Annotated in this window: 53 protein-coding genes, 1 tRNA gene and 1 pseudogene (2 of these 55 running past the window's edge); 10 read left to right on the top strand and 45 right to left on the bottom strand. The window is 62.6% G+C overall.

Annotated elements, in window-relative coordinates; all coding sequences use genetic code 11:
• From NT26_RS07835 to dusB, 7 genes are all read right to left on the bottom strand, one after another.
• A protein-coding gene (locus tag NT26_RS07835; protein ID WP_052638253.1) for a D-amino-acid transaminase crosses the window boundary here: on the bottom strand, positions 1–822 show its 5' portion. The gene continues 42 nt to the left of window position 1, outside the view; the window shows 822 of its 864 coding nt (coding positions 1–822); the start codon lies at positions 820–822; the stop codon falls past the left edge of the window.
• A gap of 23 nt (positions 823–845) precedes the next feature.
• Positions 846–2,222, bottom strand: a complete 1,377-nt coding sequence (gene trkA, locus NT26_RS07830; protein WP_052638252.1) for a Trk system potassium transporter TrkA — start codon at positions 2,220–2,222, stop codon at positions 846–848.
• A gap of 35 nt (positions 2,223–2,257) precedes the next feature.
• Positions 2,258–3,622, bottom strand: a complete 1,365-nt coding sequence (gene ntrX / locus NT26_RS07825) for a nitrogen assimilation response regulator NtrX (protein WP_052638251.1) — start codon at positions 3,620–3,622, stop codon at positions 2,258–2,260.
• Positions 3,612–5,882 carry a sensor histidine kinase NtrY-like gene (locus NT26_RS07820; RefSeq protein WP_052638250.1) on the bottom strand — a complete coding sequence of 757 codons (2,271 nt, stop codon included), beginning with the start codon at positions 5,880–5,882 and terminating at the stop codon, positions 3,612–3,614. The genes ntrX and NT26_RS07820 overlap by 11 nt, the downstream gene beginning before the upstream one ends.
• Positions 5,883–6,045: 163 nt before the next feature.
• Positions 6,046–7,497, bottom strand: coding sequence for a nitrogen regulation protein NR(I) (gene ntrC / locus NT26_RS07815; RefSeq protein WP_052638249.1), 1,452 nt, complete (start codon positions 7,495–7,497; stop codon positions 6,046–6,048).
• Positions 7,494–8,642, bottom strand: coding sequence for a two-component system sensor histidine kinase NtrB (locus NT26_RS07810; RefSeq protein WP_052638248.1), 1,149 nt, complete (start codon positions 8,640–8,642; stop codon positions 7,494–7,496). Before NT26_RS07810 ends, ntrC begins: the two co-directional genes overlap by 4 nt.
• Positions 8,639–9,637 carry a tRNA dihydrouridine synthase DusB gene (gene dusB, locus NT26_RS07805; RefSeq protein WP_082077656.1) on the bottom strand — a complete coding sequence of 333 codons (999 nt, stop codon included), beginning with the start codon at positions 9,635–9,637 and terminating at the stop codon, positions 8,639–8,641. The genes NT26_RS07810 and dusB overlap by 4 nt, the downstream gene beginning before the upstream one ends.
• A gap of 176 nt (positions 9,638–9,813) precedes the next feature.
• Between dusB and NT26_RS07800 the strand changes: the two genes are divergently transcribed.
• Together NT26_RS07800 and NT26_RS07795 are read left to right on the top strand one after the other, a co-directional pair.
• The gene (locus NT26_RS07800; protein WP_052638246.1) at positions 9,814–10,995 is read left to right on the top strand and encodes a bifunctional 2-C-methyl-D-erythritol 4-phosphate cytidylyltransferase/2-C-methyl-D-erythritol 2,4-cyclodiphosphate synthase; all 1,182 of its coding nucleotides are present in this window, start codon (positions 9,814–9,816) and stop codon (positions 10,993–10,995) included.
• A complete protein-coding gene (locus tag NT26_RS07795) occupies positions 10,992–11,495 on the top strand; it encodes a CinA family protein (RefSeq protein WP_052638245.1) in 504 nt (167 codons plus the stop codon). The genes NT26_RS07800 and NT26_RS07795 overlap by 4 nt, the downstream gene beginning before the upstream one ends.
• A gap of 61 nt (positions 11,496–11,556) precedes the next feature.
• On the opposite strand, the gene NT26_RS07790 is transcribed toward NT26_RS07795, so the two are convergent.
• The 13 genes from NT26_RS07790 to kdsA all read right to left on the bottom strand — a co-directional run bounded on the left by NT26_RS07790 (position 11,557) and on the right by kdsA (position 24,025).
• Positions 11,557–12,879 (bottom strand): cation:proton antiporter, encoded by a 1,323-nt coding sequence (locus NT26_RS07790; RefSeq protein WP_052638244.1) that lies wholly within the window; start codon positions 12,877–12,879, stop codon positions 11,557–11,559.
• An 84-nt stretch (positions 12,880–12,963) separates the two neighbouring features.
• Entirely contained in the window at positions 12,964–13,407 is a 444-nt protein-coding gene (locus tag NT26_RS07785; RefSeq protein WP_052638243.1) for a type II toxin-antitoxin system RatA family toxin, read from the bottom strand.
• Positions 13,408–13,483: 76 nt separating this feature from the next.
• The gene (gene lipA / locus NT26_RS07780; protein WP_052638242.1) at positions 13,484–14,458 is read right to left on the bottom strand and encodes a lipoyl synthase; all 975 of its coding nucleotides are present in this window, start codon (positions 14,456–14,458) and stop codon (positions 13,484–13,486) included.
• 34 nt (positions 14,459–14,492) lie between these two features.
• A complete protein-coding gene (locus NT26_RS07775) occupies positions 14,493–14,741 on the bottom strand; it encodes a GlsB/YeaQ/YmgE family stress response membrane protein (protein WP_052638241.1) in 249 nt (82 codons plus the stop codon).
• A gap of 74 nt (positions 14,742–14,815) precedes the next feature.
• Positions 14,816–16,261, bottom strand: coding sequence for a dihydrolipoyl dehydrogenase (lpdA, locus tag NT26_RS07770; RefSeq protein WP_052638240.1), 1,446 nt, complete (start codon positions 16,259–16,261; stop codon positions 14,816–14,818).
• A 73-nt stretch (positions 16,262–16,334) separates the two neighbouring features.
• The gene (locus NT26_RS07765) at positions 16,335–16,574 is read right to left on the bottom strand and encodes an HP1242/YdcH family protein (protein WP_052638239.1); all 240 of its coding nucleotides are present in this window, start codon (positions 16,572–16,574) and stop codon (positions 16,335–16,337) included.
• A 97-nt stretch (positions 16,575–16,671) separates the two neighbouring features.
• Complete coding sequence (locus tag NT26_RS07760; RefSeq protein ID WP_052638238.1) at positions 16,672–17,313, bottom strand: SGNH/GDSL hydrolase family protein; 642 nt, start codon at positions 17,311–17,313, stop codon at positions 16,672–16,674.
• A gap of 13 nt (positions 17,314–17,326) precedes the next feature.
• A complete protein-coding gene (locus NT26_RS07755; RefSeq protein ID WP_052638237.1) occupies positions 17,327–18,700 on the bottom strand; it encodes a pyruvate dehydrogenase complex dihydrolipoamide acetyltransferase in 1,374 nt (457 codons plus the stop codon).
• Positions 18,701–18,713: 13 nt separating this feature from the next.
• The gene (locus tag NT26_RS07750) at positions 18,714–20,144 is read right to left on the bottom strand and encodes a pyruvate dehydrogenase complex E1 component subunit beta (protein ID WP_052638236.1); all 1,431 of its coding nucleotides are present in this window, start codon (positions 20,142–20,144) and stop codon (positions 18,714–18,716) included.
• A gap of 19 nt (positions 20,145–20,163) precedes the next feature.
• Positions 20,164–21,210 (bottom strand): pyruvate dehydrogenase (acetyl-transferring) E1 component subunit alpha, encoded by a 1,047-nt coding sequence (gene pdhA, locus NT26_RS07745; protein WP_052638235.1) that lies wholly within the window; start codon positions 21,208–21,210, stop codon positions 20,164–20,166.
• A 150-nt stretch (positions 21,211–21,360) separates the two neighbouring features.
• A complete protein-coding gene (locus tag NT26_RS07740; protein ID WP_052638234.1) occupies positions 21,361–21,678 on the bottom strand; it encodes an FtsB family cell division protein in 318 nt (105 codons plus the stop codon).
• 134 nt (positions 21,679–21,812) lie between these two features.
• Positions 21,813–23,087: a phosphopyruvate hydratase gene (gene eno, locus NT26_RS07735; protein ID WP_052638233.1), complete on the bottom strand. Its 1,275-nt coding sequence runs from the start codon at positions 23,085–23,087 to the stop codon at positions 21,813–21,815.
• Positions 23,088–23,182: 95 nt separating this feature from the next.
• Positions 23,183–24,025, bottom strand: a complete 843-nt coding sequence (gene kdsA, locus NT26_RS07730) for a 3-deoxy-8-phosphooctulonate synthase (protein ID WP_052641957.1) — start codon at positions 24,023–24,025, stop codon at positions 23,183–23,185.
• A gap of 206 nt (positions 24,026–24,231) precedes the next feature.
• Between kdsA and lexA the strand changes: the two genes are divergently transcribed.
• Complete coding sequence (gene lexA / locus NT26_RS07725; protein ID WP_052638232.1) at positions 24,232–24,948, top strand: transcriptional repressor LexA; 717 nt, start codon at positions 24,232–24,234, stop codon at positions 24,946–24,948.
• On the opposite strand, the gene NT26_RS07720 is transcribed toward lexA, so the two are convergent.
• Complete coding sequence (locus tag NT26_RS07720; RefSeq protein WP_082077797.1) at positions 24,929–27,421, bottom strand: ComEC/Rec2 family competence protein; 2,493 nt, start codon at positions 27,419–27,421, stop codon at positions 24,929–24,931. The two genes, lexA and NT26_RS07720, sit on opposite strands and share 20 nt — an antisense overlap.
• Positions 27,422–27,696: 275 nt before the next feature.
• Here NT26_RS07720 and gltA point away from each other — a divergent pair, with 275 nt between their 5' ends.
• Complete coding sequence (gltA, locus tag NT26_RS07715; protein ID WP_052638231.1) at positions 27,697–28,986, top strand: citrate synthase; 1,290 nt, start codon at positions 27,697–27,699, stop codon at positions 28,984–28,986.
• Between the two features lie 31 nt (positions 28,987–29,017).
• On the opposite strand, the gene lpxB is transcribed toward gltA, so the two are convergent.
• The 14 genes from lpxB to NT26_RS07645 all read right to left on the bottom strand — a co-directional run bounded on the left by lpxB (position 29,018) and on the right by NT26_RS07645 (position 42,794).
• Positions 29,018–30,196 carry a lipid-A-disaccharide synthase gene (lpxB, locus tag NT26_RS07710; protein ID WP_052638230.1) on the bottom strand — a complete coding sequence of 393 codons (1,179 nt, stop codon included), beginning with the start codon at positions 30,194–30,196 and terminating at the stop codon, positions 29,018–29,020.
• Positions 30,193–31,074: an LpxI family protein gene (locus NT26_RS07705; RefSeq protein ID WP_052638229.1), complete on the bottom strand. Its 882-nt coding sequence runs from the start codon at positions 31,072–31,074 to the stop codon at positions 30,193–30,195. Before NT26_RS07705 ends, lpxB begins: the two co-directional genes overlap by 4 nt.
• 3 nt (positions 31,075–31,077) lie before the next feature.
• Positions 31,078–31,893 (bottom strand): acyl-ACP--UDP-N-acetylglucosamine O-acyltransferase, encoded by an 816-nt coding sequence (gene lpxA, locus NT26_RS07700; RefSeq protein WP_052638228.1) that lies wholly within the window; start codon positions 31,891–31,893, stop codon positions 31,078–31,080.
• Positions 31,890–32,357 carry a 3-hydroxyacyl-ACP dehydratase FabZ gene (gene fabZ / locus NT26_RS07695; RefSeq protein WP_052638227.1) on the bottom strand — a complete coding sequence of 156 codons (468 nt, stop codon included), beginning with the start codon at positions 32,355–32,357 and terminating at the stop codon, positions 31,890–31,892. Before fabZ ends, lpxA begins: the two co-directional genes overlap by 4 nt.
• A complete protein-coding gene (gene lpxD, locus NT26_RS07690; RefSeq protein ID WP_052638226.1) occupies positions 32,350–33,414 on the bottom strand; it encodes a UDP-3-O-(3-hydroxymyristoyl)glucosamine N-acyltransferase in 1,065 nt (354 codons plus the stop codon). The genes fabZ and lpxD overlap by 8 nt, the downstream gene beginning before the upstream one ends.
• Before the next feature lie 50 nt (positions 33,415–33,464).
• Positions 33,465–35,798 carry an outer membrane protein assembly factor BamA gene (gene bamA, locus NT26_RS07685; RefSeq protein WP_052638225.1) on the bottom strand — a complete coding sequence of 778 codons (2,334 nt, stop codon included), beginning with the start codon at positions 35,796–35,798 and terminating at the stop codon, positions 33,465–33,467.
• A gap of 187 nt (positions 35,799–35,985) precedes the next feature.
• Positions 35,986–37,110 carry an RIP metalloprotease RseP gene (gene rseP / locus NT26_RS07680; protein WP_052641953.1) on the bottom strand — a complete coding sequence of 375 codons (1,125 nt, stop codon included), beginning with the start codon at positions 37,108–37,110 and terminating at the stop codon, positions 35,986–35,988.
• 45 nt (positions 37,111–37,155) lie between these two features.
• Positions 37,156–37,989 carry a phosphatidate cytidylyltransferase gene (locus NT26_RS07675; protein ID WP_052638224.1) on the bottom strand — a complete coding sequence of 278 codons (834 nt, stop codon included), beginning with the start codon at positions 37,987–37,989 and terminating at the stop codon, positions 37,156–37,158.
• The gene (locus tag NT26_RS07670; protein ID WP_052638223.1) at positions 37,989–38,732 is read right to left on the bottom strand and encodes an isoprenyl transferase; all 744 of its coding nucleotides are present in this window, start codon (positions 38,730–38,732) and stop codon (positions 37,989–37,991) included. Before NT26_RS07670 ends, NT26_RS07675 begins: the two co-directional genes overlap by 1 nt.
• 44 nt (positions 38,733–38,776) lie before the next feature.
• On the bottom strand, positions 38,777–39,337 hold the full coding sequence (frr, locus tag NT26_RS07665; protein WP_052638222.1) for a ribosome recycling factor: 561 nt from the start codon (positions 39,335–39,337) through the stop codon (positions 38,777–38,779).
• Positions 39,338–39,380: 43 nt separating this feature from the next.
• Positions 39,381–40,103, bottom strand: a complete 723-nt coding sequence (gene pyrH / locus NT26_RS07660) for a UMP kinase (RefSeq protein WP_052638221.1) — start codon at positions 40,101–40,103, stop codon at positions 39,381–39,383.
• A gap of 96 nt (positions 40,104–40,199) precedes the next feature.
• The gene (tsf, locus tag NT26_RS07655; RefSeq protein WP_052638220.1) at positions 40,200–41,126 is read right to left on the bottom strand and encodes a translation elongation factor Ts; all 927 of its coding nucleotides are present in this window, start codon (positions 41,124–41,126) and stop codon (positions 40,200–40,202) included.
• Between the two features lie 165 nt (positions 41,127–41,291).
• Positions 41,292–42,071 carry a 30S ribosomal protein S2 gene (rpsB, locus tag NT26_RS07650; protein ID WP_052638219.1) on the bottom strand — a complete coding sequence of 260 codons (780 nt, stop codon included), beginning with the start codon at positions 42,069–42,071 and terminating at the stop codon, positions 41,292–41,294.
• A gap of 189 nt (positions 42,072–42,260) precedes the next feature.
• Positions 42,261–42,794, bottom strand: a complete 534-nt coding sequence (locus NT26_RS07645; RefSeq protein WP_052641951.1) for a hypothetical protein — start codon at positions 42,792–42,794, stop codon at positions 42,261–42,263.
• 216 nt (positions 42,795–43,010) lie between these two features.
• On the opposite strand from NT26_RS07645, the pseudogene NT26_RS07640 reads away from it, so the two are divergent.
• Together NT26_RS07640 and NT26_RS07635 are read left to right on the top strand one after the other, a co-directional pair.
• Positions 43,011–44,226 (top strand): annotated as a pseudogene (locus tag NT26_RS07640) (NADP-dependent isocitrate dehydrogenase).
• Between the two features lie 125 nt (positions 44,227–44,351).
• The gene (locus tag NT26_RS07635) at positions 44,352–44,978 is read left to right on the top strand and encodes a glutathione S-transferase family protein (protein WP_052638218.1); all 627 of its coding nucleotides are present in this window, start codon (positions 44,352–44,354) and stop codon (positions 44,976–44,978) included.
• A 34-nt stretch (positions 44,979–45,012) separates the two neighbouring features.
• Here the strand turns inward: NT26_RS07635 and NT26_RS07630 are convergent, their stop codons facing one another.
• The 3 genes from NT26_RS07630 to NT26_RS07620 all read right to left on the bottom strand — a co-directional run bounded on the left by NT26_RS07630 (position 45,013) and on the right by NT26_RS07620 (position 48,439).
• On the bottom strand, positions 45,013–46,635 hold the full coding sequence (locus NT26_RS07630) for an ABC-F family ATP-binding cassette domain-containing protein (protein ID WP_052638217.1): 1,623 nt from the start codon (positions 46,633–46,635) through the stop codon (positions 45,013–45,015).
• 78 nt (positions 46,636–46,713) lie between these two features.
• Positions 46,714–48,210 carry a trigger factor gene (tig, locus tag NT26_RS07625; protein ID WP_052638216.1) on the bottom strand — a complete coding sequence of 499 codons (1,497 nt, stop codon included), beginning with the start codon at positions 48,208–48,210 and terminating at the stop codon, positions 46,714–46,716.
• 144 nt (positions 48,211–48,354) lie between these two features.
• Positions 48,355–48,439: transfer RNA gene (locus NT26_RS07620), tRNA-Leu, on the bottom strand.
• Between the two features lie 545 nt (positions 48,440–48,984).
• On the opposite strand from NT26_RS07620, the gene NT26_RS22155 reads away from it, so the two are divergent.
• From NT26_RS22155 to trmFO, 3 genes are all read left to right on the top strand, one after another.
• Positions 48,985–49,131 (top strand): DUF1127 domain-containing protein, encoded by a 147-nt coding sequence (locus NT26_RS22155; RefSeq protein WP_065814521.1) that lies wholly within the window; start codon positions 48,985–48,987, stop codon positions 49,129–49,131.
• 232 nt (positions 49,132–49,363) lie between these two features.
• Positions 49,364–49,507, top strand: coding sequence for a DUF1127 domain-containing protein (locus NT26_RS22150; RefSeq protein WP_065814520.1), 144 nt, complete (start codon positions 49,364–49,366; stop codon positions 49,505–49,507).
• Between the two features lie 110 nt (positions 49,508–49,617).
• Positions 49,618–51,081: a methylenetetrahydrofolate--tRNA-(uracil(54)-C(5))-methyltransferase (FADH(2)-oxidizing) TrmFO gene (gene trmFO / locus NT26_RS07615; protein ID WP_052638215.1), complete on the top strand. Its 1,464-nt coding sequence runs from the start codon at positions 49,618–49,620 to the stop codon at positions 51,079–51,081.
• Here trmFO and NT26_RS07610 read toward each other — a convergent pair.
• The 4 genes from NT26_RS07610 to yajC form a co-directional block, all read right to left on the bottom strand.
• On the bottom strand, positions 51,036–51,491 hold the full coding sequence (locus tag NT26_RS07610; protein ID WP_244467678.1) for a hypothetical protein: 456 nt from the start codon (positions 51,489–51,491) through the stop codon (positions 51,036–51,038). The genes trmFO and NT26_RS07610 overlap by 46 nt on opposite strands.
• Before the next feature lie 71 nt (positions 51,492–51,562).
• Positions 51,563–52,405: a phytoene/squalene synthase family protein gene (locus tag NT26_RS07605; RefSeq protein WP_052638213.1), complete on the bottom strand. Its 843-nt coding sequence runs from the start codon at positions 52,403–52,405 to the stop codon at positions 51,563–51,565.
• A gap of 6 nt (positions 52,406–52,411) precedes the next feature.
• Positions 52,412–52,798, bottom strand: coding sequence for an Mth938-like domain-containing protein (locus NT26_RS07600; RefSeq protein ID WP_052641949.1), 387 nt, complete (start codon positions 52,796–52,798; stop codon positions 52,412–52,414).
• 69 nt (positions 52,799–52,867) lie between these two features.
• A complete protein-coding gene (yajC, locus tag NT26_RS07595; protein ID WP_052638212.1) occupies positions 52,868–53,218 on the bottom strand; it encodes a preprotein translocase subunit YajC in 351 nt (116 codons plus the stop codon).
• A gap of 197 nt (positions 53,219–53,415) precedes the next feature.
• Between yajC and NT26_RS07590 the strand changes: the two genes are divergently transcribed.
• Positions 53,416–54,288, top strand: a complete 873-nt coding sequence (locus tag NT26_RS07590) for an ATP-binding protein (RefSeq protein ID WP_052638211.1) — start codon at positions 53,416–53,418, stop codon at positions 54,286–54,288.
• A 51-nt stretch (positions 54,289–54,339) separates the two neighbouring features.
• Here NT26_RS07590 and NT26_RS07585 read toward each other — a convergent pair whose 3' ends face one another.
• The 3 genes from NT26_RS07585 to surE form a co-directional block, all read right to left on the bottom strand.
• Complete coding sequence (locus NT26_RS07585) at positions 54,340–55,884, bottom strand: peptidoglycan DD-metalloendopeptidase family protein (RefSeq protein ID WP_052638210.1); 1,545 nt, start codon at positions 55,882–55,884, stop codon at positions 54,340–54,342.
• A gap of 135 nt (positions 55,885–56,019) precedes the next feature.
• Positions 56,020–56,661: a protein-L-isoaspartate(D-aspartate) O-methyltransferase gene (locus NT26_RS07580; RefSeq protein WP_395517202.1), complete on the bottom strand. Its 642-nt coding sequence runs from the start codon at positions 56,659–56,661 to the stop codon at positions 56,020–56,022.
• Positions 56,662–56,669: 8 nt separating this feature from the next.
• Positions 56,670–57,072, bottom strand: partial view of a 5'/3'-nucleotidase SurE gene (gene surE, locus NT26_RS07575; RefSeq protein WP_052638208.1) — the 3' portion only. The gene runs 374 nt beyond the window's last position; only the last 403 of its 777 coding nucleotides appear in the window; its start codon lies beyond the right edge, outside the window; its stop codon occupies positions 56,670–56,672.

Genomic DNA, 57,072 nt, shown 5'->3' with positions numbered 1-57,072 from the left:
CAGGGCGGCGGCGACGCTGCCCGGATGACCGTTGGCGATGGTCCGTCCGTCGACGGCAACTACCGGCACACACGAGCCCGTCGCCGAGGTGAGGAAGACTTCGCGCGCCGCGAGCATCTCCTCGACCGTGAACTCACGCTCCTCGACGGGGACCGAGAGGCTGGCGGCCACCTCGAGGACTGTCGTGCGGGTGACGCCGCGCAGGATCCCGTGCTCGGCCGGGCGGGTCACCAGCACGCCGTCGGCGCTGACGATCCAGACATTCGAGGAGGCCGCCTCGGTGACCTTGCCCGCGGCATCGACGAAAATGGCGTCCTGGGCGCCGGCATCCTTAGCCTGCTGCTTGACCAGGACATTGGGAAGAAGGCCGACCGTCTTGATGTCGACGCGGTCCCAGCGGTTCTCCGGCACGGTAATCACCTTGATGCCCGTCTCGTAGCGCGCCCGGGCCGGCTGCGGATCGACGGATTTTGCGGTGATGGTCAGCGTCGGGGAAGTGCCGGCGGCCGGGAAATAATGGTCGCGACGGGCGACCCCGCGCGTGACCTGCAGGTAGAAGAGACCGTTCCTGACCCGGTTGCGGCGGAGGACTTCCCTGATGACGAGCTTCAGCGGCTCACGCGCCATCGGACTTGCCATACGCAGTTCGCGGAGAGACCGGTCGAGCCGGTCGAGATGCCGGGTCAGGTCGATGATCAGTCCGTCGCGAACCTCGCAGACCTCGTAGACACCATCTGCGAACTGGAAACCGCGATCCTCGATGTGGATGGCAGCGTCGGAGTGGGGAAGGTAGCGGCCGTTGACATAGGCAATTCTGGACATGGGCTAGCCGATCCGATCGATGCTCAGAAATATTGAATGGAGACGCGGAACATCTGCTCGACATTCTTGACCGCCGCCGCGGTGGAGAACAGCACGACGCGATCATGCGCCTTGATCTTCGTGTCACCGCTTGGGCGGATGACGGTACCGCCGCGATAGATCGCGCCTATGCGGATGCCATCGGGCAGGTCCAGTTCGCGGAAAGGCTTGCCGACCAGCGGTGACGTCTCGAGTGCCTCGGCCTCGATTACCTCCGCCGAGCCCTGTTGCACGGCGTAGACGGAGCGGATGCGTCCCTTGCGAACATGCTGGAGCACACGGGAAATGGTGACGGCGCGCGGGTTGATCTGCGCGTCGATGCCGAGGGACTGCGTGACCTTGTTCAGCGAGGAGCTGTTGATCAGCACGAGGTTCGACTTGCAACCGAGCGACTTGGCCATCACCGCCCCGAGGATGTTGATCTGATCGCTGTTGGTCAGGCTGACGAAGAGGTCCGCGTCCTGGACATCCGCCTGCTGCAGGATGTTCTGGTCGAGGGCTGAGCCATGCAGGACGACCGCGTTGCGCAATTGCTCGGAAATGGCGGCGGCGCGCTCGCGATCGGTCTCGATGATCTTCAGCCTGGTTCTCGGCTGGAGTTGTTCGATGGTGCGTGCGACATAGTGGCCGATGTTGCCCCCGCCGGCGATGATGATGCGGCGCGCTTCCTGTTCCTCATGCCCGAAGAGACCCAGCGTACGACGCACGTGGTCACGCTGGCAGATGACATAGGCGAGATCTCCCGCTTCCAGTTGGTCCGCCGACCGGCTGACGGCCAGCCTGCCATTGCGGTAGATGCCGACAACGGTCGCCATCAGGTCGGGGAAGAGCTGGCTCAACTGCTGGAGCGGCGTGTTGAGGACGGGGCAATCCTCCATGCACTCGATTGCCAGCATGGCAATCGTGTCCTCTGCAAACCGGACGATGTCCGTCGCGCCTGGGAAGGAAATGCGCCGCAGCACCATCTTGCCGACCTCGATCTCCGGCGAGATGGTCACATCGATCGACATGTTCTGGCGGCTGAAGAGATCCGAATATTCCGGTGCCAGATAGCTCTGGGCGCGGATTCGGGCAATCTTGGTGGGGACGCTGAACAGAGCCTGGGCCACCTCGCAGGCGACGATATTGACCTCGTCGTAAAGCGTCACGGCGATGATCATGTCCGCCTGTTCGGCGCCGGCCTTGGCCAAAATGTCGGGATGCGCCCCGTGCCCGACATAGCCCCGCACATCCAGCGTCTCGGTGATCGCGTTCACCAGCGAGGCGGACGTGTCGATGACGGAGACGTCGTTGTCTTCCTGGGACAGGCGCTCGGCAATGCCGTATCCGACCTGCCCCGCTCCGCAAATAATAACTTTCATGGGGTTTCTTTCATGGCTGCAGGCCCGAGACTGGCCTAGACGCCGAGGGACTTGAGCTTGCGATGCAGGGCCGACCGTTCCATGCCGACGAATTCCGCCGTCCGCGAAATGTTGCCGCCGAAGCGGTTGATCTGCGCGATCAGGTAATCGCGTTCGAACATTTCACGGGCCTCGCGGAGCGGCAAGGTCATGATGTGGTGATCGCCCTGGGAGGAAATCTTCGGGAGCATGTCGCCGAGGTCGGTCGGCAGCATGTCGGCCGAGATCACGCTGTCGGGGCTGTCACCTCGCGCCAAGATCATCAGCCGCTCGATATTGTTGCGGAGCTGACGGATATTGCCGGGCCAGTCATGGGCCTGCAGCACCGCCATAGCGTCTTCGCCGATCCGGCGAGTGCGAATGCCGGCCTGTTCAGAAATCTGGCGCATGAACATGTCGACCAGAAAGGGGATGTCCTCGCGCCGCTCGGCCAGCGCCGGGACCTTCACCGGCACGACGGCGAGCCTGTGGTAAAGATCCTCGCGGAAGATGCTCTCGGCGATCAAGCTCTCCAGATTGTAAGCGGTCGATGAGATGATCCGTACGTCCACCTTGACCCGCTTCGAACCTCCGACCCGCTCAAACTGCTGGTCGACGAGGACACGGAGGATCTTATTCTGCGTCTCGCGCGGCATCTCGCCTACTTCGTCGAGATAAAGGATGCCACGATGTGCCTCCTCCAAGGCGCCGATCTTGCGCTGCTGGCCAGGGCCGCCCTCGGTGCCGAAGAGAGCGATCTCCATCCGGTCTGGCGTAATTGTCGCCGCATTCAGGGCAACGAACGGACCGTTGGCGCGGGACGACTTGCGGTGGATCATCCGGGCGACCAGTTCCTTTCCGGAGCCGGACGGGCCGAGAATCATGATGCGGCTGTTGGTCGGCGCGACCTTGTCGATGGTCTGGCGAAGCTGGGACACCGCAACGGAGGTGCCGACGAGTTCCACGGCGTCACCGGTCCGCCGCTTTAGCTCGCTGACCTCGCGCTTCAGCTTCGAGTTCTCCAGCGCCCGCTCGGCGATCAGGATCAGCCGGTCTGCCTTGAACGGCTTTTCGATGAAATCGAAGGCGCCGCGCTTGATCGCCGACACGGCGGTCTCGATGTTGCCGTGACCGGAAATCATCACGACGGGCAGGTCAGGATGCCGGTTCTTGATCTCGTCGAGCAGGGCGAGGCCGTCGAGCTTGGAGCCCTGCATCCAGATGTCGAGAAAGACGAGCCGTGGCACACGATCGGAGATGGCGGCCAGCGCGCTGTCGCTGTCATGCGCCGTCCGGGTCTCGTGACCCTCGTCGGAAAGGATTCCGGAAACGATCTCGCGGATGTCCACCTCGTCGTCCACGACCAGAATATCAGACGCCATATGCGAGTTCCCTATCAGTTTCAGTTCCGGTCCCGCCCGCTACCATGTGCGGCAGCAGGACCCTGATCATGGCACCGCGGCCATGATCGAACTCAGGGGGCGCATCATGCAGTTCAATCTGCCCCCCATGCTCCTCGATGATCTTCTTGACGATGGCCAGGCCAAGTCCCGTGCCCTTTTCGCGCATCGTCATGTACGGCTCCAGAATCTGGTGCCGGTTCTCCGCCGGAAGCCCGCTGCCGTTGTCGATGATGTCGACAACGAAAGTATCGCGGGCCGGTTCGTAGTTCGCCCTGACCCAGACCTTCCGCCCTTCGCGCTCCTGATCGCCCGGCACGGCCTCAATGGCTTCCACCGCATTCTTGACGAGGTTGCCGAAGGCCTGGCCGAGCATGCGCGCGTCGAACATTCCGACCAGGGGCTCGTCGCCCAGTTCCCGCAGAAACTCCACGTGGGTGGTACCCATTTCCCTCAGGAAGACCGCATCGCGCAGAATGTCGCGCAGATCCGTCTGCTCCTTCGCCGGCTTCGGCATCCGAGCAAAGGAGGAAAATTCGTCCACCATGCGTCCGATATCCCCCACCTGGCGCACGATCGTGTCCGTGCACTGGTCGAAGACCGCCCGGTCATCGTCGGCGATCTGCTTGCCGTAGCGGCGCTTCAAGCGCTCGGCCGAAAGCTGGATCGGCGTCAGCGGATTCTTGATCTCGTGCGCGATCCGACGCGCCACATCTGCCCAGGCGGTCGACCGCTGGGCGATGACGAGGTCGGTGATGTCGTCGAGCGTAATGACATAGGAATCGCGAGAGGTGCTCTGCTCTTCCCGCGTCACCTGGACGCTCAGCGTCCGCTCCTTGCCGCCCCGCATCAGGTTGACCTGCTTGCGGAAGTCGTTACGGGCGCGGGAGGCAGCCTCCGAAAGGACGCTGTCGATCTCCGGCACGACTTCGGAGAGATTGCGCCCGATCAACCGCTCGGCCGACAGACCCAGGAACGCCTCAGCGGACGGATTGACGATGGTGATCCGCCGGTCGTCCTCGACGCCAATGACGGCAGCGGTCACGCCCGAGAGAACCGCCTCGATGAACCGCCGGCGATCGTCCACCTCATCCTTGGCCTCGAGGATCTCGTCGCGCTGGCTGCGAATCTCGGAAATCATCTTGTTGAAGGTGCGCGACAGGCTGCCGACATCGCCATCGGCCGCCCGTACCGGAACGACCACGTTCAAGTCTCCCGTGGCGACGCTGTCGGCTGCGCTGATCAGAAGCCGGATGGGACGAACGATCCGGTCGGCAACGGCGATGGCTGTCCATATGGCCGCCAGGAGGACGATCAATGCGAATCCGAGATAGACGATCGCAAACGCGAACTGCAGCGATGCCCGGCCGGCCTCCATGGCCTGGTATTCGGCCGTATTGTCCTCCATCAGGCGCATCGCGGCCATGACCTTCGGATCAACGGCGCGAATGGTGTAGAGGAATGTCCCCGGAAACGCATCCAGCTTGATGATGGCGCCGACGAGATTGGTGACGCCCGGCGGGATCAGCGTCGGCTGCCCTGCGGCCGCCTTTTCCAAAGCATCCTTGGGTATGGCCGGGAGCGGGCGCTCCGTCGAGATGTCGGCCTGGGCGATCGCCGCCCCGTCCTCCCGAACGAGGAAGGCGCCCAGGAGCCCCCTGCCGCGTGCCTGGCGGGTCATCAGGTCGACGAAGCCGGTGCGGTCCAGATAGAAGGTGGCGCGATTGCGCTCGAGGTCATTGGCCATCGAAACCGTCTGACCCTGCAGGTAGCTCGCATTCTCCATCATGTAGGCCTGCGCCACCTCGGTGGAGGACCGGACAATAGATTGCGTGCGGATGGAGAACCAGCGGTCGAGGCCCGCGCTCAGCGTGATGCTCGCGAACAGTGCCACAAGCACCGCAGGCGTGATCGCCACGATCGAGAAAAGCGCAACGACACGGATGTGAAGACGGGCGGCCGCCCGTCCCCGGTTGCGCGCTCTCAGGAGCCGGCTGAGCTCCCGACCAATGAGATAGAGAAGGCCGACAACGAAGATGCCGTTGAGAACGGCGGAGGCGATGACCACCGGCGTGGTGGGGGCGATCGGCGTAAGGCCGAGCAGGACGAAGAGCGTCAGGATAGCGCAGAGAAGCGCCCCGCCGGCAAGCAGGAGGCCCGGCAATGCGAAGGATGCGCGACGGTCCTGGGCATCAAGATCCGATCCGGCTTCTTCCGCGGGCGAAAAGACGCCCTCGACCATTGCTAAACTCCTTGCGCGTGCGAGATCAGTTCGCTGCCGTCAGCGCCGCACCCGACTTCCTGTCTACCCGCGAGCGCAATGCCCGCATCAGCGAGATTCGTTGCCAATAAGCAACGCAATGTGGCGAAAGTGCAACGGAAACCCGTGGAGAGTCAATCAGGGTTCATGCACTGCGCGCGCTGCGATAGACGGAGACGCCAAGCTCCCTGATCTTCTTGCGCAAGGTGTTCCGGTTGAGCCCGAGCAGATCGGCTGCCTTTATCTGGTTGCCGCGGGTGGCGGTCAAAGCCGCGAGGATCAGCGGGTATTCCATCTCCCGCAGTACGCGCTCGTAGAGGCCAGGCGGCGGCAGGCTGTCACCGAAGCTGGCGAAATAGGAGCGCATGTTCTCCTCCACAGCCTGAGAGATCGACAGCGCCTCGCCGCGCGGTCCGAGCTTTTCCATCGGGCTGTCGGGCGTGTCCGAGCGCAATTCGGCGTCGATGATCTCGCGGGTGATGACGTCCTGCGGGTAGAGCGCCATCAGCCGGCGCATCAGGTTTTCAAGTTCGCGAACGTTGCCGGGCCAGGCATAGGCCTTCATCGCATCGAGCGCCTCGCTATCGAAGCGCTTGACGTCCAGCCCTTCCTTTTCGCCCATCTGCATGAAGTGGCGAACCAGGTCGGGAATGTCCTCCGCCCGGTCACGCAAGGGCGGCAGGCGCAGCGGGACGACGTTCAGGCGGTAATACAGATCTTCGCGGAAGAGGCCCTGATTGATGAGTTGCTTCAGGTCTTTGTTGGTGGCGGCGACGATGCGGACATCGGTGCGGATCGGGGTGCGGCCGCCGACGGTCGTGTACTCGCCCTGCTGCAGGACGCGCAGGAGACGCGTCTGCGCGTCCATCGGCATGTCACCGATTTCGTCGAGGAAGAGCGTGCCGCCCTCGGCCTGCTCGAAGCGACCGGTCGAGCGCGCCTGCGCGCCGGTGAAGGCGCCCTTCTCATGACCGAAGAGTTCGGACTCGATCAGGTCACGCGGGATGGCGGCCATGTTGATCGCCACGAAGGGGCCGTTGCGGCGCTTGCCGTAGTCATGCAGAGCCCGGGCGACGAGTTCCTTGCCGGTGCCTGATTCGCCGGTGATCATCAGCGTCAGATCCGTCTGCATGAGGCGGGCAAGGACCCGGTAGATCTCCTGCATGGCGGCGGAACGTCCGACCAGCGGCATGCCATCCTGCGTGTCATCCTCCAGACGGGCAGGCTTCTTCTTCGGCTCGGCCAATGCGCGGCCGATGATGGCGATCAGTTCGGTGAGGTCGAAGGGCTTGGGCAGATAGTCGTATGCCCCCTTCTCCGACGCCTTGATGGCCGTCATGAAGGTGTTCTGGGCGCTCATGACCAGCACCGGCAGGTCGGGACGCGCCTTCTTGATGCGCGGCAGCAGGTCGAAAGCATTCTCGTCCGGCATGACCACGTCCGTCACCACGAGATCCCCCTCGCCCGCCGAGACCCAGCGCCAGAGGGTCGCGGCATTGGAGGTGATGCGGACGTCGTAGCCCGCACGCGTCAGCGCCTGGTTGAGTACGGTGCGGATGGCCGCGTCGTCATCGGCGACAAGGATGGTGGCAGTCATTGGGCTTTTCCTGTCATTCTATGGGCAGCATCTTGCTCCAGCGCACTCTCCTCCTTGTGCATCGGCATCAGGACACGGAACACGGTCCGGCGAGCCTGGCTGTCGCACTCGACGATGCCGCCATGGGCGCCGATGATCTTGGCCACCAGCGCCAGACCAAGGCCGGAGCCGTTGGTTTTTGTGGTGATGAAAGGGTCGAAGAGGTCCGGCAGCAGGTCGGCCGGGACGCCAGGGCCATTGTCGATCACGCAGAATTCCAGCGGCAGGGAGATCTTCTCCCGAGACCCGGCGACGGAAAGGCGGATGCCGGGACGGTAGGCCGTGGTGAGCATGATCTCGCCGTCGGCCTGGTCGCCGATGGCCTCGGCGGCGTTCTTCACCAGGTTGAGGAAGACCTGCACCAGCTGGTCGCGATTGGCGTGGACCGGCGGCAGCGAGGGATCGTAGTTCTCCGAAAACCTGATGTGACGGCCGAAGCCCGCCCGGGCAATCGCCTTCACGTGGTCGAGAACCGAATGGATGTTGAGGGGCTGCCGGTCCACCGGCCGCTCATCGGAAAAGACCTCCATGCGGTCGACGAGCGACACGATGCGGTCCGTCTCGTCACAGATCAGCCTGGTCAGCGCCCGATCCTCGCTTTCGACCGAGGTTTCGAGCAATTGTGCTGCCCCACGGATGCCCGAGAGCGGATTCTTGATCTCGTGCGCCAACATCGAGGCGAGGCCGGTCACCGAACGGGCCGCGGCGCGATGGGTCAGCTGCCTGTCGATCTTGTCGGCCATGGAGCGTTCCTGGAACACGACGACGACAGAACCGGGCTCGCTGACGACCGGAGCCACATAAAGGTCCACCAGTTTTTCCTGACCGAGCCGCGGCGACGACAGATCGACCCGGTACTCGTTGACAGGCGCCCTGCGCTCCCGAACCTGGTCGATCAACGCCAGGAGCGGGCTGCCGAACGGAATGAGCGTCGCGATGTCATGGCGGGCGAGTTGCGCGGCACTGGCTCCGAAGAAGGATTCGGCCTCCCAGTTCGCGAAGGCGACGTGCCCGGCAGGATCCACGAGGATCACCGGGTTCTGAACGGAATTGAGGACGGCGAGCGCCAGCGCATTGTCCCCCGACGGCGGCTGGGGCTTGTTCATGCGGCCTCCCTCGCGGTCGGCTCTGCCTGGACCTGCAGCGCCTGCATCATCTTCTGCATGACATCCTCTGGATCGGTGGATCGGAAGATCGCGGCCTTGTCCTCGACGGGAAGCGACGGCGCCAACCGATCGATGTACCAGCCAAGGTGCTTGCGGGCGTGCCGCAGCCCGGCTTCCCGTCCGTAGAAGGCAAGCATCGCCTCGTAGTGTTCGGCGACAATCTCCCTCTGCTGCTCGCGAGAGGGAGGCGGGTGGTCGGCGATTGCTCCGACATGCCAAGGCCTTCCCTGGGCGCCACGGCCCATCATGACGGCATCGGCACCGGAGGCGGCGAGGATCTCGCGCGCATCCGCGGGAGATTGAACGTCGCCATTGGCGATGAGCGGCACGGAGATCGCCTCGCGCACCGCGCGAATGGCGTTCCAGTCCGCCCTTCCCTCGTAGAACTGCATGCGGGTTCGACCGTGTATCGTGACAAGCCTGACGCCGGCCTCCTCCGCCTGACGGGCGATCTGCGGCGCGTTGATCGAGTTCCCGTCCCACCCGAGACGCATCTTCAGGGTGACCGGCACATCCACCGCCTTCACCGTCGCCTCGATCAGCGAAAGGGCCAGCACGGGATCACGCATCAGCGCCGAGCCGGAAAGGCCGCCGGTTACCTTCTTGGCGGGACAGCCCATGTTGATGTCGATGATGTCCGCCCCGTTGTCGGCCGCGATACGGGCGGCCTCGGCCATCCAGTGCGGCTCGCGGCCGGCGAGCTGGACCATGTGCGGACCAAGTCCGGCGCGCTTCAGGCGGGCCCAGGATTCACCGCGGGACATGGCAAGCTCGCGGCTGGCGATCATCTCGGTGACGACCAGTCCGGCGCCCCATCGCCAGGCAATCTCGCGAAACGGCAGGTCGGTCACCCCGGACATTGGCGCCAGAACCACCCGGTTCCTGATGGTGACCGGTCCGATGCTGAGGGGAGTGGCAAGATGCGGAACAGGCAAATGACAATCTTTCGGGCACGCAGTATTACTGCATCATTTTTAGCCACTCTCTTCGCCTTCCACAAGAGCAATCGTGTGGAAAGAAGAACGGGGCGGGCGGCTGGCAAAACGCCTTGTGAGTCTATAGTCATCCCCTGTCAATCGAATGTGTCAGTTGAGCGTGAGCCGCCCTCATCATGAATATCGGGATCGTCATTGTCGCAGCCGGACGTGGGGAACGGGCAGGATCTGCAGAGGGACCGAAGCAGTATCGCAGGATCGGCGGCAGCGCCGTGATCGCGCACACGCTGAAGGCCTTCCTCGATTGGTCGAAGGCCGGACCGATCGTCGTCGTCATCCATCCGGATGACAAGCTCCTGTTCGAGGCGGCCGTCAGCGGCCTCGCCATGGAACGCGTGACGACGGTCACGGGAGGCGCGACGCGCCAGCAGTCGGTCCTTGCCGGCCTGCAGGCGGTCGCGGCGCTGGAGGCGACGCATGTGATGATCCATGACGGCGCCCGTCCCTTCGTCGACCGGGCGCTGCTTGATCGCATCGCTGCCCGGCTGGAGGCGGGCGACGACGCCGTGCTGCCTGCCCTTCCGGTCACGGATACGCTCAAGCGGGTCACGGAGGGGCGCGTAGTCGAGACCATTTCGCGGGAGGGGCTTTATGCGGCCCAGACCCCGCAGAGCTTCAGGTTGGCGACAATTCTTGCGGCACATGAGAGGGCAGCTGCCCAGCGTAGCGACTTCACGGACGACTGTTCCATCGCCGAGTGGGCTGGGGTTCCGGTTGCCATCGTGGAAGGCTCTCCGGAAAACGTGAAACTGACAGTAAGGCGGGACATCATTATGGCGGACGAGAGACTTTCGGCGGCGGCACTTCCGGACGTGCGGACCGGCAACGGCTATGACGTGCACCAGTTGGAGCCGGGAGACGGGGTCACGCTGTGTGGCGTGTTCATCCCACACGACCAGAGGCTGAAGGGACATTCGGATGCCGATGTCGGACTCCATGCGCTGACCGATGCGCTGCTGGCGACCTGCGGCGCCGGTGACATCGGCGATCATTTCCCGCCCTCGGACCCCCAGTGGAAGGGTGCGCCGTCGAAAATCTTCCTGGCGCGCGCCGCGGAGATCGTTCGCGAGAATGGCGGCACCATCTTGAATGCGGACGTCTCGCTGATTGCCGAAGCGCCGAAGATCGGCCCCCACCGGCAGGCAATGCGCGAGACGATGGCCGATATCCTCCGGATCGACCTCGAGCGCTGTTCGGTCAAGGCCACCACGAACGAGCAGATCGGCTTTGTCGGTCGACGCGAGGGCATCGCCGCCATCGCGACGGCAACAGTCGTGTATTCCGGACGCGGGTCATGAGTCTCTTCCCCGCGGATATCGGACGGGCGGCGAGCCAAGTCATCGCTCTTTACCGCGAACACCAGCAGATGCTGTCCACGGCCGAATCCTGCACCGGCGGGTTGATTGCCGGCGCCCTAACGGAGATTTCCGGGTCGTCTGCCGTCGTCGACCGCGGCTTCGTAACCTATACGAACGAGGCAAAGGTGGACCTGCTTGGCGTCTCGGAGAGAAGCCTTGCGGCCTACGGCGCGGTTTCGCGCGAAGTCGCGCTGCAAATGGCGCACGGTGCCCTCTACCGGTCCCGCGCCAGCGCGGCGGTTGCCGTCACGGGGATTGCAGGCCCGACCGGTGGGTCAACTGAAAAGCCGGTGGGTCTCGTGCATCTTGCCGCCCAGACGCGAGCCGGCATCCTGATCCACCGGGAAATGCGCTACGGGTCGATCGGCCGCAGCGAGGTCAGGCTCGCGACGGTGCGGACGGCACTGGAGATGTTGCTGGAGGCGGCCGAAACCAAGTGATGGCGAACACATCCAATGTTGGCCACTGCCGCAGTCTTCGCCTCCCTCGGCGATCATCAAGCTAGTTTTCTGAGATTGCCTCCGAAGCAGGCCCCTGCAAACCGGGCGGAGGCACGCCCGTGGCATCGGGATCCCTCCCTCGGCTACGGTCAAGCAGCCGCATGACCGGGGTCACCGTCAAGCCGTGCAGGAGGACGGACAGCAGCACCACCAGGCCCACGATGGCCCAGAGACGCTCACCGCCTTCAACGGGCATATGGTTGAGGCCATAGGCAAGGTAATAGAACGAACCGACGCCACGGATGCCGAAGAAGGAGATGGTCAGTTTTTCTCTCCAGGCGGCGTCCAGCCCGATGAGGCCGATCAACCCGCCCAGTGGCCTTATGACGATCAGGATGAGAACTGCCGCGACGATATCAGCGAAGCGAAGCGGCGCAAGCAGGCCGGTCACCAATGCACCACCAAAAAGCAACAGCAGGATCATCATCGCCAGGCGCTCGACCTGCTCCGTGACGTCGTGCATCTCCCGATGAAAGTCGTGCTCGCGATGTGCATGGCGAAGCGTGAGGGCGGTCACGAAGACGGCGAGGAAGCCATAGCACTCGATGATTTCGGTGAGGCCATAGGAGACGAAGGTCGCGGCGATTGCAATCAGGCCGTCTCCCGTCTGGGCGAGCTTGGTATCAGCGGGGACTCTGAAGGTGAGCCAGCCGAAGATGCGGCCGACCAACCAGCCGCCGACGATGCCGGCACCAACCTCCCAAAGAACGCTGTGAAGTATCCACTTCTCCAGCCATGGTTCACCTTTGGCAGCGTAGACACTGAGCGCGATTGCAAGGTTCACGAACGGGAAGGCCAGGCCGTCGTTCAGCCCCGCCTCTGATGTGAGGCCGAACCGCACCTCATCTTCCTCCCCGGTCTTTGGAGGGCCGACCTGCACGTCGGCGGCCAGAACTGGATCGGTCGGCGCCAGACTCGCACCGAGAAGCAAGGCCATTGCCCATGGCAGGCCGAGCCCCCACACCCCCAGAACCGTGATGGCGGCAATGCTCATGGGCATCGTGATCGCCAGCAGACGCCAGGTCACGCTCCATCGCCGCCAACTGAAAACGCGGTCGAGCTTCAGGCCGGCGCCCATCAGTGCGATGATCACCACGAATTCGGTAAAGCGCTCCGTAAATTCGGGATAGGTCAGAGGCAGTGGCTCATCGGAGACCGCCGGGCTCAGAAACAATGCTGCACCCAAGGCAATGCAGACGATCGGCAATGACAAAGGGAGGCGCTTGAGCGCCAGAGGCAACCAGGCAACGAGCGCTATGAGGAAGCCCAGTCCCGTCAGAACCAGGATATAGGGATCAGGTGACCAGTCGCTGAGATCTAGCATCGCCCCTCAACGGGCGTGAGCCGTTTTTGATCCAGAAGTTCCAGCGCTGCTCCAGATTTGAGTGTGCCGCCGGATGTCTTCGATTCAGCCGTACACCCGGTCCGCCCTCGCCTCGAAGGCTTCAGCGAACATGCGGAAGGCACGGTCGAACATCGAGCCCATCACGGCGCCCAAGATCCGGCTCTTGAATTCATAGTCGATGAAGAAGTGCACCTTGCATCCCTCGCCGGCCGGTTCAAACCGCCAGCGGTTGTCCAGGTAGCGAAACGGGCCCTCAATGTACTTCACGTCGATCGCCAGTTCTTCAGGGTTGAGGAGGACCTGCGTCGTGAAGGTCTCGCGTATCGCCTTGTAGCCGACAGTCATGTCGGCAATCAGCAGCGTCTTGCCATCGCGCTCCTTGCGGGACCGGACCGTCAGCGCCTCGCAAAGCGGAAGGAATTCCGGGTATTTCTCCACATCGGCCACCAGATCATACATCTGCTTGGGCGAATGCTTGACGGGGCGATGAGTCTCGAACTTGGGCATGGTGGAGAGCTAATGCCGGGAGCAGGGGATGGCAAGAGCCGGGACGGGAGCCGTCCCGGCCATGATGACGCGGCAGCTATTCCGCGGCGGCCAGAAGCTTCCGCTCGCGGGCCGCCTTGAGACGGGCAAAGTCGTCGCCGGCGTGATGGGAAGAGCGGGTCAGCGGACTGGACGAGACCATCAAGAAGCCCTTGGTATAGGCGATGGTCTCGTAGGACTTGAATTCTTCCGGGGTGACGAAGCGCTCGACCTTGTGGTGCTTGCGGGTGGGCTGCAGATACTGACCGATGGTGAGGAAGTCGACGTCTGCGGTTCGCAGGTCATCCATCAGTTGCAGTACCTCGTTCCGCTCCTCGCCGAGTCCGACCATGATGCCGGACTTGGTGAACATCGTCGGATCGAGTTCCTTCACCCGCTGCAACAGGCGGACCGAGTGGAAATAGCGGGCGCCGGGGCGAACCGTCAGGTAATTACCCGGCACCGTTTCCAGGTTGTGGTTGAAGACGTCCGGCTTGGCGGCGACGACGCGTTCCAGCGCGCCTGGCTTCTTGAGGAAGTCCGGCGTCAGGATCTCGATCGTGGTCAGCGGCGATGCCGCGCGAATCGCCCAGATCACCTTCTCGAAGTGCTCGGCGCCGCCGTCGTCGAGGTCGTCGCGATCAACGGAGGTGATGACGACGTGGGAGAGACCCATCTGGCGCACGGCCTTGGCGACATTCTCCGGCTCGTCCAGGTCGAGCGCATTGGGGCGGCCCGTCGTCACGTTGCAGAAGGCACAGGCGCGGGTACAGATTTCGCCCATGATCATGAAGGTAGCGTGCTTCTTGTCCCAGCACTCGCCGATGTTCGGGCAGCCGGCCTCCTCGCAGACGGTGACGAGCTTGTTTTCCTTCACGATCGAGCGGGTTTCGGCATAGCCCTTGGAAACAGGCGCCTTGACCCGGATCCATTCCGGCTTGCGCAAGACTTCAGTGTCCGGACGATGCGCCTTTTCCGGATGGCGGACGCGCTTGAGATCTTCCGCAGCGGTCCTGTCGAGAATGGTTACCATCACTTACCTGCCTTTGCCGCGTCAGCGGCTCCCGTCACCGACGGGCGATTTTTGCGAGGAATAACAGAACGCAGGAGCCGATGAAACCTGTCACCAGGAAACCCAGCCATCCGTCTGCGACATGGATGTCGGCGCCTTCGAAGACGGCGTTGGCGCCGATGGCACCAACGATGCCGATGAAGATGTTCATAAACAGGCCATAGCGCAGGTCCATGAACTTGCCGGCAAGCCAGCCTGCCAGCCCGCCGATGATAATGGCCCCAAACCAGCCCACGCCTTCCATTGCAGTTCCTCCGATCGAGACTTCACATGTGGGAGATACCGGCCCCTGGAACAAGCCGGCACCGATTTAGCGGGTCAGGCGTTCAGGGCCCGGCCATAGGCATCCAGCACGCTTTCCTTCATCGTTTCCGAAATGGTCGGATGCGGGAAGATCGTGTGCATCAGGTCTTCTTCCGTCGTTTCGAGATTCATGGCGACGACGAAACCTTGAATGAGTTCGGTCACCTCCGCGCCGACCATATGGGCGCCGAGGAGTTCGCCGGTCTTCTTGTCGAAGATCGTCTTGACGAGACCCTGGTCTTCGCCGAGCGCGATCGCCTTGCCGTTGGCGACGAAGGGGAAGCGGCCGACGCGGACGTCCCGGCCCTCTTCCTTCGCCTTCGCTTCCGTCAGACCGACGGAGGCGACCTGCGGGTTGCAATAGGTGCAGCCCGGGATCTTCGCCTTGTCCATCGGATGAACATTTGGCAGGCCGGCAATCTTCTCGATGCAGATGACGGCCTCGTGCTCGGCCTTGTGGGCGAGCAGCGGCGGGCCGGCGACATCGCCGATTGCATAGATGCCGGGGACATTGGTCTTGCCGTAGCCGTCGATCGCGATGAAGCCGCGGTCCGTCTTGACCCCGACCGCTTCCAGACCAATGCCCTCGATATTAGCCTGTACACCGACGGCCGAGATCATCCGGTCGGCGGTGATCGCTTGCGTCTTGCCATCCTTCAATTCGATCGTGGCGGTGACGGAGTCGGCGCCCTTCTCGACCTTGGCGACCTTGGCCTCGAGCAGGATCTTCATGCCCTGGCGCTCGAACTGCTTCTTCGCCAGTGCGGAGATCTCCGCATCTTCCACCGGCATGACCTGCTTCATGATCTCGACGACGGTGACGTCGACGCCCATGGTGCGGTAGAAGCTGGCAAACTCGATGCCGATCGCGCCGGAGCCCATGACGAGCAGCGACTTCGGCATTTCCTCCGGCTTCATGGCCTCGAAATAGGTCCAGATCAGCTTGCCGTCCGGCTCGATGCCGGGCAGTGCGCGCGGCCGCGCGCCGGTCGCTACGATGATGTGCTTCGCGGTATAGGTGCCCTCGCCCAGGGTGTTCTTCGGCACCGGGCCCTGCGGCTGGACGATGGGCTTGGAGATCTTGCCGACGACCACCTCGCCCGGCTTGGTGAGCTTCGCCTCGCCCCAGATGATGTCGACCTTGTTCTTCTTGAACAGGAATCCGACGCCGTTGTTCATGCGATGGGCGATGCCGCGGGAGCGGGCCACGATCGCCTTGATGTCGGGCTTGATCGAGCCTTCGAGCGTCAGGCCGTAGTCCTTCGCATGGCTGGCGCTGTGCATGACGTCAGCCGACCGGAGCAGCGCCTTGGTAGGGATGCAGCCCCAGTTCGAGCAGATGCCGGCTAGGTGCTCGCGTTCGACGACCGCGACCTTCATGCCAAGCTGTGCCGCACGGATCGCGGCGATGTAGCCGCCGGGGCCGGAGCCGATGATGATGACGTCATAAGCGTTGGACACGGGCCTTCATCTCCTTGTCTGTCGGAACAGGCCCGGCTTTCGCCGAGCCTCCCGGGGGATGAAGTACCAGGCGTTACGCCTTGGCCAGCATCCCGTAGATCTCATCCTTCAGAACCATCCGGCGCTTGCGCATGTCTTCCATATGCGCGTCGCCGACCGGCTCCACTTCCGTTTCAGCCCGATGGATCGCACGATTGACGTCGCGATAGTTCTCGAGCAGACCGGCAAAATGCTCATTGCTGACCTTCAGCGAATGGATCTTGTCGGCGTATTCCGGAAATTCGTCGTGAATTTCGTGAGGCGTGTTCGACATGGCTCGGTCTCCTCTTTGTCCATCAATCGATGGAACCAGCCATATCCGTCGCACCTGCTTTCTCTTTGATCGTAGTCAATTCCGTCACCAAAGAGCGTCAAATTCCCAACATCATCCGTACGATAGGCTCGAGCCCCTTGCCGAGGGCCCGGGTATTTTCGGCGTCCAGATGAACACCGTCGAGTGGCGTCGTCTCCGCGGCCGAAGCCGCATCGTAGAATCCGCAGCCGAGTTCATCGGCGAGGTCGCGGTAGAGCGATGCGAGCATGGCCGACTGCTCAACGCCGCCGGCAAACATGGCGGCGAACACGGGATCAGCAGTCTCGCGAAGCGGCGGCGGCGCGACGATGAGGATGTCCGGAACTTCGTAGTCGAAGGACCATTCATGATTTCGGACCAGCGCCACCAGCCGCTGCATGCCCTGGCGCGCCGCAATCGCCGTGCCGGCGATCACGGGCTTCATGTCGTTCGTGCCGAGCATGAGGATGACGAGATCGAGCGGCATGTGGCTGTGCAACACCGTCGGCAGCGTCTTCACGCCATTGCGCTCGCAATCCGCCAGGTGATCGTCATAGCCGGTGGTGCGACCGTTCAAGCCTTCCGCAATGACATTGACGTCTGAACCGAGAGCCGCCTGCAGCACGCTTGGCCAGCGGTCCTCAAACAGGTGACGACCCGGACCTTCCGGATCGTAACCCCAGGTGAGCGAGTCACCGTAGCAGAGGACGGTCTTTGCCATCGGCTCTTCCGCGTCAGACGAGCATCGCCATCGGGTTTTCGACATAGCGCTTGAAGGCAGAGGCGAGCTCCGCGCCGAGGGCACCATCGATGACCCGATGATCGAAGGCGAAGGTTGCCGTCATGACCGTGCCGATCTTGATCTCGCCGTTTCTGACGACCGGCTTCTCGACGCCGGCGCCGATCGAGACGATTGAAGCCTGCGGCAGGTTGACGATCGAGGTGAAGCTGGAGACGCCGTACATGCCGAGATTGGAAACCGACGTTGTGCCGCCCTGATATTCCTCAGGCTTCAGCTTCTTGTCGCGCGCCCGCTTGGCGAGATCCTTCACCTCGTTGGAGATGGCGGACAGCGTCTTCTGCTCGGCCTTGCGGACGATCGGCGTGATCAGGCCGTCGGGAATGGCAACGGCCACGCCAACATCGGCATGCTTGTGCAGCACGCGTGCCGTCGAGGTCCAGGAGGCATTCGCCATCGGCACGTCCCGCAGCGCGAGGGCCATCGCCTTGATGATGAAGTCGTTGACCGAGAGCTTGAAGGCCGGAACCTCGCCCTTCTCCGTCTTCTTTACGGGAGCCGAAGCGTTGATCTCGGCGCGCAGCTTCATCAGCGCGTCGAGCTCGCAATCCATCGACACGGTGTAGGAGGGAACGGTCTGCGTCGATTCCGTCAGGCGTGATGCAATCGTCTTGCGCATTCCGTCATGCGGCAGGAGTTCGTAGGAGCCTTCGGCAAAGAGCTTGAGGACCGCATCGTCCGAGGGGCCCTTGGCCATGGCAGGGGCAGCCGCTTGGGATGCGGCAGCAGCAGCCGGCGCGGCTTTCGCCGTACCGGAGGCCGCAGCCTTCTCGACGTCCGCCTTGACCACGCGGCCATGCGGGCCCGAGCCGGAAACGGCCGACAGATCGAGCCCGGCTTCTTTGGCGAGACGACGTGCCAGCGGCGAGGCGAAGATGCGTTCGCCGGAGGCAGCCTTGGGCGCAGGTGTCGAGGCCGCGGGCGCCGCATCTGCTACCGGCTGCTCCGCCTGCGGCTTGGCGGCTTCTGCTTTCGGCGCTTCCGCCTTGGCTTCGGCCGGAGCGGCGGCAGGCTTCGGTGCTTCCGCCGATGCCCCACCGGCGGCAGCGGCGTCCTTCACATCCTCGCCTTCACCGGCGAGGATTGCGATCAGGGCGTTGACCTTGACCGCCTCGGTGCCGGCCGGGACGACGATCTTCGCCACCGTGCCTTCATCCACGGCTTCCACTTCCATGGTCGCCTTGTCGGTCTCGATCTCAGCAATCACGTCGCCGGGGGCAACCTTGTCGCCTTCCTTGACCAGCCACTTGGCAAGATTGCCCTCTTCCATCGTGGGAGAAAGGGCGGGCATGGTGATGTTGATCGGCATCGGACGCCTCCCCTTACTTGTAGCAGACGGTCTTCACCGCCTGGACGACCTCGCCGACATTCGGCAGGGCCAGCTTCTCGAGGTTGGCCGCATAAGGCATCGGCACGTCCTTGCCGGCAATCGTCAGGATCGGCGCATCGAGATAGTCAAAGGCCTGCTGCATGACGCGGGTGGCGATTTCCGTGCCCACCGAGTTCTGCGGATAGCCTTCCTCGACGGTGACGAGACGGCCGGTCTTCTTCACCGATTCGATGACGGTGGGCAGGTCCATCGGGCGCAGGGTGCGGAGATCGATCAGTTCGACGTCGATGCCTTCCTTCTCCAGTTCGGCGACCGCCTTCGTCGCATAGGTCATGCCGATGCCGAAGGAGACGATCGTCGCGTCCTTGCCCTGCTTGTGGATGCGGGCCTTGCCGATCGGCAGGACGAAATCATCCATCTTCGGCACGTCGAAGGACTGGCCGTAGAGGATCTCGTTTTCCAGGAAGATCACCGGGTTCGGATCCCGGATGGCCGCTTTCAGCAGGCCCTTCGCATCGGCCGCCGTGTAGGGCATGACCACCTTCAGGCCGGGAATGCTGGAATACCAGGCCGCGTAGTCCTGGCTGTGCTGGGCCGCCACGCGGGCAGCAGCACCGTTCGGGCCGCGAAAGACCATCGGCGCGCCCATCTGGCCGCCGGACATGTAAAGCGTCTTGGCGGCAGAGTTGATGATCTGGTCAATCGCTTGCATGGCGAAGTTGAAGGTCATGAACTCGACGATCGGGCGAAGGCCGGCCATGGCCGCACCGACGCCGACGCCGGCAAAGCCGTGCTCGGTGATCGGGGTGTCGACGACACGGCGGGGTCCGAATTCCTGCAGCAGGCCCTGGGTCACCTTGTAGGCGCCCTGGTATTCGGCAACTTCCTCGCCCATGACGAAGACGGTCTCGTCACGGCGCATTTCTTCGGCCATGGCGTCACGCAGTGCTTCGCGGACGGTGGTGGAGACCATCTCGGTGCCTTCCGGAATATCCGGATCGGCAGCGACGTCGACCTTCGGCTGTGCCGGGACCTTGTTGTCGGCTGACGAGGCAGGCTCGTCCTTGGCTTCGCGCGCCTTGCCGCCTGCAGCGTCCGAGGTCGCGGCCGGCGTATCGGCATCGGCCTTTGCCGCTTCCGGCTGGGCGGGCTTTTCCGCCGAAATGGAATCAGCGTTCTCGCCTTCCTGCAGCAGCACGGCAATCGGCGTATTGACCTTGACGTTTTCGGTGCCGGCCTCGACCAGCAGCTTGCCGATCACGCCTTCATCCACGGCTTCCACTTCCATGGTCGCCTTGTCGGTCTCGATTTCAGCAATGACGTCACCGGACGCGACCGTGTCGCCTTCCTTCTTCAGCCACTTGCTGAGGGTGCCCTCTTCCATGGTCGGAGAAAGGGCGGGCATGAGGATATCGATTGGCATTCTAGTGTCCCTCCCCGTCTCAGAGCAGAATGTCGGTGTAGAGCTCGGAGGTATCCGGCTCCGGATCGTTCTGGGCAAAGTCGGCGGAGTCGGAGACGATGTCGCGGACGTCCTTGTCGATCGTCTTCAACTGGTCTTCCGATGCCCAGCCCTTGTCGAGCAGGCGGTTCTTGACCTGCTCGATCGGATCGTGTTCCGAACGCATCTTCTGCACTTCGTCCTTGGAGCGGTACTTCGCCGGGTCGGACATGGAGTGGCCGCGATAGCGGTAGGTGAGCATTTCCAAGATGATCGGGCCCTTGCCGGAGCGGCAGTAGGAGACCGCTTCGTCCGCAGCAGCCTTGACGGCGCGGACGTCCATCCCGTCCACCTGGTATCCCGGAATGCCGAAGGAGGCGCCCCGCTGGGAGAAATCGGTCTGCGCAGAGGCGCGCGAGACGGAGGTGCCCATGGCGTAGCGGTTGTTCTCGATCACATAGACGATCGGCAGCTTCCACAGGTTGGCCATGTTGAAGCTCTCATAGACCTGCCCCTGGTTGGCGGCGCCATCCCCGAAATAGGCAGTCGAGACGCTGTCATTGCCGCGATACTTGTTGGCGAAGGCAAGACCCGTGCCGAGGGAGACCTGGGCACCGACAATGCCGTGGCCGCCGTAGAAGTGCTTTTCCTTGGAGAACATGTGCATGGAGCCGCCCTTCCCCTTGGAATAGCCGCCCCGACGTCCCGTCAGTTCTGCCATGACGCCCCGTGCACTCATGCCGGTGGCCAGCATGTGGCCGTGGTCACGATAGCCGGTGATGACCTGGTCGCCTTCCTTGAGCGCCATCTGCATCCCGACGACGACCGCTTCCTGGCCGATATAGAGGTGACAGAAGCCGCCGATGAACCCCATGCCATAGAGCTGGCCGGCCTTCTCCTCAAACCGCCTGATCAGCAGCATGTCGCGGTAAGCCTGGAGCTCCTGCTCCTTGTCGAACTCGGCAATCGTGCCGCCGGTGAAATCTTTTCTTGCAGGCTTTGCCGCGGATTTGCGGCCGGATACAGACGCGGTTTTTCTCGGCGCCATTCATCCCTCCCTCATGTGCTGCAGGTCTTGTTCAGGCCGTTACCATAGGGAAGAAAAGGCACCCCAGCAATGCCATAAATGCATGGCTCGCATTCCATACAACCCGCTGATAATACGACATGAATTCATGTTAACCGAAATCTGGTTAACCTAGAAATAGTTGTTGAAGATCACGATTTCGTCCTCGCGCGCGACGTTCAACTGGTAACGCGCGATCTCGTCCAGCATGTCTTTTTCCAGCGAACCATCGCTGAGGAGCTGCACCTGACGCTCCAGAGCCTGCCGCTTGTCTGTCAGTCGCTGGAGTTCCGCCAGCCGATCGAGCCGCTGCCGCTCGAAGTTTTCGGTAGCAATGAGCCCGAGCTCGCCGTTGACCGAATGATAGCCGAAATAGGAAAGGAAGGCGACGGTTATGAGCGGGAGCACGAATCGACCGAGTTTTCTTTCCTTATGGTGCTTGGTCCACATGCCCCGCCACATCCTCGAAACGCATTACGATGCGTCAAATTCGCAGAACTTGCTTAAGCAATCGTTGACCGCCCAAAACGCAGAAAGCCCGGCGAACCGGGCTTTCCTTGCGAATTCAATGTTTGCCTGATGAATCAGGCCTTGAGAATGGACCTGCCGGCATAGACTGCCTGCGGGCCCAGCATTTCTTCGATACGGATCAGCTGGTTGTACTTGGCAAGCCGGTCCGAACGCGAGAGCGATCCGGTCTTGATCTGCCCGCAATTGGTAGCGACCGCCAGATCGGCGATGGTCGAATCCTCTGTCTCGCCCGAGCGGTGCGACATGACCGCGGTATAGGCGGCCTTGTGTGCGGTCTCGACGGCATCCAGCGTCTCGGTCAGCGAGCCGATCTGATTGACCTTGACGAGGATGGAGTTGGCGACACCCATCTTGATGCCGTCGCGCAGGCGGGCGGAGTTCGTGACAAAAAGATCGTCGCCAACGAGCTGGCACTTGGAGCCGACGAGATCGGTGAGCGACTTCCAGCCATCCCAGTCGTCCTCGGCCATGCCGTCCTCGATGGAGATGATCGGATATTTTCCGGCGAGTTCCGCCAGGTATTCGGCCATGGCACCGGGTTCCAACGTGCGGCCCTCGCCTTCCATGGCGTACTTGCCGTCCTTGAAGAATTCGGTCGAGGCGCAATCCAGTGCGAGGCAGACATCGTCACCGGGCTTGTAGCCGGCCTTTTCCACCGAGCGCATGATGAAATCGAGGGCTTCCGGTGCGCTCTTCAGGCCCGGGGCAAAGCCACCCTCGTCGCCGACATTGGTGTTGTGGCCCTGGGCCGCGAGTTCCTTCTTCAGGACGTGGAACACTTCCGCACCGATACGAACCGCGTCACGAAGGCTCTCCGCGCCGACCGGCATGATCATGAATTCCTGGAAGTCGATCGGATTGTCGGCATGAGCGCCGCCGTTGATGATGTTCATCATCGGTACCGGCAGGACATGTGCGCCGGCGCCGCCGACATAGCGGTAGAGCGGCAGGCCGGAGGAATCGGCCGCTGCCTTGGCAACGGCGAGCGAGACACCCAGTATGGCATTGGCGCCGAGGCGCGACTTGTTGGGCGTGCCATCGAGGGCGATCAAAGTCTTGTCGATGTGGATCTGGCTTTCGGCATCGAAGCCGCCGATGGCATCGAAAATCTCGGTATTGACCGCCTCGACCGCCTTCTCAACGCCCTTGCCGCCATAGCGCTTGCCGCCATCGCGCAGTTCCACCGCCTCGTGGGCGCCGGTGGAAGCGCCCGAGGGGACAGCCGCGCGGCCCATGCTGCCATCCTCCAGGTAGACATCGACCTCCACGGTCGGATTGCCGCGGCTGTCGAGGATTTCGCGTGCGATGATATCGGTAATGGCGGTCATGATCTCTCCCTGAGGTAAACCCAATGCCCTGCGGTTATCGACAATGTCTCTTAATCGATGACAGGCGAATTACAATCCGGCTCCCGCTGCGGCGCCTAGGCAGCCTTGGCGACGGCATCGAAGGCCAGAAGCTTTTCCAGGAGCCGTCGCATGTCTTTCAGATGAACCATGTTCGGGCCATCGGAGGGCGCATTGTCCGGGTCCTCGTGCGTCTCGATGAAGAGGCCGGCGACGCCGACCGCCACTGCCGCGCGCGCCAGCGTCTCGACGAATTCGCGCTGGCCACCGGATGAACCGCCCTGCCCGCCGGGCTGCTGCACGGAATGGGTGGCATCGAAGACGACCGGCGACCCCATGGCGGCCATGATCGGCAGCGAGCGCATGTCCGAGACCAGCGTATTGTAGCCGAAGGAGGCGCCACGCTCGCAGAGAAGCACGTTCGGATTGCCGCTTGCGGTGAACTTGGCCTGGACGTTCTTCATGTCCCAGGGCGCCAGGAACTGGCCCTTCTTGACGTTGATGGCGCGACCGGTCTTTGCGGCGGCGATCAGCAGATCGGTCTGGCGGCAAAGGAAGGCCGGTATCTGCAGGATATCGACTATCGGCGCGACGAGCGCGCAATGCTCCTCGGTATGAACGTCGGTGAGCACCGGGAATCCGAACTCCTTCTTCAGGTCCGCGAATATCTCCATGGCCTTGTCCAGGCCGATGCCACGCTTGCCCGACAAAGATGTCCGGTTCGCCTTGTCAAAGGAGGACTTGTAGACGAGGCCGATCCCGAGCTCGGCGCAGAGTTCCTTGAGCCTTCCGGCGATCATGAAGGCGTGGTCACGGCTCTCCATCTGGCAGGGGCCCGCTATCAGTGCGATGCGGCTCGACTGGGAGAACAGCACCCGGCCTTCGCCGTCACCCACGACAACTTCGGGATTGGGCTTCATGTCCATGGCGGCACTCCTTTTCAAGCGGCATCTGCTCCGTCGCGTGGACCCGGCTGCGGCGGACGCGATGTCCATAACAGCAACCACCGCCTCTGTCACGGAGCCAAGGCATAAGCGCGCCGACGCAGCTGGAACTTTAGCCTTGCGGAACACACCCGGAACATATATGGTCTGTTCCGTATTTGTTTCATCGTCAGGGAACCCGGATGCTCACGCGCAAACAGCAGGAACTGCTTCTTTTCATTCACGAGAGGATGAAGGAGTCGGGCGTGCCTCCGTCCTTCGACGAGATGAAGGATGCGCTCGATCTGGCGTCGAAGTCGGGCATTCACCGGCTGATCACGGCGCTCGAGGAGCGTGGCTTCATCCGCCGGCTGCCCAATCGGGCGCGAGCACTCGAGGTCATCAAGCTGCCGGAAGCCTACAGCACCAGCCTGCAGCCGCGCCGCGGCTTCTCGCCGAGCGTCATCGAGGGCAGCCTTGGCAAGCAGAAGCCGGCACCGCCCCCCTCGCCGATCGCCGCAAGCAACGAGAACGCAAGCACGAGCGTGCCGGTCATGGGACGCATCGCGGCGGGCGTGCCGATCTCGGCAATCCAGAACAATACGCATGATATTGCGGTGCCTGTCGAAATGCTTGGCGCCGGCGAGCACTATGCACTGGAGGTCAAGGGCGACTCGATGATTGAGGCGGGGATCCTGGATGGCGATACGGTCATCATCCGCAACGGCCAGACAGCCAGCCCCGGGGACATTGTCGTGGCCCTCGTCGATGAAGAGGAGGCAACGCTGAAGCGGTTCCGCCGCCGCGGCGCCTCGATCGCGCTGGAGGCTGCCAACCCGGCCTATGAGACTCGCATCCTTCCCGCCGATCGGGTGAAGGTTCAGGGAAAGCTCGTCGGCCTCATCCGCCGCTACCACTGATCATTCGAAGCAACGGTTCGGGAAGGGTTTCGTCGAAGCGGTCGGTGCGCCAGTCATAGAAGCGGTGGCTGGTCCACGGACGGCGGGTACCGGCACTGGCCGCGTTGATCCGCCACAGGGACGGGTCGGGACTGCCATTCAAGTAGATTTCGATCGCGCCAGTCTTTCTCAGGCTTGCGCCGTTCAACAGCACGGCACCCGAGCGACATTCGTCGAACCGCGCGCGAGGGGCGACAACCAGCGCCGCCAGATCGCAGGCGCTTCCCGCAAGTCGCGGATCCTCAACCACGGCAATACTGACTCCGCCCTCACGGGCCACCGCCACGCACCACAGCTTGGGCAGGCAATGGAACCGGCCCGCATCAGCTGCGGCGAGAGCGAGCGTTGACGACATCTCCGAACGGATCCGGTCACGCTGCTCGTCCGTCAGCGCGGCTTTCACAGAAGGATGGCCTGCCGCCGCAATGCCGAGGTCACTTGCCGGAGACATGACCGGAGGGACGGGCTCGGGAAGCAGCAGAGCGCGCTGCCACTGGTCGAAGACAAACGCCGGCGAGCGCGTGCGGTTGGTGGCAACGCCATCGTTCCACAGTGCCACCAGCGCGCCGTCGTCGGAGATCAGAATATCAGGTTGGGGCAGTCGGTTCGCCTGCGAGCTCAGCGCGAAGGCGAGCGCCATGATCGGTACGCCGACCAGCCGAAGCCGGGTGCGCAACAGGGCGAGGATCAGGAACCCGATCGAGGCGATCGACAGGAACCAGGGGTGCTGCCGGCCGGTGCCGACGTCTCCACCCCAGCTGGCCACGTGCTTTGCGACCGCGATGACCGCCTCCAGCCCCAGACCCATCAGTTTCAGGAGGGGCGCGTCGAGCCCGAGCGGCATCAGCAACATGCCAAGCAGGCCGGCCGGCATGACCACGAACGAGATGATCGGCATGACGGCGAGGTTGGCCGCCAGGCCATAGCCGGCAAGCCGGTGAAAGTGCTCCATCGAATAGATCGCCGTCGACAATCCGCCGATCAGCGAAGTTGCAAAAATCCCCGCCATCCAGTGCCAGCCGGTCAGCACCGGCGCGAGCCTGCCCCGGGCGAAGATCGATGGTTCCGGATCCTCCCCTGCGCCGCGCCGGCTCCAATAGGCATAACCCGCGACCAGCGCGGCCGTCGCCGCGAATGACATCTGGAAGCTCGGCCCCATGATCTCGGAGGGGGCCATTGCCAGCATGATGAGGGCCGCCAATGCGATATTGCGAAGGCTGATTGCGGCGCGGTCGAACCATACGGCGATGAGCATCACCGCCATCATCAAGTAGGCTCGCTCTGCAGAGACCGCAAAGCCGGAGACGAGATAGTAGGCAGTGGCCATGAGCAGCGCCCCGGTGGCGGCGATCTTCTTCACCGGCCACGCCTGGGCGAAGCCGGTGAAGAGGCAGAGGCAACTGCGCAGTCCGACGAAGAAGATACCGGCCGCAAGCGCCATGTTGAGCCCGGAGATCGCCACGATATGGGCAAGGCCGGAGATGCGCAGGGCCTCCGTCGTTTCTCGGGAGATCGCACGTCTCTCATCGGTGACAATGGCTGCTGCGAACGCACCCGCGTCCCCTGGTACTACGCTGCGTATCCGGTCGGCGATCATGCTGCGCAGGGAGAAGATCCATCTCTCGAGGGCCCGGCCCCAGTCCAGCGCTGCGGCCTGCGAAGGGACTGCCGCCTGTGGCGCACCGTAGAAGAAGCCAATCGCCCCGATGCCATCATGAAAGGAGCGGAAGGCAAAATCATTCAGGCCGGGCAGCGCAGGCCCGGAAGGCGGAGACAGACGGGCGCGCCCCCGGATGGCATCGCCTGCCTCGAATGGCCGGTGCTTGCCGCGGGCGAGAAGAACCACGTCGCTCGGCGGTCGCCTGAGGGTCGGCTGCTCCGTTTGCTGAACACGAATGAAGTAGCGCCACCTGCCTTCACCCGCCGGCTCGCGTCGATGCACCTCGCCTGCAACGGTCGTGGTAACGGGGGAGTCGAGGATCACGGTGGCATGCCGCCAGGTCTCGAACTGCGCAAGGGCCATCCCCGCCAGAACAAGCGTCGGCGCAAAGAGAAGCAGCGGGAGCCTTCCGGAACGGTGTTGGACGACGATCGCCGCGATTGCGAACGCGAGGAAGAGCACCAGCGGGATTTGCGCCGGCGGATCGCGGGGAAGCGTGAACCAGAAGACCGCACCGGCCCCGACAAGCACGGGCAGGAACAGGAAGGCGTGGCCATGGGCGACTTCCTCCTCCAGCAGCCTGCGCACCTGCGCCGGAAGGCGTTCCATCAACCGCGCGACGTTGACGAGGCTCAACGGCTCCGGTCTTCGAAACCGGATATCTGCAAGGATCGGCGCCGGCCTCTCGCCAGCATCACGGACGCTGCCTGCCACTGCGGGAGCGGAAACCACACCCGGCCCGGACTGCTCCCGAAGTAGGCCCTGCTGCGGCATCCGCGTCCACCCGCTCCACCGGAGGAAGAATGCAACCAGGGCAGGCGAAATGCAATCCATAACTGCAAGTCGGTTGCACCAACCTCCAGGTCATGCTCCGGTCCGTTGGCGGATCGTTAACCGCATCCAAGGCTCGACAGCAGAAGCGATTTCGGCACCGCACAATTAGACCTCCGCAGTGCTTGGCAGCGGCGACCGGATCATATAGCAACACACTACGCTTAATTCTTGTGGCGTTTTGAGACGCCCCGCCGCCAACAGTTTGGAGGATCAGCATGACGGATAAGAGCGCAAATCTGGTACTGGGTAACAAGAACGTCGAGTTGGGCGTGAAATCCGGAACGATCGGTCCGGACGTTATCGACATCGGTGCCCTCTACAAGGAAACCGGGGCCTTCACCTACGACCCCGGATTTACCTCTACCGCTTCGTGCGAATCGAAGATCACCTACATCGACGGGGACGAAGGCGTCCTGCTGCATCGCGGCTACCCGATCGAGCAGCTGGCCGAGCACGGCGACTTCCTCGAAACCTGCTATCTGCTTCTCTACGGCGAACTGCCGACCGCTGCGCAGAAGAAGGACTTCGACTACCGCGTCACGCACCACACCATGGTGCACGAGCAGATGACGCGCTTCTTCACCGGTTTCCGCCGTGACGCCCACCCCATGGCGGTCATGTGCGGCTGTGTCGGCGCTCTCTCGGCCTTCTATCACGACTCTACCGACATCACCGACCCGCATCAGCGGATGGTCGCTTCGCTGCGCATGATCGCCAAGATGCCGACGATCGCCGCGATGGCCTACAAGTACCATGTCGGCCAGCCCTTCGTTTACCCGCAGAACGATCTCGACTACGCGTCGAACTTCCTGCGCATGTGCTTCGCCGTCCCTTGCGAGGAATACAAGGTGAACCCGGTCCTCGCCCGTGCCATGGATCGCATCTTCATCCTGCACGCCGACCATGAGCAGAATGCCTCCACGTCGACGGTCCGCCTCGCCGGTTCGTCGGGCGCCAATCCGTTCGCCTGCATTGCAGCCGGCATTGCCTGCCTCTGGGGCCCTGCGCATGGCGGCGCCAACGAAGCTGCGCTCAACATGCTCACGGAAATCGGCAGCGTCGATCGCATCCCGGAATTCATCGCCCGGGCGAAGGACAAGAACGACCCGTTCCGCCTGATGGGCTTCGGGCATCGCGTCTACAAGAACTACGACCCGCGCGCCAAGATCATGCAGAAGACCACGCACGAGGTCCTGGCCGAACTCGGCCACAAGGACGACCCGCTGCTGCAGGTCGCCATGGAGCTGGAGCGCATCGCCCTGACGGACGAGTACTTCATCGAGAAGAAGCTCTACCCGAACATCGACTTCTATTCGGGCATCACTCTGAAGGCGATGGGCTTCCCGACCACCATGTTCACCGTGCTGTTCGCGCTTGCCCGTACCGTCGGCTGGATCGCCCAGTGGGCCGAAATGGTCGAGGATCCGCAGCAGCGCATCGGTCGCCCGCGGCAGCTCTATACCGGGGCACCGAAGCGGGACTATGTTCCCGTCTCCAAGCGCTGATCTGGAACCTATCGAAATGCAAAAAGCCCGGTCATCGACCGGGCTTTTTTCTTTCCATCACCTCAAGAACTATGCCCGCCGCCGCCTCTCCAGGCGGCACCTGTGTCTGGAGGCGCTGCCAGGTGAGGTCGAAACCCTCGAGCATCGCGCGCCGCTGCAGGGTGTCGCCAGCCAATCGCTCCAGCCAGCGGGACAGGCTGCCGGGGCGCACCACCTCGTTCAGATACTCCGGAATAACCGGGTAGTCGGCAATCAGGTTGGGAAGTGCGGCCGACCAGATCTTGATGCGCTTCGACATCAACGTGATCAGCCAATCAGCTTTGTAGGCGGAAACGGCAGGTACGCCGGACAGGGCCAGTTCCAGAAGCACCGTACCGGAAGCAGCCAGCGCGGCATCCGCCTCTGCGAATGCCGCCCACTTCTCCTCTGACGAAACGGTAATGTGCACACTGACAGGCAAGGTCGCAGCGATCTCGCGGACCAGCGCCTCCTGCCGCGGCACAGTCGGCAGGAGAGCTCGTACCGGCCCCACCCGCCCGGCCAGTTCCGCCGCCGCCTGGCCGAAAATCGGAAGCAGCTGGCGGATTTCGGCGGCGCGTGAACCGGGGAGCAGCAACAGCGTATGCGCGTCGCCTGGCTGCTTCTGCGCCCGAGCGCGGCGGACCTCGCGAACCTTGAGAAGCGCGGGCTCGCTCGTCAATCGGTGGCCGATGAAAGTCGTCGGCGGTCCGCCGAGGCGCTGCATGGCGGCCGGCTCGAACGGCAGCACCGCCAGCACATGGTCGACATAGGGCACCATGGCTCTGGCGCGGTATTCTTTCCACGCCCACACGCTCGGGCAGACATAGTCGATGATCGGCAGGTCCGGCAGCGCCGCCCTCACCCGTCGTGCGACGCGATGCGTGAAATCCGGACTGTCCACGATGACGAGGACATCCGGGTTCGCGGCGATCACGGCGTCTGCCGTCTGGCGGATGCGGCGGAGAAGTTGCGGCAGGCGCTTCAAGACCTGCGTCAGGCCCATGATCGACAATTCGGAGAAGTCGAACAGCGACTGAAGGCCCTCAGCCTGAAGAGCCTCTCCACCCACGCCAACAAGCTCTACCGGGCCTGGATGGGCTTTCCTCAACGCGGCGACGAGGTCGGCGCCCAGCAGATCGCCGGAGACCTCGCCAGCGATGACAGCAACCTTCAATGCGTTGGCCATCATAGCCCTCCCTTCGGAAGCCCAGTATCGATCCCGCAGACGAATATTCCCGCCCGATCGGCCGCCGCAACCAGTGCCTGCTCCTCCAGTACCAGCGACCGGCCCGCTTCGACCGCAATGCCGGCAAGGCCGGCGCGGGATGCATTTTCCACCGTCGAGAGCCCCATTGCCGGTAGATCGGCCCGGACATCCTGCTGTGGCTTGCACAGCTTGACGAGAACGCCTCTCCGGCGCTGGGAGATCCGCCCTTCCCGGCGAAGCTCCACAACGCGCTCGAGCATTTGATCCGTCCCCTCCGCGCCTTCCAGAGCGACGACGCGCCCGCCGACGCTGACCGCGCCTTGCCCGACATCCAGCCGTCCCAGCGCCAGGGCCGCCTCGACCGCCTGCTCGATATCGCGCAGATCTTCTGCCGCTGGCCGGGCGCTCGTCAGCGGGCCGGTGCGCGCCAAGAGTCCAGGAGCTATCTCGTGCGCGCCAAGCACCCGGCACCCCATGCCCTCGAACAGCTTGATGACCATCTGGAGGACAGCGTCGTCGCCGCCGGAGACCAGCGTGCGGATAACTGCAGGCACCTGCAGCAGCGTCCGGAAGGTCGGGCGGATATCGTGCAGTTCGGGACGCCGCCTGACCGCTCCCGACATCACCACCCGACCGACACCCTTTTCGCGGATGAATCGTTCGATTCCGGCAAGATCGCCAACGCCTGCGCTCAGCGTCTCGAAGCCCTCGAAACTACGGTCGGCTTCATCTGCCAGTGCGACGATAACCGGATCTTCACCCGCCTCGCGAGCGGCTTCCGCAAGATAGAGAGGCAACTGCCCCCAGCCGGCGACGATGGCAAGCCGCCCCTTGCCGATGGGGGCCGGGCGGACAACCATGGATCAGGCTTTGCCGCGGAACGGAGAGGAGATCGCCCGATCGCTGTCGGCCGCGATGAAGTCGAGGATCTCGATGACCTCGCGACAATCGACATACTCATCCCGGATCGCCGCAGCATTGTTGCGGATATTCCCTTCGCCCTCGAAGATCTGCTTGAAGGCCTTGCGAACCCGATGGATGGTCGCGCGGTCGATGCCCGCACGCGTCATGCCGACGATATTCAAGCCCGCCAGGATGCCGGGATTGCCGTTCAGCATGCCATAGGGAATGACGTCATAGTTCACGGCAGTGAGGCCACCGATGAAGGCGTTGCGCCCGATGCGGTTGAACTGGTGAACGGCGGAGCCTCCGCCGAGAATTGCGCGGTCATCGACCTTCACGTGCCCCGCCAGCATGACGTTGTTCGACATGACGATGCCGTTGCCGAGGATGCAGTCATGGGCGACGTGAGAATTGGCGAGGAAGAGGCAGTCGTTGCCGATCACCGTCCTGCCGCCACCGCCGACCGTGCCCATGTTGATGGTCACGCCTTCACGCATCGTGCAATTGTCGCCAATGGTCAGGGTCGAGTCTTCGCCGGCCTCGTGAAGGCTCTGCGAAAGACCGCCGATGACTGCCATGGGGAAGATGCGACAGCCCTTGCCGATCTCGGTCTTGCCCGTCACGACCGCGTTGGAGACAACCTCGACATCGTCCTTGAGCACGACGTCCCTCCCGATCGTGCAGAAGGGCCCGATGGTGACATTCTCACCGATCGTGGCACCGTCCTCGACAATCGCCATCGGATGGATGCGGGCGGTGGATGCGATCCGGCTCATTGGTCACCCTTTGGGCGGATCATGGCACCGATATCGGCTTCCGCGACCAGCGCGTCATCCACATAGGCGTCGCAGTGGAACTTCCAGATATTGCCGCGCTGCTTCTGCTTCTTCACACGGAATTCGACCCGATCGCCGGGCACGACTGGCTTGCGGAAACGGGCATTGTCGATGGTCATGAAATAAACGAGGTCGCCGCCCTGCCCTTGCTTGCGGGCGCAGATGGCGCCCGCCGTCTGGGCCATGCCCTCGACCAGCAGGACGCCCGGCATGATAGGCTGCTCCGGAAAGTGGCCGGTGAAATGCGGCTCGTTGGCGGTGACGTTCTTGATGCCTATCGCGGAATCGTCGCCGTCGATCTCGATGATCCGGTCCACAAGCAGGAATGGATACCGGTGCGGCAAGAGCTTCATGATCTCGAGAATATCCGCCGACCCGAGCGTCGTGGCCGCCTGTTCACTCATTCCTGTCTCCTCTTCGCTTCGCACGCTCGTCGGACCGCGCCATTGCTGCGGCGACGTCACGGAAGAAATCCTTGAGTGGCCGGGCCGGAACGCCGCCAACACGGGCGCCGGGCGCGAGATCCGACATGACGCCGCTCATCGCCGCAATCTGAGCACCGTCGCCGATGGTGATATGGCCATTGACACCGCTGGCGCCGCCAATCATCACGCCGTTGCCGATGGTGGTAGACCCGGCAATGCCGACGCCGCTGACGATTCCGCAATGCCGGCCGATCCGGACATTGTGGGCGATCTGCACCTGGTTATCGATCTTCGTGCCCTCGCCGATGACCGTATCATCCATCGTGCCGCGATCGATCGTAGTATTCGCACCGATCTCGACATTGTCCTGGATGATCACCCGGCCGATCTGCACGATCTTCAGCATACCTGCAGGCCCCGGCGCATAGCCGAAGCCGTCCTGTCCGATCCGGGCGCCGTTGTGGATGATGACGCCATTGCCGATCAGCGACGCAATGACCGAAGCGCCGCCGGCAATCGTGCAGTCGCGGCCGATCTTCACGTCAGATCCGACGATCGCACCCGCCCCGATGCGGGTTCCCGTGCCGATCTCCGCCCGGGCGCCAATCACTGCCATCGGCTCCACCTCGACCCCGGGCTCCAGCCTTGCCGTAGGATCCACGAAGGCGGATGGATGGATGCCACCGGTATGCGACGTGAATGGCGAGGGGCGCATGGCGATCGGATGAAGCAACGCGCCCGCCTGGGCAAAGGCGGTATGGGGAGTGGCGATGCGAAGGACTGCTATATGATCAGGTATCAGTGACTGCAGGGACGCGTCGCAAAGGATCGCCGAGGCCCTGCAGCTTGCGAGTTCCTCGCGGTCCTTGCGGGAGCGCAGGTAGCACAGTTGCCCCTCGCCAGCACGTGACAGCGGGGCAACGGAACAGATGATCCGGTCTCCGGCGGAAGAATCAAGCAGTTCGGCCCCAAGATGGGCAGCCAGCTCGCGCAGGCTGACCCCCTCGTGGGGCGGAAAGAACTCATTTGAATCCATCAGGCCATTTAACTCCAGGTCAGATCTGGCCGCAGTCCTGACAGCCGTGGTCAGAACTGGTTTGCCATGCTGAACCGGAATTCCTGAGTCTCGTCGAAGTCTTCCTTGACGATCGGAAACGCATAGTCGAAGCGGATAGAGCCGAAGGGCGATGCCCACTGGATACCTGCACCGACCGAGGCGCGCCACGCCATGTCGGTTCCCTGCACGGCCTCGCCACGGAGGTCAACATCATTGCCATAGAGCGTTCCGGCATCCGCGAACAAGGCGCCGCGGAGACCGAAGTCCTCCGGGAAGGCCGGCATCGGGAAGGTGACTTCGGCCGAAGCGGTGAAGTAGGTGGTGCCGCCGATCGCGTCGCCATTGGTCATGCGCGGACCGATGCCGTTGTTCTCGAAACCACGAACGAGGCGACCGCCCAACTGGAACTGGTCGAAGACGTTCAGGTTGTCTCCCGTGCCGACGACATGGCCACCACCGACTGCGACCGAACCGATGATGTCGGCTTCCTCGGATAGGAGGTGGAAGTAGCGGCCGCGGCCATAGACCTTGTAGTATTCGGAATCGCCGCCAAGCCCAGCATACTCATGGGTGATCGAGGCGTAGATACCTTCGCGGGCAAGCGTGTTGTTGTCCAGCGTGTTGTAGGTGAGGGTCTGGGATACGGAGGACTGAACAAAGTCACCCTCCTCGACCAGCGCCTCATAGGGTGCCGAAAGACCACTTCTCCAGTCGCCTTCGCCGTCGTACTGGATTTCCTTGTACGTGTAACGGAACGTGGTCGCCAGATCTTCGGTGATCGGGGCGGTGACACGCAGCGTCACGCCCTGCTCCTGATAGTCGTAGTAGCTTTCCGAAGACGTCTGGCTACGGAAGACGTCAAAGCCCGCTGCGAGACGATAGCCGAGGAAGTAAGGCTCGGTGAACGAAAGATTGTAGCTGCGGGCGTCATCGAGACCGCCACCGACGGCGACACGGATGAACTGACCGCGGCCGAGGAAGTTCTTCTCCTCGATGGAGGCTTCGAGGATCAGGCCTTCGCCACCAGCGGAGTAGCCGGCGCCGATACCGAACGAACCGGTCGGCTGGTCCTCGACATCGACGATCACAACGACGCGATCGGGAGCGGAGCCCTGCGAAGTCGAGATATTGACAGTCGTGAAATAGCCGAGGGCCTCAAGCCGGCGCTTGGCGCGCGAGACCATCTGCTGATTGAACGCGTCGCCCTCGCTGAAGTCGAATTCACGGCGAATGACGTAGTCGCGCGTACGGGTATTGCCGCGCACCTCGATCCGCTCGACATAGGCACGCTCGCCCTGATCGACGAGATAGGACACGCCGACGGTCTGGTTGGCGAAGTTACGGTCGCCACGGGGCGTCACGCGGGCGAACGGATAACCAGCAGATGCGACACGCTGCGAGATGGCTTCCATTGACTTCTGAACGTCGCCGGCATCGTAGGTGTCGCCGGTCCGGGTCCGGACCAGACCCTGCAGGTCTTCCGAATTCACCCCTTCGACGGTCGATTCGACAACGACATCACCAAAGCGGTAACGCGGACCCTCTTCGACGGTGAAGGTGATGTTGTACTGGTTGGTAGCCTCATCCAGCACCGCCTCGGAGGAGATGATGCGGAAATCCGGATAGCCGTGATTGTAATAGAACTGACGCAGCGCATCTTCGTCGGCGCGCAGCTTGTCGGCGTTGTAGACGTCCTTGCGGGTCAGGAACGAAAGCGGACCCGATTCCTTCGTCAGGATCACCGACTGGAGCCGGCCGTCGCCATAGGCCTGGTTGCCGACGAAGTTGATGTTGGCGATCTTGGTCCGGTCACCCTCGTTGATGACGAAGGCAAGGTTGACTCGACCCTGACCGACGGAAGCCGTCTGCGTCGTGACCTCGATGTCACTGCGGCCGATCGCCGAATAGGCCTCGCGGATGCGCTCGATGTCGGCGTTGATCAGTTCCTGGTTGTATGGGCCGAGCGGCTGCGTGCGCACGACGGCGGCCAGCTTGTCGTCCTTGATCTTGCGGTTGCCGTTGAACACGACCTGGTTGATCAGCTGATTCTCGCTGACGCTCACAACCAGAGTGCTGCCGGAAACGCTGATCCGGACGTCGGAGAAATATCCGGTGGAATAGAGCCGTTTTACGGATTCGTCGATGTCGGCATTGGTGAAGCTCACGCCTGGCCGAATGGTAAGATTGGCACGCACGGCGTCTTCGCCGGCGCGCTCGGTGCCCCTGACCTGGACGTTGCGAATGACTGCCGCTTCCGCGACCGATGCAGAGGCAAGTACCGATACGCCCGCGCCCGACCCAACAATGCTAGCAGACAGCGCAAACGCCGATACGGCGTTCAAAAACCTTGAACTGGCCTTCATTTCAAATCTTACCTTTTTCCGTTGTCCCTCGGCGGGTGGAGCCCGACTCCGGCCACACGTGTGTCGTTTTACCTGCTTTTACCCTACAAGCAAGGCATCACGTTAATTTCTATTTACTTCCTTGCAAGGCGTGGCCGAGCGGACACGCGCAGTTCAAAATACGGTAAACAAACAGTTTTCTTAAAATTCAACCGATCCAGCGACCGAACGTGTCGTTCCAGGTCGCGAAAACCATAAGCGTCAGGATCATGGCAAGCCCAAAGCGGAAAACCACGTCTTGAACGCGGGGGCTCAAAGGCTTGCCGCGCACCGCCTCCAGTGCGTACATTACAAGGTGTCCGCCATCAAGAACGGGAATCGGGAACAGGTTCATCAGACCGAGCGAAACCGAGATGACGGCAGCGAAATTGAGAACTGCGGCGAATCCCAGCGTGGCCATCTGGCCGGTCGTCTCGGCAATCCGGATCGGTCCGCCGATCTGGTCGGCGCTCATGCGGCCGGAGAAGATGTTGCCGAGATAGCTGAAGGTGCCGCTGATGATGTGGCCGGTCTCGCGCACCCCCTCTGCCACGGCTCCCATCGGTGAATAGGTCTCGAGACGGAAGTTGCCGCGTTCGGCGTTGGTGACAATGCCGATCTGGCCGAGTTCGACCTTGTTGCCGAACTGGTCGGTTATCTCCGTGCGCTGAGGTGTCACCGGCACGTCGATCTCGCGGCCATCGCGCTCCACGGTGATAACGATCTGCGTCTGCGGACGGACCGCCACGTAACGGCGCACATCATCGAAGGTGCGGATCTTGTCCCCATCGAGGGCCACCAGGAGATCGCCCGGCTCTATGCCGGCAGATGCCGCTGCGCTGTCCGGACGGACCTCGGCCACCACAGGGTCGGATACCATCTTGCCATAGACAGAGAAGAGCGCGGCAAAGATGATGATCGCAAGGACGAAATTGGCGATCGGGCCGGCGGCGACAGTGGCGGCACGCTTCCACAGCCGGGCGCCTGCAAGGGTCTGTGCGCGTTCCTCCGGCGTAAATCTCTCCAGATTGGCAGTGTCCGGGACGCTTGCCGCGTCCTCATCGCCAAAGAACTTGACGTAGCCGCCCAGTGGTACGGCCGAGAGCTTCCATCGGGTTCCGTGACTGTCGGTATAGCCGAACAGCTCTGGGCCGAAGCCTACCGAGAAGGCGGTGACCCGGATACCGCACCAACGCCCGACGAGATAGTGGCCCATCTCGTGCACGAAGACGAGCACGGAAAGGACGATGATGAAGGGGATGATGTAGCCCGTGAGCAGCCCGATGATCGCCATGAAAATCAATCCGTCCTTCCATACGCCGGTGCCGCCGGCTGACGCTCAAAGACCAAAAAGGAACTCACCAACGCTCAGTCCAAGGTGGCCACTTGAGGCATCATATGCAAGCGCCAGAAGAAAGATCGCAAAACAGGCGAAAACGAGACCATCTACCCGGTCCATCACTCCGCCATGACCCGGGATGAGGTGACTGGAATCCTTCACGGCGAAGCGGCGCTTGATGAAGGATTCGAAAAGATCACCGATCTGGCTCGCCACCGAGAGCAGAAGCGCAATCACGGCCAACCAGGGTGAAACGACGCCAATAACGGCAAGACCGACGAGGGAGCCGGCGATGACCGCAGAGACTGTCCCGCCGATCGCACCGGACCATGTCTTGCCGGGCGAGATCCTTGGCGCAAGCTTCGGTCCTTTCAGAGCTCTTCCCACGAAGTATGCCAGGATGTCGGTCGCCCACACCACGGCAAAGACGAAGAGGATTGCCGCAAGACCCGGAAAGCCCCCTTCCCTGATTGCGGCAAGCGAAATGCCACTCAGTCCCGCATAGATGACTCCACCCGGCAGCCACCAGGTCCCTCCGCCAACGGCGACGATCAGCAGCATGGTGATCGCCAGACCGCCCAGGAAGGGCATGTTCATACCGTTGTCACCGAAGGCGATGTTCGCCGACAGCAGGATGATCCCGACCCAGCCGACGAGGTTTCCCGTGAAGTTGCGCTCGGTCAGGCGGGTAATCGTCGACCACTCGAAGTAGATCAGCAGCGCGATGGCCGCGGCAAGGCCTCGGAAAGCCAGTCCACCCACCCAGGTCGCCGCAAGAACGACCGCAGCCATGACGACGCCGGAAATCACCCGCCGCTTGAGCTCTGTCGCCATCAGACAACCACCGCCGTCGTTGCATCGGATAGACCACCAAACCGGCGGTCCCGGGCGGCGAAGATGCGCAACGCCTCCACGAAATGCTGCCGGTCGAAATCCGGCCAGTAGCACGGCAGGAAGACGAATTCGGAATAGGCCGCCTGCCACAGGAGGAAGTTCGAAAGGCGTTCCTCGCCGCTGGTGCGGATGATCAGATCGGGATCGGGAATGCCGGCCGTGTCGAGGCGGCTTCCGATCGCGTCCGGGGTGATATCCTGCGGGTCGACGAGTCCTGCCTGTACATCCTTCACAAGTTGGATTGCCGCGCGAGTGATCTCGTCTCGCGCGCCGTAGTTAAAGGCAATGATCAGCGTCATCGCGGTGTTGTTGCGCGTGGTTTCCTCCGCCTCGAGAAGAAGCGGCAGGATGTCGCTGCGCAGCTTCTGACGCTCGCCGATGATGCGGATGCGGATGTTCTCGCGATGCAGATCGGCAAGGTCCCGGCGGATGAACCGACGCAGCAATCCTAGCAGGTCCTCGATTTCGGCCTCTGGCCGGGACCAGTTCTCAGAAGAGAATGCAAACAGCGTGAGATATTTCACGCCGCATTCACCGGCCGCCCTCACCGCCTGACGGACTGCCTCGACCCCCTTGTTATGGCCGATCGTGCGCGGCAGGCCGCGCTGTTTTGCCCACCGTCCGTTGCCGTCCATGATGATGGCGACATGCTGTGGAATGATCGGGAGATCGAGTTTGGCCATGGAAGTTCCGATTGTCGGATGCCGGGATTGCGATGCAGGACTGCCTAGACCTGCATGATTTCCTTTTCCTTCTCGCCGAGCAAGCGGTCGACTTCCGAAATCATATCATCTGTCATCTTCTGGACCCTGTCGGAAAGCGAACGGCTTTCGTCCTGACCGATGTCGCCGTCCTTCTCGGCCTTTTTCAGGCCGTCCATTCCGTCGCGGCGCACATGGCGGATCGCGACCTTGGCCTTCTCGGCGTAGTCATGAGCAACCTTGACGAGCGACTTGCGGCGCTCCTCGTTCAACTCGGGGAGCGGGATGCGCAGGTTCTGACCGTCAACAATCGGGTTCAGCCCCAGGTGCGATTCGCGGATGGCGCGATCCACCGCGCCGACCATGGACTTGTCCCAGATGGAGACGCCCAGCATGCGAGGCTCGGGAACGGTGATGTTGGCGACCTGGTTGAGCGGTACGCGCGACCCGTAAGCCTCGACCGTCACGGGATCGAGAATATTGGCCGACGCACGTCCGGTGCGAAGCGATGCGATGTCGCTCTTGAAGGCGTTGATCGCACCATCCATCCGGCGCTTGATGTCGTTGAGGTCGATGGCTGCAGTCATCCGTCTACTCCCTGTCTTGTTCTTGGCTTTCGGGCCCGGCTGTTCAGTGGTCTGCCACGATCGTCTTGCGACCGCCGCCGGTCAATATCTGGGCAAAACCGCCCTTCTCGTGAATTGAGAACACGATGATCGGGATCGAGTTCTCGCGGGCGAGCGCCACAGCCGCGACATCCATGACGGCGAGCCCCTTCTCGAGGACTTCGCCATGGGTCAGCGTCTCGAAGCGCGTCGCGGCCGGATCCTTCTTGGGATCGGCCGAATAGATGCCGTCAACCTGGGTGCCCTTGAAGATCGCTTCGGCGCCGATTTCGGCAGCACGCAGGGCTGCAGCCGAATCGGTCGTGAAGAACGGGTTTCCTGTGCCGCCGGCAAAGATCACCACCCTGCCCTGCTCCAGGTGATGCAGCGTCCGCAACTGGGTGAAGCTCTCGCAGATCTCCGGCATGGCGATTGCCGACAGGACAACCGTTTCGATGTTAAGCTTCCGAAGCGAGGTGGCGAGCGCAAGAGCATTGATGACGGTTGCCAGCATGCCCATGTGGTCGCCGGTGACGCGGTCGCCGCCCTTCGAGGCCACAGCCACGCCGCGGAAGATGTTGCCGCCGCCGACAACGACACCGACCTCCACGCCCATGGCCCGTGCCTCGGCAATGTCGGACGCGATCCGATCAGCGACCGTCACATCGATACCAAATCCCTGGCTGCCCATCAGGGCTTCGCCGGAGGCCTTGAGAAGAACGCGCTTGTAGATGGGCTTCGGGGACATGGACACTCCTGACGATCAAACGGCTTGCGGATACACGAAGGGCACCGCGTTGTCACGCGATGCCCTCATGCTTTCACCAATCAAGATGAAGCGATATCAGCCCTTGGCAGCCGCAGCCACCTCGGCGGCGAAGTCGGACTCTTCCTTCTCGACCCCTTCGCCGAGCAGGAGGCGAACCATGCCGGTGACCTCGATGGGAGCCCCGACTTCCTTCTCGGCTTCCTTGACGGCAGCGCCAACGGTGAGGTCCGGATTGATGACGAAGGCCTGCGAGAGAAGGGCCACTTCCTCGAAGAACTTGCGCATGCGACCTTCAACCATCTTCTCGATGATGGCGTCCGGCTTGCCGGATTCACGAGCCTGCTCGATGAAGACGTTCTTTTCGCGCTCGGCTACGGCCGCATCGACTTCCTCGGCACGGATGGCGAGCGGAGCAGTCGCCGCGACATGCATTGCGATCTGGCGGCCAATGGCGTTCAGGGCGTCCTTGTTGCCGGTCGACTTGAGCGCGACGAGAACGCCAAGCTTGCCGAGGTTGTCGGCAGCCGCATTGTGGATGTAGGTGGCGACAACGCCGTCCTCGACCGACAGGAGGGCCGAGCGGCGCAGGCTCATGTTCTCGCCGATGGTGGCGATGGCGTCCTTGATGGTGTCCGTGACCGACTTGCCGGAGGCCGGGTAGGTGGCGGCGCCGACGGCCTCGACCGAACCGTCAGTCGAGAGTGCAACCTGCGCAACACCGCGGACGAGGTCCTGGAAGGCATCGTTGCGGGCAACGAAGTCAGTCTCGGAGTTGACCTCGACGACGACTGCCTTGGTGCCTGCGCTGGAGATGCCGATCAGGCCTTCTGCAGCGGTACGGCCCGACTTCTTGTCGGCCTTGGCGATGCCCTTGGCGCGCAGCCAGTCGATCGCGGCTTCCATGTCACCATTGTTTTCAGCAAGTGCCTTCTTGCAGTCCATCATCCCTGCGCCGGACTTTTCGCGCAGTTCCTTCACCATGGCGGCTGTGATTTCGGTCATTGTGTGCCTCTTGTTTGCAAGATCGCCTCAGCCGGAAGAACGTCGGCCAGGGCAGCGTTGGGGACGAATGTACCCGTAAGTATGACAGGGTCATGAAGACCATCTTCGGGGAGGAACGCCTCGACCCGAAGCTGGGAGGCGGCAAGGACGCCGCCTCCCGCTTGATCAGGCCTGAGCCTCGGCTTCGGCTTCGCCTTCCAGCGCAGGCTCGACCGGAGCTTCGGCGGAGGCGCCGAGATCACGGCCGGAAGCGCCCTGCTGGCGTGCGATGCCGTCGATGGCGGCGCGTGCGATCAGGTCGCAGTAGAGAGCGATGGCGCGCGAAGCGTCGTCGTTGCCCGGGATCGGGTAGTCGATCAGGTCAGGATCGCAGTTGGAGTCGATGATGGCGACGACCGGGATGCCCAGGCGCTTCGCTTCGTCGATGGCGATCTTTTCCTTGTTCGTGTCGATGATGAACATCAGGTCCGGCGTGCCGCCCATGTCGCGGATACCGCCGAGAGCCTTGTCAAGCTTCTCGCGCTCACGCTCCAGGTTCAGGCGCTCCTTCTTCGTGAAGCCCGAGGCTTCCGAAGCGAGGATCTCGTCGAGCTTACGCAGGCGGGCGATCGAGTTCGAGATCGTCTTCCAGTTCGTCATCATGCCGCCGAGCCAGCGGGAGTTGACGTAGTACTGGGCCGAACGCTTGGCGCTGTCGGCGATCAGTTCAGACGCCTGACGCTTGGTGCCGACGAACAGAACGCGGCCGCCACGAGCAACGGTGTCCGAAATGACCTGCAGGGCGCGCGAGAGCATCGGCACGGTCTGTGCGAGGTCGATGATGTGGATGTTCGAACGATCGCCGAAGATGTACGGCTTCATCTTCGGGTTCCAGCGGTGGGTCTGGTGGCCGAAGTGAACACCAGCTTCCAGAAGCTGGCGCATGCTGAAATCAGGCAATGCCATGCCTTTTTCTCCTTTTCCGGTTGAACCTCCGCAAGGCGAACAGCACCCTCTTCGAGGATGCCACCGGCAGAATGGCCCGGATTTCTCCCGGACAATCCCATGCCTTACGTGTGGAATGGAGGTGCGCATACAGCCGATCCCGCGAAAAGGCAAGGGTCCGACCGGAAATTCACGGGGAGCGGTTTCGGCTCAATAGGTTTCGGTGACGTGCTGCTTCATTTCGGCGAGCACAGAATCCTCGTCCTCGGGCCCGATGCGGTGGATGTCGTGGATAACGAACCTGCCATCCTCGTCCATCACATCGAAATGAACCTCGTTGACGCTCTCGCGCAACTCCGGCTGGTCCAGGCATCGCCACAGCTTGAAGGTCACCTTGACGCGAGTGATCCCCTGCTGTTGTGAGCCCGTGGTAACGACGACATCCTCCAGCGGGCAGCCATCCTGGGAGGCGGTGACCACGTCATAGCCGAACGGATCGCCAGGGCTGCCGTCATCCGTATCATATGCCGGCCGCTTCGATGCTTCGGCATAGGCCGCCTGGAACTGCCGGCTGAACAGTCGGCCGAGTGGCTCCTGATCAAAGAGGTAGACCCACTCACCGTCGGTGCTCGACCAGTTCCGCTCCGTAATGGCCATGACCTCGCGGACGGGATCGGTTGCATCCGCGGCAAACGCCGTCCAAGCAATCGAGATACAGGCTGAAACCAGGAGGATTTTGCGCATGAGGTCCGTCCGGTGATTCCCGGTTGCGATCATCCGTCATCGCCGCGGTTCATTGCAACGGCTTCCGCGACCAAAGTAGACGCCGCAGGATGACGAAAAGGACATCTCGCGACCGCCTATGGCTTTGCGTTCTGGACCTTGGATGCTATAGCGCAGCCCACATTCTTGTCCAAAACTGCCGGGAATTGCTCCCTGCCAGCATTCGAAGAGGAATCCATGCAAAAGATCAAGGTAGCCAATCCGGTCGTCGATCTCGACGGCGACGAGATGACCCGCATCATCTGGCAGTTCATCAAGGACAAGCTGATCCTGCCCTACCTCGATCTCGACATCGAGTACTACGACCTCTCGGTCCAGAACCGCGATGCCACCGACGACCAGGTGACCGTCGATGCCGCGCACGCGATCAAGAAGCATGGCGTTGGCATCAAGTGCGCGACCATCACGCCGGACGAAGGCCGCGTCGAGGAGTTCGGGCTGAAGAAGATGTGGAAGAGCCCGAACGGCACGATCCGCAATATCCTCGGCGGCGTCATCTTCCGCGAGCCGATCATCATGAAGAACGTGCCGCGCCTGGTGCCCGGCTGGACGCAGCCGATCATCGTCGGCCGCCACGCCTTCGGCGACCAGTACCGCGCCACCGACTTCAAGTTCCCCGGCAAGGGCAAGCTGACGATCAAGTTCGTCGGCGAGGATGGCCAGACGATCGAGCATGACGTCTTCGACGCCCCGTCTTCCGGCGTCGCCATGGCGATGTACAACCTCGACGATTCGATCCGTGACTTCGCCCGCGCTTCGCTGAACTACGCCCTGGATGCGCGGCGTCCCCTGCTACCTGTCGACGAAGAACACCATCCTGAAAGCCTATGACGGCCGCTTCAAGGACATCTTCCAGGAGATCTACGACGCCGAGTTCAAGGCGCAGTACGAAGCCAAGAAGATCTGGTACGAGCACCGCCTGATCGACGACATGGTCGCGGCCGCCCTGAAGTGGTCCGGCGGCTATGTCTGGGCCTGCAAGAACTACGACGGCGACGTGCAGTCCGACATCGTCGCGCAGGGCTTCGGGTCGCTCGGCCTGATGACCTCGGTGCTGATGACCCCGGATGGCCAGACGGTGGAGGCGGAAGCCGCCCACGGTACCGTCACCCGTCACTACCGCCAGCACCAGAAGGGCCAGGAGACCTCGACGAACTCGATCGCCTCCATCTTCGCATGGACCCGGGGCCTCGCCCACCGCGCCAAGCTGGACGACAATGCCGAACTCGCACGCTTCGCCGCGACGCTCGAGCGCGTCTGCATCGAGACGGTCGAATCCGGCTTCATGACCAAGGACCTGGCACTGCTCATCGGCCCGGACCAGCCGTGGCTCTCGACGACCGCGTTCCTCGACAAGATCGACGATAACCTCAAGAAGGCCATGGCCGCCTGATCGATCCTTCGGATTTCAGGAGCTTTGACGGCGGGATCAGTTCCCGCCGTCTTCTTTTTTGCCTGGAGCGGATTGATATCTGGCAACCGCGCGACTAGAACATACGGTGAACGGAGGAAGTGGCAATGTCAGATGAACTCATTCTCTATACCAATCCCATGTCACGCGGGCGGATTGCCCGGTGGATGCTGGAAGAGGTCGGCATTCCCTACCGCCGGGAGGTGCTGACCTTCGGCGGCACGATGAAGGCACCGGACTATCTGCGCCTTAATCCGATGGGAAAGGTCCCAACCCTGGTTCATGGTGACAGTATCGTGACGGAATGCCCGGCCATATGCGCATATCTGGCGGATGCCTTCCCGCAAGCAGGGCTAGCGCCGCCGCAAAGGGAGCGGGCCGACTATTATCGCTGGCTCTTCTTCGCGGCCGGCCCGCTGGAGGCGGCTGTCAGCAATCGTGCCGTCGGCTTCCAGGTCCCTGAGGATCGTCGTGCCATGATCGGATACGGGAGTTATGCGGAGGTCATCGAGACGCTCGAAAATGTGCTCACCGACCGCAGCTACATCGCCGGCAGCAGCTTCACGGCGGCCGACGTCTATGTCGGCTCGCACCTGATGTGGGGCATGCAGTTCGGTTCGATCGACAAGAGGCCAGCGTTCGAGGCCTATGTTCGCCACCTTCACGATCGGCCGGCGCATTTGCGGGCGACCGAACTGGACGATGCCGACATGAAGGAAGTGCAGGCGGGCTGACGCGGCGGCCGGGCGGCGAGGGCTTGCGGACCTGTCAGGCTGCCAGGCCCGGCGCCTCATAGCCGGTCCGCTCGACATATTCCCGGTAGCCGCCGTCATAGCGTTGAACGCCATCGGCCGAGATCTCCAGCACCCGGTTGGAGAGCTCGGACAGGAAGTGCCGGTCATGGCTGACGAAGAGCATGGTGCCTTCGTACTCGGAGAGGGCCCTGATCAGCATTTCCTTGGTGTCGAGGTCGAGGTGGTTGGTCGGTTCGTCGAGAACGAGGAAGTTCGGCGGATCGAACAGCATGGCCGCCATGACGAGCCGCGCCTTCTCACCTCCGGAAAGCACCCGGCATTTCTTCTCCACATCGTCGCCTGAAAAGCCGAAGCAGCCGGCAAGCGTGCGCAGCGTGCCCTGCCCGGCCCTCGGAAACTCCGATTCGAGCCATTCGAAGACCGTCTGCTCGCCATCCAGCAGATCCATGGCGTGCTGCGCGAAATAGCCCAGCTTCACGCTGGCGCCGACCGTGACCGAACCCTGATCTGGCTCAGTCGAGCCGGCGATCAGCTTCAGCAGCGTCGACTTCCCCGCACCGTTGACGCCCATGATGCACCAGCGCTCCTTGCGGCGGATCATGAAGTCCAGACCCTCATAGATCGTCCGGCTTCCATAGGCCTTGTGCACGCCCTTGAGGCTTGCAACATCCTCTCCGGAACGTGGCGCCGGCTGAAACTCGAACGCGACCGACTGACGCCGGCGCGGCGGCTCAACCCGCTCGATCTTGTCCAGCTTTTTCACCCGGCTCTGCACCTGCGCGGCGTGGCTGGCGCGCGCCTTGAAGCGCTCGATGAACTTGATCTCCTTGGCGAGCATGGCCTGCTGGCGCTCGAACTGCGCCTGCTGCTGCTTCTCGTTCTGTGCCCGCTGCTGCTCATAGAAGCCATAGTCGCCGGCATAGGTGCTCAACGAGCCGGCATCGATCTCGATGATCTTGTTGACGATGCGGTTCATGAACTCGCGGTCGTGCGAGGTCATCAGCAGCGCCCCCTCGTAGGCCTTGAGGAACTGCTCCAGCCAGATCAGGCTTTCCAGATCGAGGTGGTTGGAGGGCTCGTCGAGCAGCATGACGTCCGGGCGCATCAGAAGGATGCGGGCGAGCGCGACACGCATTTTCCAGCCGCCGGAGAGCTTGCCCACGTCGCCTTCCATCATCTCCTGGCTAAAGGACAGACCGGCGAGGACCTCCCGGGCACGGCTTTCCAGCCCGTAGCCGTCGAGTTCCTCGTACCGCGCCTGCACCTCGCCGTAGCGTTCGATGATGGCGTCCATCTCGTCCATACGATCCGGATCGACCATGGCGGCTTCGAGTTCCCGCAGTTCCGCGGCAACGGTGCTGACCGGACCGGCGCCGTTCATCACCTCGGTCACGGCGCTGACGCCGGACATCTCGCCGACGTCCTGGTTGAAATAGCCGATCGTGACATTCTTCTCGACGGCGACCTGCCCTTCGTCCGGGCTCTCCTGGCCGGTGATCATGCGAAACAGCGTCGTCTTGCCGGCACCGTTCGGGCCGACCAGGCCGATCTTCTCGCCACGGTTAAGGGCCGCCGAGGCATCAATGTAGAGGATGCGGTGGCTATTCGACTTGCTGATGTTCTCGATGCGGATCATGGCGGCACAACTTCGGGAGGGACAATAAAAAAGCCGGATCGTTGCCGACCCGGCTTCTGCATCCATGCTAAACGAAGATTATTCGGCGCTGTCGTCAGCCGCCTTCTTCTTCGGAGCGGCCTTCTTCTTCGGAGCCGGAGCTTCTTCGGAAGCGGCCTCAGCAGCCTCATCCTTGGCAGCGGCCTTCTTCTTCGGCGCAGCCTTCTTCTTGGCAGGCTTCTCAGCGGCTTCGGAGCCTTCCTCGTCGTCCGCCAGCAGCTCTTCCTTGGAAACCTTCTTGTCGGTCACGTCGACTTCCGCCAGCAGCTTGTCGACGACCTTCTCTTCGAAGATCGGTGCGCGCAGCGAGGCAGAGGCACCCGGCGTGTTGCGGAAGTATTCCAGGATTTCCTTCTGCTGGCCCGGGAACTGCTGCAGCTGGGCGAAGAGCGCACGCTGCATTTCTTCCTCCGTCACCTCGACGCCACCCTTCTCGCCGATCTCGGAGAGAACGAGGCCAAGGCGGACACGACGCTCGGCAAGCTTGCGATATTCTTCGCGTGCTTCTTCCTCGGTGGTATCCTCGTCTTCGAAGGTCTTGCCGGACTGGGCGAGATCGGTGTTGATCTGGCGCCAGATGTTTTCAAACTCGGCGTCGACGAGGCCCTGCGGCGTGTCGAACTTGTACATCTCGTCCAGCTGGTCGAGGATCTGGCGCTTCACCTTCTGACGGGTGACATTGCCGTACTGACCCTCGATCTGGCCACGGACGATTTCCTTGAGCTTGTCGAGCGACTCAATGCCGAGCTTGGAGGCGAGTTCGTCGTTCAGCTCCAGATCGGCCGGGGCAGCCACTTCCTTGATGGTGACGTCGAAGGTGGCTTCCTTGCCAGCCAGATTCGCAGCCGGATAATCAGCCGGGAACGATACGGTGATGGTCTTCTCATCGCCGGCCTTGACGCCAACCAGCTGGTCTTCGAAGCCCGGAATGAAGCGGCCGGAGCCGAGGACCAGTTCGGCATCCTCTGCAGCGCCGCCATCGAAGGCTTCGCCGTCGACCTTGCCGAGGTAGTTCATCGTGACGCGGTCGCCATTGGCGGCCTTGCCCTTCTTGGCTTCGTAGGTGCGGGCGCTTTCGGCGATCTTGAGGATCTGCTCGTTGACCTCGTCGTCGGACACATCGACGACCTCACGCACGACCTTGATGCCATCCGTCGGCTTCAGTTCGATCGGCGGGATGACTTCATAGGACAGAGTGAATTCGAAATCGGCCTGGGCGCTGAGGATCTTCTCGGCTTCGGCCTCGTCTTCCGTCATGGTGACGGACGGCTGGGTAGCGGACTTCTCGCCACGCTCGGACAGAATCTTGGTCGGGCGCTCGCGAACGATCTCGTTGACGAGTTCCGCCATGATCGACTTGCCATACATCTTCTTCAGATGGGCGACCGGCACCTTGCCCGGACGGAAGCCGTTGATGCGGACCTTGTCCTTGGCTTCGGCGAGGCGCACGTTCATCTGCGCTTCCATGTCCTTGGCCGGAATGACAACCTTGATTTCGCGCTTCAGCCCTTCAGCGAGCGTTTCGGTAACCTGCATTTTAAAACCTTCATATCGTGGCGGCGGTGCTCAGACAGCCGTTGGTTTTCGATGAGCACGACGCCGGAACCTGAGTGACCGGCCGCGACTTCTGGAACGCTGATCTCTAGCCGCTGACGGCTCCCGATCCTGCTCCTGCGGCTCTGGTGCGGGTAGAGAGACTTGAACTCCCACGCCTTGCGGCACCAGAACCTAAATCTGGCGTGTCTACCAATTTCACCATACCCGCGCTCCCGCCGCGCAAAAATCCCCGCAAGGAGGCTTTCGGAGCGCGCGTCTCTATATCACCCGTTTTTTCCGGCGCAAAGGGAAAATGAGAGCTTGCACCATGCGGAGTTGGCTGCGGAGAGATCGTCTTGTCTCCTGTCGCGCAGGCATCATTTACCTTTTCTTAACCATCTGCATATAAGGTATTCCTAATTCGATGACGCATCCTTTCGGAACAAGCCTTGCCTCTATCCGTTTGGTTCGCGATCTCACCATTCGGCGGCGCTCCTCCTCCTCGCGTGCCGCCGGAGACTGGCGCCTCCTCCTCGACTGCCAGTCCTGCAAATAGCGCCTGCCGAATCCTCCCCCGGCAGGCGCTATTTTTTTCAAGCTCCACCTGTCCAATCGTTAATCAAACGTTCACGAGCAGAGCCACGGGTAATGCGTGTGGCGCATAGGTGGAATACCAACTTGCGACTGTTAGCTCTTCGCAGTGCAGCATATATTACGCTCATCAGATTTGGCTGGCGCTTGAGTGCCGGCAACCACCAAAATATGAGGCAGACCATGAACATCGCACGCAAACTCAACAACTGGCGCAAGTACCGCGAGACCGTCAACGAACTCGACCGCATGAGCGATCGTGAACTCCACGATCTCGGCATCGGCCGCAGCGACATCCGTCGCGTTGCACGGAGCGCTGTCGGCTTCTAACGAAGGCGATCACCGAGCATTCAAAACGCCCTGCTTGCAGGGCGTTTTTTGTTTCTTAGGCTCTGTTGTATCTCTCGAATTCTGCCCACTGAAGCGGCATCGCCTGCTTCTTCATCAACCTCCTGCTTAAACGCATGGCAGTCGCCCAATTTCTGCACTGCACAATCTAATTATTCGCGCGTATAAGTTCCTCATCGCCGGCAGCGACCGGCTTGAACACCGAGGAAACATCATGAACCCGATCCGCCTTGCCAAGAACTGGCTCAGCTATCGTCGCACGATCAGCGAACTGGGCGGCCTGTCCAATCAGGCGCTCAATGACATCGGCCTGACCCGCTACGACATCCGCCACGTTGCCGCCCGCTCCTTCCGCTAGTCGGAACAGAATGCGCTGAGCCAACTGGCGACGAGACGACTTTCGCAAAGGCACCTGATCGGGTGCCTTTTTCGATTCCGCCCCCGGCTAACGCGTGATAAGAGCGCGCCATGACCGATAAGACCGTTTCACCCATCCACGTCATCGGCGGCGGGCTCGCAGGCTCGGAAGCCGCGTGGCAGATCGCCCAGTCCGGAATCCCCGTCACTCTGCACGAAATGCGCGGCGTGCGCGGCACCGACGCCCACAAGACCGATGGCCTTGCCGAACTGGTCTGCTCCAATTCCTTCCGCTCCGACGACGCGACATCCAATGCGGTCGGCGTCATTCACGCGGAGATGCGCCTTGCCGGCTCGCTGATCATGGCCTGTGCCGATCGCAACCAGGTGCCGGCGGGCGGCGCGCTGGCGGTGGATCGTGACGGTTTCTCCGACGCCGTCACCAAGGCAATCTCCGAACACCCGCTGATCACGATCGTTCGTGAGGAAGTCCAGGGACTTCCGCCGGCGGAATGGGATCTTGCCATCCTCGCGACCGGCCCCCTCACCTCGCCCGCGCTCGCGGCTGCGATCCAGGCGGAGACGGGCGAGGATTCGCTTGCCTTCTTCGATGCCATCGCGCCGATCGTCTACCGCGAATCCATCAACATGGACATCTGCTGGTACCAGTCCCGTTACGACAAGATGGGGCCCGGCGGGACCGGCAAGGACTACATCAACTGCCCGATGGACGAAGCGCAGTACAATGCCTTCATCGATGCGCTTGTCGCTGGCGACACCACGGGTTTCAAGGAATGGGAAGGCACACCCTATTTCGACGGCTGCCTGCCGATCGAGGTCATGGCCGAGCGGGGACGCGAGACGCTACGGCACGGGCCGATGAAGCCGATGGGGCTGACGAACGCCCACAATCCGACAGTCAAGCCCTATGCAGTCGTGCAGCTCCGCCAGGACAATGCGCTCGGTACGCTCTACAACATGGTCGGCTTCCAGACCAAGCTCAAGTACGGCGCCCAGGCGGAGATCTTCCGGATGATCCCGGGACTGGAGAACGCCGAGTTCGCCCGGCTTGGAGGTCTCCACCGAAACACCTACATAAACTCACCAATGTTCCTAGACGGAACGCTTTCGCTCAAGAGCCGCCCCGGCCTGCGGTTTGCGGGACAGGTTACCGGCTGCGAAGGCTATGTGGAGAGCGCCGCTATTGGCCTGCTGGCGGGACGCTTCGCTGCGGCCGAGAGGAAGGGAGTTGCCCTGGCACCGCCGCCGGCCACAACAGCTTTCGGAGCCTTGCTTGGCCATATCACCGGCGGGCACCTCGTTTCGCACGACGAGCCCGGCAAGCGCTCCTTCCAGCCGATGAACATCAATTTCGGCCTTTTCCCTGAACTGGAGCCGGGTTCGATCGCCAAGCCGGAAGGCGTCAAACGCTTCCGCGGCAAGGACAAGGCGATCATGAAGAAGCAGTTGATGGCCGCGCGCGCCCTGAGGGACTGTGCCGCCTGGCTCGGTCTCGATACAGAGGAGAATCAGGCCCCGTCTTCGGCTACGTCTTTGTCGGCGGAACTGACATAGTTCCCCAGCAGCCATAGCGAGACTTCCGCTGCCTCGGCTTCGGTCCTGAAGGTGAACAGGCCGTCATTGGCCGGTGCGTCAAGGAATTCGGCGCGGAAGCTTCTGGCATCTTCCTGTCCCTGGACCCGCACGCGTCCGGGCTTGATGAGGTGGCAGGCGTAATGCTTGGTATGGCTGCGCATGATACCGGTCTTGCCGTCATGGAGCCGGACGAAGACGGCCCTTCCGTCTGCCGTGGCATGGATCTCCCGAATGGCCTCGTTGGGGAAGGCGCGGCCGAATTCGAGCAGGGCGAAGCCGAAGTCGTGCAGGCCATCCTCTGAATCGTCGCGCCTTGCCATGCGCGTTGCATAGTATGCAAAGAGCGCGATCAACACGAAGATGATCGACCAGACGATGACAGAATTCACGTCGTCACTCCCTGAGGCTAGAGACATGTTCCCGGTAAATGGCCAGCCTTGCGCGAATGTTGGCGCGGCCGTCAGAAACGCTGCAGGAACTGCGCCTTGACCATGCGCAACTGGCGGCGCCATTGTGCCGGCGGCTCATTCTTCTCGAGCAGGGCGGCACCATGTCGGCCCGCATCCCGCAGTACCGGCTCGGCAAGGGAGACGGGGAGATAGGCGGGAAACAGTTGCCTGGGAACCCGACCGGCAGCGCGGGCCTTTGTCAGGTGCTCCAGGCCAAGACCGGCAAAGGCATCGATTGCAGCTGCGATCCGATCGCGCTCCTGCCCCGCAAGGAACGCGTCACGGTCGAGACCGGTGGCGGCGAGTATGTCCAGCGGGATATAGAGCTGTCCTCGCCGGCGGTGCAGCGGCATGAGAAGAAGAAGCCCGGCGATGGCCTGCGCCACCCCGCCATGGCCTGCCGCATGCGCTGTCTGTGCCGCGTCCGCAGGCGCCAGCACGAGGCTCGCCAGCTGGATCAGAGCCGATGCGGTTTCGCCGGCATAGCCTTCCATTTCGTTACGGGTGGGGAATGGGTCATTGTAGAGATCGCCGATCCGCGCATCGATCATTGCGAGGAACGTGTCCCTCGGCAGCCGATGCTCTTCGATCGCGGCAAGCAGGGCGGTAGCAACCGGATTGCCGCCGGGATCGCCGTGCGCGGTTCCTTCTAAGAGGTCACGCCACCACTGAAGTCGAATCTCGCCGGGCAGAGCCTCATGCACCACGTCCCGTACCCGGGCGATCGCCGCATTGAAGGCATAGAGTGCGGCAAGCGCTCCCCGCTTTTCCTCGGGAGACAGAAGGCAAGCGAGATATCGGTCGCGATCCGTATCGCGTAGCGTCGAAAGCACTATATCGGGTTCCGAAGCCACCGCGCCTCACACCGCGATCAGGGCGGCTGCGACAGCCCGCGATTCCGAAAGCATGACATTGTAGGTCCGCACGGCGGCTCCGGTACTCATCGGATCGGAGGCGATACCACGCGCCTTCAGCGCAGATTTCAGCTGTTGCGGCAGCGGTCTCAGCTCGCGGCCGGTACCAACAAGCAGAACCTCTATGTCCGCCGCTTCCTCCAGGACCCTCGCAAGCGCCTCGCTCGTCAACGGCTGGCCTTCCTCGAAGTCCCAGCCGTGAATGCCGGACGGCAGGCAGAGCAGCGAGCCGCGATGGGACATGTCCGCAAACCGGAAACCGCCATTGCCATAGGCATCGATCGGCGCCCGGCCCGGGAAATGGGCAGCCCGGATTTCAATTCCCTTTGGCACCGGTTCGTGCCTCCTTAGGTTCTCCGCCAGGCGGAGGAGCGGCGCGCCGGAGGCACGCCGCATGAGGCATCAGGATGCGGCCGCGTCGGTCTTGACCGGCTCACCCTTTACCCGCACTTCGGCGACATAGGCGCGCAGTGCGCGAACCTTGACGCCCTCGGCGATTTCCACCTCGACCTCGTTGTCATCCACCACCTTGGTGACCTTGCCCGCAATGCCGCCGCCGAGCACGACGTTGTCGCCGCGACGAATGTTGGACAGCATTTCCTGGCGCTTCTTCATCTGCGCGCGCTGCGGACGGATCAGGAAGAAATACCAGACCACCATCAGCGGTGCGAAGAGGAAGAGCATTTCGAGGCCGGACCCGAAGGCCGACGGGGCTGCACCTTCGGCCTGGGCAAATGCTTCAGTGATGAACATCGAGTACTCCATGATTGTCAGGAGCCCAATGCCCCCCTTTTTTGCAAGTGGCCGGAATATAATTGGGCCCACCCTGAATGCAACAAAAACAGGCTGCTTCGCGTACCAAATCCACGACTGGCTGGCTTTTGCGCGTTGTCGCTGCATGCTAACCGCTCGCCAAGGATGTTGAGCCGAGAAACAGGAGGGAGGATGCCGTGACCGAGGAACTCAATCAGCGCCTGCTTGCGGAGGTATCGCGCCTCGCCGACGCGCTGGAGCGGCTTGCCGGCCCGCCGCCCGCAGCCAAGGACTGGTCCTCGGCCGACTGCTTCGTGTGGGTGCCCGCCAACCAGCGGCTGCAGCCTGTGCCCCGCCCGAACCGTGTGGCACTGTCGCTGATCCGCGGCGTCGACCACGTGCGCGACATCCTGCACGAGAATACGCTCCGCTTCGCTGAAGGCTACCCTGCAAACAACGTACTGCTCTGGGGTGCGCGCGGAATGGGCAAGTCGTCGTTGGTGAAGGCGGTGCATGAGGACGTCCGCGCCACCACTGATACGGCGCTGAAGCTCGTCGAGGTCCACCGCGAGGACATTGCATCCCTGCCCCTCCTCCTCGACATCCTCAAGGCATCGGACCAGCGGGCTATCGTCTTCTGCGACGACCTTTCCTTCGATCATGACGATACCGCCTATAAGTCCCTGAAGGCGGCTCTGGACGGGGGCATCGAAGGCCGCCCGGACAATGTCCTCTTCTACGCGACTTCGAACCGCCGCCATCTGCTGCCGCGCCACATGATGGAAAACGAGCAATCGACGGCAATCAATCCATCAGAGGCCGTCGAGGAAAAGGTTTCGCTGTCGGATCGGTTCGGGCTGTGGCTCGGCTTCCACAAGTGCAGTCAAGACGACTACCTGACGATGATCGACGGCTATGCCGACTATTTCCGTTTACCGCTCAAGCGCGAGGCGCTTCACCACGAGGCCCTTGAATGGGCCACGACCCGCGGCGGACGCTCCGGACGTGTCGCCTGGCAGTATATTCAGGATCTGGCGGGCCGGTTGCGGCTGCCGCTCGAGCGCAGATAACGAAAAGCCCGGACGAGCCGGGCTTTTCCGCTTTCCCTGATACGCAATACTCTATTCAAGGAAAGTGATCGGGTTGACCGGGGTCGCGTCCTTGCGCACCTCGAAGTGGACCTGCGGACGCTTTGCGTCGCCGCTCATGCCGGAGCTGGCGATCGTCTGGCCGCGCGTGACCTTCTGCCCGCGGGATACGCTGAGGCTGCCGGCATGGCCGTAGACGGTGACCTTGCCGTCGTCGTGGCGCACCAGGACCGTATTGCCGAGCTGCTTCAGTCCGTTGCCGGCATAGATGACCACGCCGTTCTCAGCGGCCTTGATCGGCGTGCCTTCCGGAACCGAGATGTTGATGCCGTCGTTGCGGCTGCCTTCGACGTTCTGGCCGAAGCCGGCGATGACCGCGCCGTTGACCGGCCAGCGGTATTTGCCGATGCCCGTCGACTGCGGCGCGGCGGTCGTGACGTCCGACTTGACGGCCGCTTCGGAGACAGACGCTGTCTCGACTGGCTTCTGTGCCTCTGCGGGCGGCGTCTGCGCAACCGGTTTCTGGGCAGCAGGCGCCTCGGCCTGGACGGCTGGCTTCGAAGGCACCGATGCCGTCTGGACAGGATCGGTTGCGACGGGCGCCGACGAAGGCGAAAGGTTCAGGACCTGACCGATCCGGATGCTTTCGTTCGTCAGCCCGTTGGCCGCCTTCAGCTGATCGACGGAGAGACCATTGGCGCGGGCAATCTTCGTCAGCGTGTCGCCGGGCTGGACGGTGTATGTACCGCCAGCGCCGGCGGGCGGAGTCAGCTTGCCCGGCTGGGCGGTGGCCTTGTCGCGGGACTGCGCCGGCAAGACAGCAACCTTCTGCTCCTGCTGCTGGACAGGGGCCGGAGCCTTGTTCTGGAGGTCGATATCGCCGGCGGCGACCTTGGCGGAGTTGCTGGCCGGGCCAAACGTCGGAATGATGACCGACTGCCCGGCGACCAGGTTGCCATTGTTGGCGCGCAGGATCTCCCGCTCCGGGACACCATAGCGCCGCGACAGCGTCGCTGCCGATTCACCGGCCTTCAGGGTTACACGTGGTGCATTGACCGTCGACCAGCCCGATGTTTTCTTGACGGTACCGGTGGTCAGTTGATCCGATGCAGCGCCCTGCGGTGCCGGGCGCGCGGCAGTTGTCTGGGTCGACGGGAAAGGCTGCGCGAGAGCCTGCTGGCGCGTCGTCGCATCGACGCCTGCAGCAACCGCTCCTCCGGGAGGGGCCAGTTCCGTGCGCTGTACCGTCGCCGGAGCCGAGGCCGTACGTGCCGCCGAAGGGATGGAGACATAGTCACCGCCGGCCGCCGGATAAGGCTGCGACGGCGCAACGGTGCGGTTGCCGTATCCTCCGGCAGGCGCCGAAGCGACATCGCCACGAGGCACAGGCGCCTGACCATAGGCACCGCTGCCCTGCCGCTGCGGAATGGAAGCGGTAGTGAGGGGATCCGTGTCGGAGAACAGGCCGGAGAAGCGGGTGGCATCAGAACTGCAGCCAGTGGCAACGCTGGCGAGCAATACGGCACCTGCAATCCGGAGAATTGATTGACGGGACTTGAGCGAACTCTTGATACGCATGACTCGACCTAACGTGACGCAACCATCGTTAGGTCAGATTAAAACCTGTTAGTCTTACTGGCGGGTTAAAGTCCGGATATCGAATTTGATTTTTTGCTAATTTGGTAACCATGCCGCCGTCAGCGACGGCAAATGTCAAAGTGCTGCCGCAATATGAGGCACGAGCGGCAGGTAGGGCACGGGGAACAGATCCTCGCGGTCGAAGCGGCTTCCCGTCTTCGTGAGACGCATCATCATGCAGGTGCCGTCTTCCCGCATGAGCGGCGCAATCATCGCGCCGCCGGAGACGAGTTGCTCGGCATAAAAGCGCGGCATCGAGGTGAAGGCGCCGGTCACGAGGATGCGGTCGAAGGTTCCCTCGCCCGGCATGCCGTTGATGCCGTCCGCCTGCCGGATGACGATATTGCGCAGGGAAAGCTTATCCATGCGGCGCTGGGCGCCGGTGACCAGCGTCTTGTAGCGATCGACCGAAAGGACCCGTTCAGCCAGTCGGCCGAGCACGGCCCCGGTAAACCCGCTGCCGGTACCGATCTCGAGCACTCGCTGGCCGGGCTTCACCTGCAGATGGTGGAGGATCCGCACAGCGAGGTCGGCGCCCTCCATGAAGGCACCGCATTCGATGGGGGTGGTCCGTGCCGAATAGGCGTCGGCTGCTGCCGCTGTCGGTACGAACAGGGATCGCGGCGTCTGCTCGACGGCGGTAAGAAGATCAAGATCGGAAATGCCCTCGGCCCGCAGACGCAAGACGAGCGCGGCAAAACCTTCCTTCTCGACCATGCTGGACTTCAATCGGGCACTCCGAATCCAAGCGCTTCAGCGAGGCGATCCTGTACCGAATGGTCCGTCAGGTCCAGTTTGAGCGGGGTCACCGATATCCGGTTGTGCTTCACCGCGTGGATATCCGTGCCCTCGCGGAAGTGGCCAAGCCGCTCGCCAAACCTCAGCCAGTAGTAGGGAAGGCCACGGCCATCCCGCCGCTCGTCGATCGTCAAGCCGAAATCGAGCTTCCCCTGCGATGTCACCTGCACACCCCGGACATCCTTCGGGGCGCACTTGGGAAAGTTCAGGTTCAGGAAGGTTCCGTCCGGGAGTTCCACATCGCTCAGCTTGCGGATGAGATCGGGCGCATAGGCTTCCGCGGTCTCCCATGGGACGATGCGCCCACCCTCGGCGTCGTGCTGGTAGGCC

It is taken from the genome of Pseudorhizobium banfieldiae, assembly GCF_000967425.1.
Lineage (GTDB): Bacteria > Pseudomonadota > Alphaproteobacteria > Rhizobiales > Rhizobiaceae > Neorhizobium > Neorhizobium banfieldiae.
This window is presented reverse-complemented; position numbering and strand designations above follow the sequence as displayed.

Coding starts and splice junctions, on each gene's coding strand:
- NT26_RS07810 (WP_052638248.1), bottom strand. CDS start 8,642: ATGAACAAGCCCCAGCCGCCGTCGGGGGACAATGCGCTGGCGCTCGCC.
- NT26_RS22155 (WP_065814521.1), top strand. CDS start 48,985: ATGAACATCGCACGCAAACTCAACAACTGGCGCAAGTACCGCGAGACC.
- NT26_RS07790 (WP_052638244.1), bottom strand. CDS start 12,879: ATGCTAGATCTCAGCGACTGGTCACCTGATCCCTATATCCTGGTTCTG.
- gltA (WP_052638231.1), top strand. CDS start 27,697: ATGACGGATAAGAGCGCAAATCTGGTACTGGGTAACAAGAACGTCGAG.
- NT26_RS07580 (WP_395517202.1), bottom strand. CDS start 56,661: ATGGTCGAGAAGGAAGGTTTTGCCGCGCTCGTCTTGCGTCTGCGGGCC.
- NT26_RS07755 (WP_052638237.1), bottom strand. CDS start 18,700: ATGCCGATCAACATCACCATGCCCGCCCTTTCTCCCACGATGGAAGAG.
- NT26_RS07585 (WP_052638210.1), bottom strand. CDS start 55,884: ATGCGTATCAAGAGTTCGCTCAAGTCCCGTCAATCAATTCTCCGGATT.
- yajC (WP_052638212.1), bottom strand. CDS start 53,218: ATGTTCATCACTGAAGCATTTGCCCAGGCCGAAGGTGCAGCCCCGTCG.
- ntrX (WP_052638251.1), bottom strand. CDS start 3,622: ATGGCGTCTGATATTCTGGTCGTGGACGACGAGGTGGACATCCGCGAG.
- fabZ (WP_052638227.1), bottom strand. CDS start 32,357: ATGAGTGAACAGGCGGCCACGACGCTCGGGTCGGCGGATATTCTCGAG.
- rpsB (WP_052638219.1), bottom strand. CDS start 42,071: ATGGCATTGCCTGATTTCAGCATGCGCCAGCTTCTGGAAGCTGGTGTT.
- NT26_RS07760 (WP_052638238.1), bottom strand. CDS start 17,313: ATGGCAAAGACCGTCCTCTGCTACGGTGACTCGCTCACCTGGGGTTAC.
- NT26_RS07775 (WP_052638241.1), bottom strand. CDS start 14,741: ATGGAAGGCGTGGGCTGGTTTGGGGCCATTATCATCGGCGGGCTGGCA.
- pdhA (WP_052638235.1), bottom strand. CDS start 21,210: ATGGCGCCGAGAAAAACCGCGTCTGTATCCGGCCGCAAATCCGCGGCA.
- trmFO (WP_052638215.1), top strand. CDS start 49,618: ATGACCGATAAGACCGTTTCACCCATCCACGTCATCGGCGGCGGGCTC.
- NT26_RS07705 (WP_052638229.1), bottom strand. CDS start 31,074: ATGGTTGTCCGCCCGGCCCCCATCGGCAAGGGGCGGCTTGCCATCGTC.
- NT26_RS07785 (WP_052638243.1), bottom strand. CDS start 13,407: ATGCCCAAGTTCGAGACTCATCGCCCCGTCAAGCATTCGCCCAAGCAG.
- tsf (WP_052638220.1), bottom strand. CDS start 41,126: ATGACCGAAATCACAGCCGCCATGGTGAAGGAACTGCGCGAAAAGTCC.
- NT26_RS07675 (WP_052638224.1), bottom strand. CDS start 37,989: ATGGCGACAGAGCTCAAGCGGCGGGTGATTTCCGGCGTCGTCATGGCT.
- NT26_RS07800 (WP_052638246.1), top strand. CDS start 9,814: ATGAATATCGGGATCGTCATTGTCGCAGCCGGACGTGGGGAACGGGCA.
- lexA (WP_052638232.1), top strand. CDS start 24,232: ATGCTCACGCGCAAACAGCAGGAACTGCTTCTTTTCATTCACGAGAGG.
- eno (WP_052638233.1), bottom strand. CDS start 23,087: ATGACCGCCATTACCGATATCATCGCACGCGAAATCCTCGACAGCCGC.
- pyrH (WP_052638221.1), bottom strand. CDS start 40,103: ATGTCCCCGAAGCCCATCTACAAGCGCGTTCTTCTCAAGGCCTCCGGC.
- lpxA (WP_052638228.1), bottom strand. CDS start 31,893: ATGAGCCGGATCGCATCCACCGCCCGCATCCATCCGATGGCGATTGTC.
- NT26_RS07670 (WP_052638223.1), bottom strand. CDS start 38,732: ATGGCCAAACTCGATCTCCCGATCATTCCACAGCATGTCGCCATCATC.
- lipA (WP_052638242.1), bottom strand. CDS start 14,458: ATGGTAACCATTCTCGACAGGACCGCTGCGGAAGATCTCAAGCGCGTC.
- NT26_RS07765 (WP_052638239.1), bottom strand. CDS start 16,574: ATGTCGAACACGCCTCACGAAATTCACGACGAATTTCCGGAATACGCC.
- lpxB (WP_052638230.1), bottom strand. CDS start 30,196: ATGATGGCCAACGCATTGAAGGTTGCTGTCATCGCTGGCGAGGTCTCC.
- NT26_RS22150 (WP_065814520.1), top strand. CDS start 49,364: ATGAACCCGATCCGCCTTGCCAAGAACTGGCTCAGCTATCGTCGCACG.
- frr (WP_052638222.1), bottom strand. CDS start 39,337: ATGACTGCAGCCATCGACCTCAACGACATCAAGCGCCGGATGGATGGT.
- bamA (WP_052638225.1), bottom strand. CDS start 35,798: ATGAAGGCCAGTTCAAGGTTTTTGAACGCCGTATCGGCGTTTGCGCTG.
- NT26_RS07645 (WP_052641951.1), bottom strand. CDS start 42,794: ATGCGCAAAATCCTCCTGGTTTCAGCCTGTATCTCGATTGCTTGGACG.
- NT26_RS07720 (WP_082077797.1), bottom strand. CDS start 27,421: ATGCCGCAGCAGGGCCTACTTCGGGAGCAGTCCGGGCCGGGTGTGGTT.
- ntrC (WP_052638249.1), bottom strand. CDS start 7,497: ATGACTGCCACCATCCTTGTCGCCGATGACGACGCGGCCATCCGCACC.
- NT26_RS07820 (WP_052638250.1), bottom strand. CDS start 5,882: ATGGTCGAGGGCGTCTTTTCGCCCGCGGAAGAAGCCGGATCGGATCTT.
- kdsA (WP_052641957.1), bottom strand. CDS start 24,025: ATGAAGCCCAATCCCGAAGTTGTCGTGGGTGACGGCGAAGGCCGGGTG.
- NT26_RS07635 (WP_052638218.1), top strand. CDS start 44,352: ATGTCAGATGAACTCATTCTCTATACCAATCCCATGTCACGCGGGCGG.
- NT26_RS07740 (WP_052638234.1), bottom strand. CDS start 21,678: ATGTGGACCAAGCACCATAAGGAAAGAAAACTCGGTCGATTCGTGCTC.
- NT26_RS07630 (WP_052638217.1), bottom strand. CDS start 46,635: ATGATCCGCATCGAGAACATCAGCAAGTCGAATAGCCACCGCATCCTC.
- lpxD (WP_052638226.1), bottom strand. CDS start 33,414: ATGGATTCAAATGAGTTCTTTCCGCCCCACGAGGGGGTCAGCCTGCGC.
- trkA (WP_052638252.1), bottom strand. CDS start 2,222: ATGAAAGTTATTATTTGCGGAGCGGGGCAGGTCGGATACGGCATTGCC.
- NT26_RS07750 (WP_052638236.1), bottom strand. CDS start 20,144: ATGCCAATCGATATCCTCATGCCCGCCCTTTCTCCGACCATGGAAGAG.
- rseP (WP_052641953.1), bottom strand. CDS start 37,110: ATGGCGATCATCGGGCTGCTCACGGGCTACATCATCCCCTTCATCATC.
- NT26_RS07795 (WP_052638245.1), top strand. CDS start 10,992: ATGAGTCTCTTCCCCGCGGATATCGGACGGGCGGCGAGCCAAGTCATC.
- tig (WP_052638216.1), bottom strand. CDS start 48,210: ATGCAGGTTACCGAAACGCTCGCTGAAGGGCTGAAGCGCGAAATCAAG.